Here is a 48419-nt window from a genome sequence, read left to right on the forward strand (position 1 = left end):
GTTCATCCTGAGCCAGGATCAAACTCTCCAATAAAGTTAGTTTGTCTAGCATCTAAAATAAAAATTGACGTTTCACGTTGTTTGTTTCGTTCAGTTTTCAAAGAACTACTTCGTCGCTCAGAAGCGACTTTATCAATATAACATTTCGTTATATTTTCGTCAACAACTTTTTTCAATAAGTTGTTTTTTGTTTGTTTTGTTTGTTACCTTTCGTGGCAACGAATATAAATATACCAGTTTGATTATTAAAATGCAATAGTTTTTCTAATAAAATTTTTAACTTAGTAAAAAAGTATAAAAACAGCACATTTCTTCTATATAAATATAATTTCTCGCACTATCAAGATTTACTATACCCACGCAACTCATGCTCAAATAAAAAAAGCTTTGGAGAAATCTCCAAAGCTTAGTCTTGTTTATGGCGCATAGCAGGGAATAATAATACATCACGAATAGATGGTGCATTTGTTAATAACATAACTAGACGATCAATACCGATTCCTAATCCACCCGTAGGAGGCATACCGTACTCAAGAGCTTCAATATAATCGTCATCCATCATATGAGCTTCATCATTACCTTGTTCGCGCTCTTTTAATTGCGCTTCAAAACGTTCTTTTTGATCGATTGGATCATTTAACTCAGTGAATGCATTTGCATGTTCACGCGCAACGATAAATAATTCGAAACGATCTGTAAATCTTGGATCTTCATCATTCTTTTTCGCAAGCGGCGAGATTTCTACCGGATGACCGTAAATAAATGTTGGTTGGATTAATTTATCTTCTACTTTTTGTTCGAAGAATTCATTTATAATATGACCAACTTCCATTGTATCTTTAATTTCTACATTATGTTCTTTTGCAAGCTCACGTGCTTCTTCTACACTCATCGGATTCCAGAAATCAGCTCCAGAGTATTGCTTAATCGCATCTACCATATGAAGACGTGTCCATTCTGGTTCTAGATTAATTTCATAATCACCATACTGGATTGTTGTTGTACCCAGTACTTTTTTCGCGATATGAGCAACCATATCTTCTGTTAACTTCATAATATCTTTATAATCAGCGTATGCTTCATATAATTCAATCATCGTAAACTCAGGGTTATGACGAGTTGATACACCCTCATTACGGAATACACGGCCGATCTCATATACTTTTTCCAAACCACCTACAATAAGACGCTTTAAATGTAGCTCAATTGCGATACGCATATATAATTCCATATCTAACGCATTATGATGTGTAGTGAAAGGACGCGCAGAAGCTCCACCTGCAATTGCATGCATCATAGGTGTTTCCACTTCAAGATAACCGTTGTCATCTAGGTATCTTCTCATCTCACGAATGATTTTACTACGAGTAACGAACGTTTCACGACTTTCCATACTTGTAATTAAGTCTAAGTAACGTTGACGGTAGCGTTGTTCAACATCTTTTAATCCATGGTATTTATCTGGTAATGGACGAAGAGATTTCGTTAATAGCGTAAAGCCTGTTGCTTTTACTGAAAGTTCTCCAACGTTTGTTTTGAACACTTTACCTTCAATACCTACTAAATCACCTAAATCTGCTGTTTTAAATAATTCGTACTCGTCATCTCCAACAGCATCTTTACGAACATAAATTTGAACTTGTCCATGTAAATCTTGAACGTGTGCAAATCCAGCTTTCCCTTTTCCGCGTTTTGTCATAATACGACCAGCGATAGAAACAGCGATTTCCTTCTCCTCTAATTCTTCCTTAGAGAACTCTCCATATAGACTCACTAAATCAGTTGTTGAATTTGTGCGTTCAAATCTTTTACCGAACGGGTCAATTCCTTGTTCACGTAAATTATGTAGCTTTTCACGACGAACAATCAATTGGTCGTTTAATTCTTCGTGGTTCATGTTATCCATGATATTGATATCACTCCAGCTCTATTTAATTTTACAATATATACAGTATAGCATTTTCTACTCAACTAGAAAAACTGCCAGCAACTAACTGGCAGCTCTTCTTTCTTTCACGTAATTATAGGAAGTGTATAGAAGAATGTCAATCTCCTATGTCCATTATTAACCAACGTAAATTGTTTGTTGTTTCGCTTCCACTTCTTCTACAAATGTACCTAACACATTCGCAAGGTCTTCCCGTGTGTTACAAGCATTAATACCATTACGTACACTCGCATTACCACGAACACCTTTTAAATACCAAGCTGCATGTTTTCTCATCTCTCTTACAGCGACACTTTCGTTCTTTAAGTCAATAAGACGATCTAGATGTAACATACATACATCAATTTTCTCGCGCACTGTTGGTTCCGGCATTAATTCACCCGTCTCCAAATACTTTACCGTACGATAAATCATCCACGGATCTCCAAGAGCCGCACGACCAATCATAACACCATCTACACCAATTTCATCAAGCATACGCTTTGCATCTTGCGGCGTTGCGACATCACCATTTCCGATAACCGGGATATTTACAGATTGTTTTACTTGTTTAATAATATCCCAATCCGCTTTTCCTTCATACATTTGCACTCGTGTGCGTCCGTGAACCGCCACAGCTTGGCCACCAGCACGCTCAACAGCCCTAGCATTTTCTATTGCGAAAATATGTTCTTCATCCCAACCGATACGCATTTTAACTGTAACCGGCTTTTCAACAGCATCTACAACCGCTGCTACCATTTCATATATTTTATTCGGATCTAAAAGCCACCTTGCCCCCGCATCACATTTAACGATTTTCGGCACTGGACAACCCATATTAATATCAATTATGTCTGCTGTCGTATATTTATCTACATATTTCGCAGCATCTACAAGAGTTTCTTTCTCTCCACCAAAAATTTGTAAACTTAATGGCTTTTCTCTCTCGTCGATATATAACATATCTAATGTTCTTTTATTATTAAGTAATATTGCCTTATCACTTACCATTTCAGCACAAACTAAGCCGGCACCAAATTCTTTTACTGTTAAACGGAATGCAGAGTTACACACTCCCGCCATCGGTGCTAGTACAACCGGATTTTTCATCTCGATATTTGCAATCTTTAACAATCAACCTACTCCTTCCTGTACAATCACTTTGGCATTAATTCCTCTATCGAAACATTTAATGCCTTAGCAACTTCTACTACAAAATCTTGAGAAGGCGATCTATTCCCTCTCTCAACCTCACCTAAAACAGATACAGATACCCCTAGTTCTTTAGCAAAACCTTCTTGTGTATAGCCTTTTAGCTTTCGAAAAGCACGAATGCGTCTTCCCCATTTTTCTGCTTCCATACCGTTACTCCCTCTCGCCTTTTCATTTCTTCTACTTGTGAACGTGAAATGTTTTGTTTTATGTCTTGATTAATCTCTAACAACGGAACGATAACAAAAGCTCTTTCAAACATCCGCGGATGCGGAACAATAAGATTCTCTGCTTCAATATTCTCTTGATTATAAAGTAAAATGTCAAGGTCGATAGTCCTCGGCCCCCACCTAATTTCCCTTTTTCTTCCTAGGTCATTTTCTACTTTTTGTGTTACTTTCAATAACTCTTGTGGTGATAAATTGGTAGAAATTTTTATAACTAAATTTAAAAAGCAACTTTGGTCAGTATAGCCAACTGGCTCAGTTTCATATACAGATGAAATATCATCAACCTGAATATAAGGATTTTTATTTAAAAACTGAATCGCTTCAGTTAGATACGTATAACGCTCTCCAATATTTGACCCTAATGCAATGTAAGCTATATTGTTCATGGACGTTCTCTCGTAATTTCTACTGCTACAGCACGATAATGACCCGGTATCGGTGGATCCGGCTTAATTACCTTAATTGTACAGCGTGAAATACTTTCATATTGTTTTAATATATCTGCAGCAATATTTTCAGCGATACTCTCCACAAGCTTATACTTTCTATCCTCAACAACTTTTCTACATAATTCGAAAAGCTCTCCATAATTGACCGAATGCTCTAAGTCATCACTTTCCCCTGCACGCTTTAAATCCAACTCCACCGTTAAGTCAACTTTAAATCTCTGACCTAATTTATTCTCCTCTGGGAACACACCATGATAACCATAAAACTCCATATCATGGATATAAATTTTATCCAATTACCTTACCCCCTTACCAATCATCGCATCCATCATTTTAGCCATACGCGCCATTTCTTTCACATCATGGACACGAACAAACTCACAGCCCTTTTCAATACCAAGACAAACGGTAGCTCCTGTTCCCTCAAGACGTTCCTCCACTGGCAAATCTAATACGTGCCCAATAAAGGACTTTCTCGAAGTACCTAAGAGAACCGGATAACCTAGCACATTTAACTGTTCTAAATTACGCATCGCCTCTAAGTTCTGCTCAGGTGTTTTAGCAAAACCGATACCTGGATCTAAAATAATATTCTCATCTGGCACACCAGCATTTTTAGCAATTTTAATACTGTCATACAAATCAGCAATCATATCCGCCATTAAATTACGATAATTCATATTATCGCGGTTATGCATTAAAATGATGGGTACATCATAATGAGCTGCGACTTCAGCAATTTTTGGCTCCGCCTTCGCTCCCCAAATATCATTAATAATATGAGCACCAGCCTCAATTGCTTGCTTTGCAACTTCAGCTTTATATGTATCGATAGATATAGGCAATTTTACTTCTTTTGAAACTGCTTGAATCATCGGGACAACTCGCTTTATTTCTTCTTCTACTGATACTTTAGCAAAACCTGGGCGAGTAGATTCGCCACCAATATCAATAATATGAGCACCTTGACCTTGCATTTCTTTTGCGTGACGTACCGCAGCATCTACCTCGTTGTAACTCCCACCATCAGAAAACGAATCTGGTGTTACATTTAAAATCCCCATAATTAATGTTTTTTCATTTAAATTCAATGTATATTCGCCGCAGCGCAAATCATAATCCCACTTCAAACTACACATCTCCTCTTCGTAATTCATTTCTGCTCCATAATTTCTCTCTTTGCATTCCATAAAGGTACATTAAACTTTTTGTAACCACTCCTACTTTACCCGGGAAATCCTGCGCTTCTATACGATAAAGCGGAACAATTTCTTGAATGGAGTTTGTTACGAAGACTTCATCCGCTGAAAGTAGCTCATCTTTTGTAAAGAAACCTTCCTTTACTTCTATATTTAATTCTTCAGCACTCTTTATAATAAACGCACGAGTGATACCATTTAAAATCCCTGTCTCTAACGAAGGTGTATATAAAACATCACCTTTCACAAAAAATAGATTCGAAACAATGCCCTCTGCAACATAACCTGCTTCAGTGAGGAAAATACCTTCCTTACTCACAACATTTCCAATTTCACGCTTCCCTAAAATATTATTTAAATAGTGATGAGACTTCAGGCGAAATGTCCCTTCCGGTGTATTTCGCACTTGTTTTAGAATAACACCTTCTTTTTCCACTACATCCCCTGGAGCTGTTAAAGGTTTTATAAAAACAATAACAGAAGGCTCTTCATACATTTCAGTTTGTAATCCTATTTCATCTATACCCGCTGATACATTAAAACGTACATATGCATGCTTCAATTCATTCTTAGCAAGTAAATCTTTCAAAATAAGCATCACATCATTTTTTGTCATTGTCCATTTAATTTGCAATGTATCCAGCGCCTCTATTAAACGGTTATAATGATCATCCAATAAGAAAGGATGACCATTATAAATACGAAACGTTTCAAAAACTCCAAGACCATATAAATAACCATGATCATAAGGAGAAATTCTCGCTTCACTTGCTTCTACATACTGACCATTTACGTAAATTAACATAATGTCGCACTTGGACTGTATTTACGAATGAAATTCTGCAACAGCTCTTTCCCATGAGAAGTCATAATAGATTCTGGATGGAATTGCACACCCTCTATCGGCAATGTCTTATGACGAAGTGCCATAATTTCCCCTTCCTCTGTCCAAGATGTTACCTCTAAGCAATCGGGTAACGTCTCTTTCTTAACAATAAGGGAATGATAGCGCGTCGCAGTAAACGGATTAGGAATATCCGAAAAAATCGTCTTTCCATCATGATGCATAAGCGAGGTTTTTCCATGCATTAATCGCTCTGCACGGACAACCTCTCCCCCAAACACTTGTGCAATAGATTGATGCCCTAGACAAACACCAAAAATCGGAGTCTTTCCAGCAAAGTATTTAATAGCTTCCATACTAATCCCAGCTTCATTAGGACTACATGGGCCTGGAGAAATCATTAGAAAATCTGGTTTCATATTCTCAATATCTGAAATGGTCACTTCATCGTTACGTTTAACAACGAGCTCTTGTCCAAGTTCTCCAAGAAACTGCACTAAATTAAATGTAAAAGAATCATAATTATCAATCATTAATATCATTTCTCTCACCTAACCGTTTCTTCGCTACGTTCTTTTGCACGCCATAAAGCAATCGCCTTTTTTAACGACTCTTTATATTCATTTTCCGGATTTGAATCAATTACAATTCCCGCCCCTGCTTGTACATGAGCTTTTCCATCTTTAGCAAGAAGTGTTCTAATTACAATATTCAATTCTGTATCTCCAGAATAACCAATCCAACCGATTGAACCTGTATAAATCCCTCTTCGAACAGGTTCTAATTCCTCAATAATTTCCATCGTACGTATTTTTGGGGCACCAGTAATTGTTCCCCCAGGGAATACAGCCTTCACTAAATCAAAAGCATCTTTATCTTCTTCCACCTCACCACGCACATTAGAAACAATATGCATAACATGTGAGTATTTCTCAATTACCATAAATTCATCTACTTCTACAGTGCCATATTTACAAACACGTCCTAAATCATTTCTTTCTAAATCCACAAGCATTACATGCTCTGCTCTTTCTTTTTCGTTCTCAATTAATTCTCTTGCTAATTCTTCATCCTCTTGCTCATCCGCGCCTCTAGATCTCGTTCCAGCAATCGGTCTTGTACTTACTTCAGTTCCTTGCTTCTTAATTAACAACTCTGGCGATCCACTAACAATTTGAAAATCCCCAAGCTCCAGGTAACCCATATATGGAGATGGATTAATCTCACGAAGACTTGTATAAATTTCTAGTGGGTGTGTCTGTAACGTTCTTTCTTGTCTCGTCGACAAGTTTACTTGGAACACATCACCCGCCCCAATATATTCTTGAATACATTCAACTGCCTTCATAAAGCTGGCTTCAGTAAAAGCAACTGCTTCACTTTTCTTTTCAGGACTTTCAAAGGGCACGGTCACTTCAGGCGCTTCTGTCATCCAAAGACTCTTCCACTCATTTAGCCGTTCTTTCGCCTCTTCATATTTATCTATATAATGCGTAATAACCCATAACACTTGTTCTTTTTGATCATAGACAAATACGTCATCAAATAATAAAAAGAAGATGTCAGGTATATTAATATCATCTTCCGCAAGAGAAGGCAGCTTTTCAATATAACGGATACAGTCATAACTGAAATAGCCAATTGCACCACCTTGAAAAGGCGGATACTCTGGGTTATAGTCCGTCTTCCATTGTTCCATATATTCTTGCATTAAATCTAACGGATTCCCTCGTTTTATTGTTTCCTTACCACTTTCACTTATATGTAACGTTTCATCCTTCCCTCGAATTACCGCTACTGGGTTCAGCCCTACAATGTTATAACGACCGCCACGGCCGCTTTCTAACAAAATATGTTGCGATTTACCCTGAGAAAGAAATTTATATTGCTTAAAGAAATCTAACTGATATGGAATAGAAAGCGCTAAAGATTTTCTTCGTTGCATATCAACACCCCGTCTTCTTTTATCCCACCCTCTTAGATAAACCAGCTCAAACTACATAAGTTATTTATATAGAGATTGATTATACTCGAAGGCTAGTGAAAATAATTTAATTATACTACCTCTTATTTTACATGAAGTTTTCTAGTCATTCACTCTTTTCCTATTTCCAATCCCAAAAGAAAAAGCACCCTTTTTCAAGGATGCTTTTTCAATCGCATTTAATTAGGATTCAAATTGATAAAGTGGTGTACTTAAATAACGTTCACCGTTACTCGGGATAATAACAAGTACCTTTTTCCCTTTACCTAACTTTTTCGCAACTTCTGTTGCTGCATAAATAACTGCGCCTGAAGAGATACCAACTAAAATACCTTCCTCTTTAGCCACTCTTCTCGCATATTCAAATGCTTGCTCTGTTTTCACTTGAATAATTTCATCATATACTTCTACATCCAACGTCTCCGGAACAAATCCCGCCCCAATTCCTTGGATTTTATGTGGACCTGGCTTCCCACCAGATAATACTGGTGAATCTGCAGGTTCTACTGCATAAATTTTAATATCTTTATACGCTTCCTTCAGTACTTCACCAGCACCAGTAATCGTTCCACCTGTACCAATACCTGCAATAAACGCATCTAATTGGTCGCCCATTTGTTCAATAATTTCTGGACCTGTTGTTAAACGGTGAATTTCTGGATTCGATTGGTTTTTGAACTGTTGTGGTATAAAGTAGCCATGTTCTTTTGCTAATTCAGTCGCTTTACGAATTGCTCCACCCATTCCTTCAGGCCCTGGAGTCAATACTAATTCCGCACCGTAAGCACGTAATAAATTACGACGCTCAATACTCATTGTTTCTGGCATTACTAAGATTGCATTATATCCTTTAGCAGCCGCTACCATCGCTAAACCAATTCCTGTGTTACCACTTGTCGGCTCAATGATTGTATCGCCCTCTTTTAATAATCCCTTTTTTTCAGCATCTTCAATCATAGCTAATGCGATACGATCTTTAACACTACTCCCCGGATTCATAAATTCTAATTTTAAGTATATATCTGCGCTGTCTGATTCTACGATGCGGTTCAACTTAACGATCGGCGTTTTCCCGATTAATTCTGAAACTGATTGTGCCACTCGCATTCCTGTCACTCCTAACACCGAGTATTTTTATTGGTTTTATCTATATTTAGATTTTGTCAGAAAATTCCCTGTTTGTCAATTCATTTGGAGGATTGCTCCTCTTAATTCCCTTATTACAAATTCTCGATTAAATTTGTAATATCTTCTTTAGAGAACTTGTATCGTTCATTACAGAAATGACAGTGAACTTCTGTCTCTTCCTCTTCTTCACGAACTTGCTCTAACTCTGTTTTACCTAAACTAATTAATACACTCTCAATACGCTCGCGTGAGCATGTGCAATTAAATTGAACATCCATTGTTTCTAATACTTTTACTTTATCTTCTCCAAGAACTGCATATAGTAGCTCTTCCGGAGAAAGACCTTGTTCAATCAACGTTGATACAGGTGGAATCTTTTGTAAACGGTCTTCAATAAATGAAATCGTTTCATCTTGCGCACCCGGCATAATTTGAAGGATGAATCCACCTGCCGCTAATATGCTATCATCTCCATTTACAAGAACACCAACACCTACAGAAGAAGGCGTTTGTTCAGAAACTGCAAAATAATACGTAAAGTCTTCTCCTAATTCTCCTGAAACGATTGGAGATTGACCAATAAACGGCTCACGCATTCCAATATCTTTAATTACAGTTACAAACCCCTCTGTACCTACCGCTTGATATACACGTAACTTCCCTTGTTCTGTTCCTTCAAAATCAACATGCGGATTCGTTACATAACCACGTACATCTCCATTTGCATGAGCATCTACTAAGATAGGGCCAATTGGACCGTTACCTTCTACCTTAATCGTTAACTTTTGCTCGCCCTTTAACATTGCGCCCATCATTGTACCCGCAGTCAAAGAACGCCCTAGTGCCGCTGAAGCTGTTCTCCATGTATCATGACGTCTTTGCGCCTCACTTACTGTATTTGTTGTACGCACACTATACGCACGCACTTCTCCATCAAATGCTAACGCTTTTACTAAATAATCTTTCATACGTATTTATTCACCTTTCTCATGCTGTAAATTTGCATTACGTTCATATAACATATACAAACCTTTTAACGTTAAAAACGGATCTACAATATCAATTACATTCGATTCTTCGGAAATTAATTTTGCCAATCCACCTGTTGCAATAACTTTAGGTTCTTGTCTAGCTTCTTCTTTCATACGCTTAACAATACCTTCCACTTGTCCAACATAACCATAAAGAATACCAGATTGCATCGCACTTACTGTATTTTTCCCAACAACACTGCTTGGTTTTGTAATTTCGATACGAGGAAGTTTTGCTGCTCTGCTATATAAAGCCTCTGCTGAAATCATAATTCCTGGCGTAATAACTCCACCCATATAATGTTTTTCTTCGTTAATATAACAATATGTAGTAGCCGTACCAAAATCAACAATAATGAGCGGACTTCCATATAAGTGGATTCCTGCTACTGCATTTACAATTCGGTCTGCGCCTACTTCACGCGGATTTTCATATTTAATATTTAGTCCTGTTTTTATCCCAGGCCCTACTACAAGCGGTTTAATTTTAAAATATTTTTCACACATGCGCTCTAAAGCAAACATAATTGGTGGTACGACTGAAGACACAATAATACCTTTCACATCTTCAAACGAAAGACCCTCATGCTCAAGCAATTGCTTTACAAGCATTCCATATTCATCTTCTGTCTTATGACGATCTGTTTCCATGCGCCAATGCTGACGAAGTTCCCCCTCTTCAAACACACCTAGTACAGCATTTGTGTTCCCTACATCCAATACAAAAATCATATTCTCACCACTTATCTTATTTAATCTATATTTGTGCAGTATGTATAAAACTTATAAAAACATCATATCACACATACTTATATAATCAGCTTTCCTACCCTCATCATTTTACAAAAAGATTGCTCTCTATTTCAATTTTTAATACTAGTTTTACTTAAATTACTTTATCCACTAAGTTCTCAATAGTAATTAACAAAGATTTTAACAAACAAAAAAGGAGTGACGATAGTCACTCCTTCACTTCTTACTTATCTTCTTTATCTTCATCGTCTTTCTTCATGTTGATGTTTACTTTCACATCATCTGAAGATGTTGGACGTTCTGGCAATCTGCCGTAATCACATAAATGATTGATTTGCTCTGCATCTAATGTTTCTACTTCAAGTAACGTTTGTGCGATAATATCTAGTTTATCACGGTTTTCAGTAAGAATTTGTTTTGCACGAGCATAACATTCTTTCATAATTGATTGCATTTCCATATCGATTTCATGTGCAATCGCATCACTATAGTTTTGTTCTGAGTGGAAGTCTCTTCCTAAGAACACTTGACCACCTTGCGAGCTACCAAATTGCATCGGTCCAAGTTTGTCACTCATACCAAATTCCGTAACCATACGTCTTGCAATACCAGTCGCACGTTGGAAGTCATTATGAGCACCTGTACTCACTTCACCAAATACAATCTCCTCAGCTACTCGGCCACCAAGTAAACCAGTGATTTTATCAAGTAACTCTGGTTTCGTCATGAAGTAACGATCTTCTTTCGGAAGCATTACCGCATATCCACCAGCCTGACCACGAGGGACAATTGTTACTTTATGAACGACATCTGCTTCATCGAGAACAACACCAATTACAGTATGACCTGCTTCATGGAAAGCAACGATATTACGTTCTTTTTCAGAGATAACACGACTTTTCTTAGCTGGACCTGCAATAACACGATCCGTCGCTTCATCGATATCACTCATATCAATTTTCTTCTTATCTTGACGTGCAGCTACTAAAGCAGCTTCGTTTAATAAGTTTTCAAGATCCGCACCAGAGAATCCTGGTGTACGAGTCGCAATCGCTCTTAAATTAATATGCTCATCAAGTGGTTTATTACGCGCATGTACTTTCAGTACAGCTTCACGGCCATTTACATCTGGACGATCTACTGTAATTTGACGGTCAAAACGACCTGGACGTAATAACGCTGGGTCAAGAATGTCTGGACGGTTTGTCGCAGCAACGATAATAATACCTTCGTTTGCACCGAATCCATCCATTTCAACAAGTAATTGGTTCAATGTTTGCTCACGCTCATCATGACCACCACCAAGACCTGCGCCACGTTGACGACCTACTGCATCAATTTCATCAATGAAAATGATACAAGGAGCATTTTTCTTTGCATTTTCAAATAAATCACGTACACGTGATGCACCGACACCGACAAACATCTCTACGAAGTCAGAACCACTGATAGAGAAGAATGGAACGCCAGCCTCACCTGCAACAGCACGTGCTAATAAAGTTTTACCTGTACCTGGAGGTCCAACTAATAGGACACCCTTTGGAATACGAGCACCAACTTCAGAGAACTTACGAGGGTCTTTCAAGAATTCAACTACCTCAACAAGTTCTTGTTTCTCTTCATCCGCACCAGCAACATCTCTGAAACGAACTTTTTTCTTTTCATCATTATATAACTTCGCCTTACTTTTCCCGAAGTTCATAACACGGCTACCGCCGCCTTGAGCTTGGTTTAATAAGAAGAAGAATAAAATGAAGATGATGACAAATGGAATGATTGAAGTAAAGAATGTTACCCAAGCACTTGTTTCTTCTGCTGGTTGATACTTAACTTCGGCACCTTTCGCTTTATCATTAATTTTCTTTTGTAATTCCTCAGTATTTGGTGCATAAGTAACAAATTGTTCTCCTTGGCTAGAGTTATTAAATTGTCCTTTTACCTCAAATACACCATTTTTCGGTTGAAGTTGCACATTACGCACTTCACCGCTTTCTAGTTTAGTAATGAATTTGTCGTAGCTAACTGATGTCGTTTTTTGTGTCGAACCATTAAAATAGCTCACGATTCCAATTACTACTAAGAATATCAGTAAATAAAAGATGGTATTACGGAAGATACGATTCATTCCTAACCTCCTCTCACGGCATAAACACTATAGTAAATCGTAACATAGAAAAACTTTCCTATACAATTGTGAAGCCTATATTTAATTAATTTGAGTAAACGCTTGGTTTTAATACGCCTACATAAGGAAGATTACGGTACTGCTCTTTATAATCTAATCCATATCCTACTACAAATTCATGTGGAACAGTAAATCCAACATAATCCGCTTTCAGATCAACCTTACGGCCTGTTGGCTTATCTAATAATGTAACAATTTTTACAGACTTCGCTTTACGATATTTGAATAAGTCTACTAAGTAGCTTAGTGTAAGACCACTATCAATAATATCTTCGACGATTAAAATATCGCGACCTTCTACAGAAGTATCAAGATCTTTTAAAATTTTCACTTCGCCTGTTGAAACTGTAGAGTGACCGTAACTAGATACAGCCATAAAATCCATTTCAAGATATGTATCTGTTCTCTTTAATAAATCTGCCATGAATGGCATTGCGCCTTTTAATACACCAATTGCAAGAGGTACTGTGTTTTTATAATCCTCTGCAATAATTGCACCTAGTTCGCGCACCTTTTCTTGTATTTGCTCTTCAGAAATTAATACTTTTTCGATATCTTGATTCATCATTTCATTATCCTCCCGGAAGACTCCTTGCTTTTGTAGTGAATAATCATATATTTATCCTTCTTTGCCATCTCTTTCGAAATTGCAAATGCAGATCGTTTCAACAAGGGTACCCAAATAATAGTCCCACTTGCATCACAAACGACCGGCCATTCTTCTCTTTTTTCTTTCGGTACTTTCGCTTCGATAAAAATAGCTTTTATCTTTTTCGTACCATTCATACCTTGTATTGACATGCGATCTCCATTTTCTCTAGAACGAATACGAAGTGGATATGATATATCATTATACTTAGCAACAAATACTGTTTCATTCATGTTACTTGGTATATCTTCGCTCACCTCTGTTACAAATTCATCCCCGTTCAATAGCGTAATGGTCCCGGGTACTAATAAATCTTGTGAAAAAGGAGAGACAATTTCTTGTTTAAATCTAAAGCTACACTCCTCGTATGAACGAACAATTTTCAAATCACCCGGAAAATCAAGTGAACCTGAAGGTTGTGTCCGCTTAAAAAACTCAATCAACTTGTCAATATGTATAGAAGAAAGAGAAGATGGAATCTTATATTCATAAAGATAGTTTAATATTAGTTGAATCCCTCTTCTTTGTAAAGGCATAGACATGGATTCAAAGGCAGGAATTGATAAGCTAATTTGTTTATCACTTTTTTTTGTAATTACTTTATTCATTTTCTCAAAAGCTAATTCCTGCAAATAAGCCTCATCCTCTTGCATCTGCACGCTAAATTTTTGGAATTTCTCATGCATTTGTGGATTTTCTTCTTTCAAATGAGGAAGGACATATTTACGTAATCGATTCCTTGTATATACTTCCTTTTTATTACTCGGATCTATACGTGGCATTAAATTTAGCTTATTACAGTAATCAACAATTTCTTCCTTCGTTACGCCAAGTAACGGCCTAATTAAATATCCATTATGAAAAGGACGCTTCACTGCAATTCCTGCATATCCTTTCGGAGTACTCCCTCTTACAAGACGCATTAAAATTGTCTCGACTTGATCATCTCCATGATGTCCAAGAGCAACATATCTCGCATCATATTTCTTCATTATTCTTTCCAAAAATGCATATCTGCATTCTCTCGCAGCAACCTGTGCATTCATTCCGTATTGCTGTTGATATTGTGATACATTAATCCTTATCGTTTCACAAATAATTCCCAGTTCTTCACAAAGGCCCTTCACAAACTGTAAATCCTCATAAGATTCATCACCTCTAAACATATGATCCACATGAGCAACTACAATTTCCAACTGTTTTTCCGCTCTTTTTTCTAATAAATAATATAAAAGCGCTAACGAGTCAGGACCACCAGAAACTCCCACAACAATTGTTGAATCATTCTTTAATACATCATGCTGCTTTACAAAGTCATCTACTTTTTCAACAAATGTATCTTTCAACTTCGCAATCACCTTTCATTAAACAAGAACAGCAACCTTAGTCACCTTGTCTACAATGGTACAACTTTTACAAACATTGTGCAAAAAAAAGATATACAAAAATTACATTTTTATCTTACATCCTCCGTGTATATTCACAAAATTAATAACATTACCTTTTCCCACAAAAAAACCTAGGTATTCACCTAGGTTTTTAAAATCAAATTATAGATAAACATTCCACTTACATTTTACTGCGCCTGCATTCCTACAATCGGAATCGTAGCCCACTTCGGCATATTTTTCTTCACTTTTGCCACTACAATAGTCATATCATCATTTATATAACCATCACAAGAGCGAATCACTTCTTCCATAATGATATCAGCAATTTCTTGTGGGTCTTCGGTTTGCAATTCTTTAATTTTTCGTTTCATCCACAATTCATGATTCTCCACATGCTGTGCTCCTTCAAAAATCCCATCGCTCATCATAATAAGAATATCGCCCGTTTTTAATTGTTCACCCACCACATCAACTTCAACATCTTCGATGATTCCCATCGGCAAATTACTTGCTTCAATTTTCAAAATATTATTTGCGCGTTTAACAAAACTCGGCGTCGATCCAATCTTTAAAAACCTTGCACTCGCATCCCGCAAATCTACCATAGCTAAATCTAATGTCGTAAACATTTCTTCTGTCGTTCTCAAAGAAAGAATTGAATTGATAGACTTAATTGCTATTTCTTCATCAATGCCTGATTGGAGTATTTTTTGTAATAATTTCACCGTTTCCTTACTTTCCATATGAGCTCTTTGCCCATTACCCATACCATCACTAATCGCAAGTGCATATTTACCAACACTTAAATCCATCATCGCATAAGAGTCACCCGAAACAAATCCACCGCCTTTTGCAGCTGTAGCCAATCCTGTATCAAGAGAATACGTCTTCGCCGAACCAAATGATATTAAACTATGGCCATTTGGATAAGACGACTTTTCTTCATGTTTAACGACAATATTTTCTTTAAGGATATCTGAAAGCATCGGTGCAACTAACTTTTCACACTCACCATGTTCATTAGATGCAACTGGAATTAACATTTCAATATCAATACTTCCTCTATCTAAACAATAAATATCAACATGCTCTACTTCAACACCAAAATCTCGGAACGCTTGCATAATCTGTTCTTCCTGCACTTGATGATTTTCACGCTCTCGTTGTATCTCCTTAGCAAAATCCTCCATAACCTTTGATACACCTAATAGTTGCTCCGCTACTATTCTACGATTTTCCTTCATTTGTTTTCGTAATTTTTGTCCCTCATAGAAGTGATCTAATTCACCGGCTACTAAATCCGTCACTTTTTTCCCTCTCACACAATGCTTGTCCCACTCACGAACTAATTTACGATTATGTTGCAGGGTTCCTTCTTCCGTTTCATTCATTATTTGTTTCATATAATCGTACGTTTTATCAAAATTCACTACCCAGCATTGATCCTTTTTAAAGCATGTTTGACATGTTTTCGCAGTAATTGTACTCAAAAACAAATCTGCTTCTGTCTCTTTATCTTCTTCCTCTACATACCCATATACAGAAAAGCTATTAGATAAAGCAGCAAATACATTTGCAAATTGGTTGATTTTATTTGCTGTAACATCACGCATCCTTCTTAAATATTGTTGTTGATCTTGCGAATGCTCTTGTGTACCTGGCATAAATTTAGCAATACGATCCAAAACAAGCTTCGGTGTTAATAAGAAGATAACAATCGCTACACCTGACTCAATTAAAGTTGTTACAATATTTGTCTGTTTGTCTACATATAATGTAATTAAGCTTGTCCCAATTAATAAACCTAAACTAACACCTAAACGCTTTCCTTCTTTTAACAATCCACCAAGCAATCCAGAAAAAGCAAGAAGGCTAAGCTGAGACAAGCTAGACACATTTGCTAAACTTAATATTAGTCCTGTTACAACCCCCACTGTAGACCCTGTTGCAGCACCCGCAATAAATGCAAATACTAGCACTAAATACCTTGTAAAAATATGTTGAATAGAAGCATCATATACAAACCAATCTGTTGTACCCGTTAAAACAGATGCTAGTAATATAATCAAACAAACAATTTCTTCCGTCTCTAATGCCTGTTGTTTTCCTTTCCTTTCCACTAAAAGCGGGACACTTTGTAAAAATATCATAGTTAATACAAAACTAAGTCCAGCCTCAATGGTACTAACGAGTAAATCGTACATGGTGACAGTTTGTTGCGCAAAATATACAACAACTAAGTGTGCGGTTAATGCGGAGATAAATACTTGAAATGGAACAAGTCCAACAGTTTTACGTGTAAATCGACTAAAGAAGATATTATAAATGAAGAAGGTAAAGATAGATGCAAAGGTAAAAAACAAATTATCTATCGATACTGAAAGAGCTCCTCCCATTAGAGCTAAAAATGCTAGCGGCATCTTATCCCGCTTCATAACATAAACAGCAGCAAAAAATGGCAGTGCAAACGGTAAAATATTTGTTAATATATATGCTCGTCCCAAAAGAAAACCAATAACAACAATAATAAATCCCCATCTAAAGAAAACTTGCTCAAATTTCATTCGCAACTTACTCGTCCACTTTATTCCACCAAGCTGACTCTCATTCATTGCCAATGCACTTGTATTCATAGTATTCCTTCCTGCTTTAGGCATATTTTTAACACCACCTGCATAGTTTAATTACTGTCATTATAAAAGATGATTGTTGGTTTTTTTGTCAAAACAACAGTTTTCACTTTTATAATCGTTCGACTTTTTATTCGAAATAACTCTACAGATATACAGGGTATGTAAGTTATTTTCGATATTTTAATTAAATATTCAGAAAATATAGGGTGATTTTGTAGAAGTGTTGTATATCTTAATTTATTTAACAAAAAAAAGATCATGCAAATTTGCATGATCTTTTTAGATGACCCGTACGGGATTCGAACCCGTGTTACCGCCGTGAAAGGGCGGTGTCTTAACCACTTGACCAACGGGCCGTTAAATTAAATATAGCGGCGGAGGGGATCGAACCCCCGACCTCACGGGTATGAACCGTACGCTCTAGCCAGCTGAGCTACACCGCCATGTCGTCTTATTTAACGGACAATTAGTATCTTACATCAGATACTGATTAAAGTCAACACATCTCAAAAACTTTTTTGAAAATATTTTTTACATATAAAAAAGCACCCTGAGCCATCACTCTGGGTACCTCTCTATATGTTAAAAACTAAACGTCCTTATTATCCGCGACGCGCGCCACGGCCACCACGTTTAGACTCTGTGTTACGCTTTAAAGAAGTTAAACGATCTTCGCTATCTTTTAAGAAGCGTGCCATCTTTTGCTCAAATGTTTCTTTCGGAGCTCGGTCGTTACCGCCACCGCGATTATCTCTGTTGAAAGAGCGATTATTACGTTGTGGACGTCCAGAACGTTGTTGATCACCACCGCGTTGGTATTCACCACGTGGACGATCTCCTTCTGTTTTTTCACGTTCTTTCGCTTTTTTGATAGATAAACCAATCTTTCCATCTTTTTCAACATTAATAACTTTTACTTCTACTTGGTCGCCCACTTTTAAGTGATCGTTAATATCTTTTACATAGTTATCAGCAACTTCACTAATATGAACAAGACCCGTTAAGCCCTCTGGCAGCTCCACAAAAGCCCCAAAATTTGTAATACCTGTTACTTTACCCTGTAACTTGCTGCCTACCTCGATTGACATAAAAAAAATGCTCCTCCTTAGTGGTTAAAAAGTCAAATTTTACTTTATTATATATAATCCTAAAATATAGTGTCAATAAGACATACTCTACTTAGAAACAGGAAAAATTATCTCCCCTTTACCAGAGAAGAAATAATCCCTTCTAGCAATCTTTAATACGTACTCTTCATCATTTAACTTTTGAACTTCGTCTTTTAGACTTTTTTCTTTATTCGTTAATGAATCCAGTTCTTTTTTCATGTCCTTAACTTTTGCTTCTTTTGCTTTAATGGAACTGTTTTGTTGATAAAACGTTACACTAATACTCGCAATAATTGTAAAAGTAAAGACAAGAAAAACCGCTAAACGGCGATAAAGTCGCTTCCTGTTCTCATCCGTTTGTATTATATGCTCTTTAACAGGATTTGGACTCTGTTTTTCGATTGTTCTTTGTCTCAGTTCCCTCATTTCCGAGGTCCCCCTAACTTCTTTTTTATATGCTCCCATAGTTGGAAGATATGTCCCTTCAATTTTGCTATATATTGCAGGAACCCTATATGTTTCACTATAAAAAGTTTAACACGATTAGGGAGAAGTTTCCATATGAGCGAAGCAATAAATCGAACAGGCCAGAAAAAAACTTTCCATATGAAAAGTAATATCCAAATCACCATTTTCCATAACACATGTCCAATTGAAAGCAGTATACGAAATAAGAATAATATAAATGCAATAAATAGCTGCGCTATAATAATAACAGGTTTTATCATGAGTAGCTGTATAATTCGAACAAAAAAATATGTTGTTTGCATAAAAATATAGATGAGAAAATTTAACAGCTTCATGTATAGTGCCTTCAATAAGCTTTGATATGCCGCAAAACCACATAATAATGCCAAAAACACATATATACGTAGCTCAGCTTCATTTACGAGAAGCAATACATAAAAGACGAATAATGCTTGGACAATCCAAAATAATATATCATGTATAAATACAAGCCAACGTTTACGTTCTTGGCGCTTTAAAAAACGTTGATATGTATCTAAAGACGCTCCAATCCAAGCACCCATTCCAATCATTGAAAGCATTGTATACAACTGAATTGTTAAGCTCATTTAAACAACTTACTAAAGAAACCTTTAGTTTTTTCCCCTTGATTTTCATCAATATACAGCATCTCATTAACTTTCCCTTTAATCGACACAATACCTTTTTCCACATCTAAATTTTTCATTTGTAAATTTTGACCACGAATCGTTAAAAAACCCATTACGGTCTCTAGTAAAAACTCTTCGCTATCAAAACTCTCTACCTGCTTCACACCGGTAATATCAATTATACGCCTGCCACGCATAATAATGTCATGCTCTACAGAAACATTTTGTTGATTAGAAGACGTAGGTGAGTAACCATTATTCACGTAAATCCCCCCATAGGTTTTTACTAGCTAATAGTAATGTATGAGGGGATAAATGATTTTAGAACAAGCCTTCTTCCGCTTTTACTTTTTCTTCACGAACTAAGCTATACATATTTGCTGCATCTTCTTTTTTAGTTGTTTCTTTTAATTCATTTATTTTCACAGTCACTATTTTTTGACCAAAACGAATTGTTAATTCATCAGCTACTTTCACATCAGAACTCGCTTTTGCCACTTGACCATTAATAGATATTCTTCCTTGATCAGCTACTTCTTTCGCTAATGTTCTTCTTTTAATTAAACGTGATACTTTTAAAAACTTATCTAGACGCATATCAAATCCCCCTATTAACGCTCTGTTTGTTTCGCTTCTTCCCATAAAACATCTAACTGTTCTAATGATAAATCTTTCAGCTCTTTATTCATTTCAGCTACTTTTGCCTCCATGTATAAAAAACGACCAGTAAATTTCTCATTAGTTGAACGTAACGCCTCTTCTGGATCTATTTTGTAATGACGAGCTATATTAACAAATGCAAATAGTAAATCACCAAACTCACCCAGCATCTTTTCCTCATCCATATTTGTAACCTCTTGTTGGAACTCTTGCCATTCTTCCAAAGCTTTCTCTATCATCGGTTGCACATCAACCCAATCAAATCCAACCTTACCAGCTTTCTTCTGAATTTCATAGGCGCGTAGTAACTGTGGCAAACTTTTGGGAACGCCATTTAAAACAGATTCTTTCACGAATCCTTTTTCTTGTTTTTTAATTTCTTCCCAATTTGCAATCACTTCATCAGCGCTGTTTACATCCGTATTTCCAAACACATGCGGATGGCGACGAACCATTTTCTCAGATAGAGTTCGAATGATATCATCTATAGAGAACCAACCTTCATCTTCTCCGATTTGAGCATGAAGCATAACTTGTAATAATATATCACCTAATTCTTCTACTAAGTGATCATCATCCTCTTCATCGATTGCTTCCAACACTTCATAAGCTTCCTCAATTAAATATTTCTTTAATGATTGATGTGTTTGCTTTTTATCCCACGGACAACCATTTGGACCACGAAGTTCCGCAATAATTTCTCTAAGAACATCAAACTGTTGATACAAGGACGCACGCTCCTGAACTGGCGGCACGTACACACTCGTTAAATTATTCAATTCCGTTTCATGATCTAACATGTACAACGGTACCTTCTTTACTTGTTCAAATGAAGTTCCTGCAGCTGTTACGATATACACTTCATAATCATCTGGTAACATCTCCATTAATGTTAATTTCACATCAGATGCAACGAATGCATCATATACTTGGCAAAAGATTAAATGTTGACGCAGTTCTAATTGCCCTCTTTCAAATGATGTAGCATCAAGTAATTGGAATCCTTCAATCGGATCAATCTTTAGACTTGCAAACATAGGATCAAGGAAACTTTGTCCACCCTCAATTCGCACTTCAACATTTGAAACTTCTCCTTTTTCTAACAGCAGCTGAACTGTTCTTTCTGCTACAAGTGGATGCCCGGGAACAGCATAGATAATTTCTGTACCTTCAGCTTGTTCTAGCAATTTATTCGCAATTGTTTCATATACAATTTCAAACGTATCATGTGCTTCATATACAGCATCAAAAGACGTATATTGTACGCCTTCTTTCTCCAATTCTTCTATAACTGGATGTTCTTTCGTTCTAACAAACAGATGGTCTGCTTCTTTTATTTTTCGATATACACCCATCGTTAGCTGATCTAATTCACCAGCTCCTAAACCTAAAATAGTAATGATTCCACTCACAACCAGTCACCTCTATCCACTCTTCTTCAATGAACCTTCTTTTTTCTCTTGTTTCATAACGGTTCCTAATTCTTTTTTTGTAAATACACGTAATTTCAAAATAAAAAACATATATGTCAATCCGCCGATGGCTACACCTAACAACGCTTCAAGCGTCGCGCTTCCTCTATGTTCCGTATTAATTACTAATCCAGACATCTGTAACACACGTGTGAACACCATTAATACAAATCCCATACAAATACCACTAATTACTATCCCTAACATATTTCGCTTATTGATAAGTGACCCTGATACAGCTCTCGTAAGCAACAAACTATTTAATCCAGAGATTATAATTAACGCACATAAAGTCGCAAAAGCTGCACCTTTCACACCAAAATAAGGCATGAATATATAATTTAACGCTAACTTTAAGCAACCTCCAAATACAACAAATAATGCTGGCTTAAACGTTTGCCCTAATCCTTGTAAAATAGAAGCTGTCGTAATTGACAATGAACTAAATAAAATAGATAACGATAAAATAGATAAAACATCTGATCCATCACTGTTTTCAAACAACATAATATTGGTAGGTTGAATAATACAAGTTAGTCCAATAGCTGCTGCAAGTCCAATAACAAATGTTATTTTCATTGCTAACTTTACCTTTTCTTGAATAAAGGAAAGATCTCCTCTTTCCTTCGCCGCTGTAATAATCGGAATAAGTGACAACGAGAAAGAAGTCGTCACAACAGTACCTAATTGCATTAGCGGAATACTTCTATCATAAACACCCTTTAATACCTTTGCATTTTCAGCCTGTTCTCCCGCACCAATAAGTAAGCTGTAAAAGGACACTGAATCAGCCATCTGTATAAAAATAAGCACTAAATTACTAACACAAATCGCTAACCCCTGCCAAAAAAGGATTTTAACTATCTTCCTTTTACCCTTAATTCTCGCTGCACTTTTGAAGAATATAGAACGAAAATCTTGACGCATATACAATATAAGTACAATAATCCCAATAAGTCCACCCGCAATTGAGCCTAACATAGCCCCTGCACCAACTGTATATAAATCAAATCCGTGAGCAATTAGGAATAGCGATAAAAACACAATAATAGAAACTCGAATTGTTTGTTCTATTACTTGCGAAACAGCCGTTGGCATCATATTATTAAATCCTTGAAAATACCCTCTTGCTACAGACAAAAATGGCATCAATAAGAATGAAAATGAAATAACACGTAGTAACTTATCTAAGTGTATATCGCCCATAGCTGCCGCAATTGTTTCGGCCCCAAAAAACAATGTAAAGAAGCCTATAAAACCAATTCCTAATAAGAACCAAAAAGATACACAAATAATTTCTTCTGCTTCTTTTTGTTTTCCCCGCTCTAGTCGTTCTGCAACCATTTTCGAAATGATAACAGGAAATCCATAAGTAGCTAAAATTAAACAAAATCCATAAAACGGGTAAATTTGTTGGTAAATATAAAACCCAATATCCCCCGCTATATTTTGATATGGAATACGGTAAAAAGCGCTTAATACTTTTGTAACAAAACTTGCAATCGTTAATATAATAGCCCCACGCCAAAAGGCTTGATACTTCTTCGCTTCCATACAAGAAAACTCCTTTTTCTATTCTCACCTCTCGTATTATATCATAAAGAAAAGAACAAACTCCCTTACCAACACGGGTAATAATGAGTTCCTACATGTTAAAAATATTCAACGAAAAAAGGTAGCAAAGTGCTACCTTCATTCAATATACATATATCTCCAAATAATTGATTTCTCAAAAAGAAAGATCATAATTAGGAAAGATTGCTACTTCTAAAATCAATATACCCTTACTGTTCCATTTGTTTCGCTAAGAAACTGGCAGCAGTATTAACCGCTTTATGCTCGATCTCGCTTATAATGGCTTCTTTTGAGAAAATAATGACGGCTCCAATCGGATCTCCGTTTGCAACAATCGGTCCAACTGTATAAGAATGAACCTTTTCTGTTACACCATCAATAATGGAAATATCACTTTCATCCGTCATAATAACAGACTTTCGTTCTTCCATCGTTTTTTCAATTAGATCGCCAACACTTTTATTTAAGTATTCTTTTTTCGATACGCCTGATACTGCGATGATAGAATCTCGATCACACACAAGCACATTATGTCCTAAGCTGTCATATAAAGCATCAGCATATTCTTTTGCAAAATCACCTAGCTCACTAATTGGAGAATACTTCTTTAAAATTACCTCTCCATCGCGATCAACAAATATTTCTAGTGGGTCTCCTTCTCGAATACGTAAGGTTCTACGAATTTCCTTCGGGATTACTACCCTGCCTAAATCATCAATTCGACGTACGATTCCAGTTGCTTTCATTCTAATGCTGCCTCACTTTCTACTGATGATCAAAGTGGTGAATTTACCTGTTCATGTAAAAATCACCAACTGTTAGACATAGTATTTTACACATTAGTTCTTCTATGCACGTCGAATTGTATTTTTTTATCTTATTTTAGGCATTTATTACTTCTTTTTTTACATCTGGTAAGCCTTTTAATAAATTTTCAGCAATTGTTAACCACTTCGATGTCTCTAAGCCATTTGTTTTCATAACAATTTTCAATTGTGATCCTTCCATTCCTAAACCGATCATACGTCCAAAACTATTTCCGAGCATGAATAATTTTCCACCATCAATATTTTGGCTTGCTTGTTCAGAAAACAGGAATGTTACTTCAAATTTATTCTGCTTAATTAATTCAATTTGTTCTTTCATTGCCAACACTTTAATATTTGCAATTTGTAATAAATAACCAACTTCTTGTGGATAATCGCCAAATCTATCGATCATTTCTTCCTGCAATTCTTCAATATCCTCAATTGCAGAAACACCTCTAAATTGTTTATACATCATAATTTTTTGCTTACTATCTGAAATATAAGCATCTGGTAAATATGCATCTACCTCTAAGTCAATTTCAACATTAACTATATTTTCAGCCCCATCTGTTCCTCTACGCTGTTCAATTGCATCTTTTAACATTTGAGAATATAAATCAAATCCGACAGAATCAATAAATCCATGCTGTTCTGCCCCTAACAAATTACCTGCTCCACGAATAGATAAATCTCTCATCGCAATTTTGAAACCAGATCCAAGTTCCGTGAACTCTTTAATTGCTTGTAGACGCTTCTCTGCAACCTCTGACAGCACTTTGTCACGTTTATATGCAAAGTATGCATATGCAACACGATTAGAACGTCCAACACGCCCACGAAGCTGATACAACTGTGATAATCCCATACGATCTGCATCAAATACAATTAACGTATTTACATTCGGAATATCTACACCCGTCTCAATAATTGTTGTACTTACAAGAACATCATGCTGTCCTTCTAAAAATGATAGCATAACAGACTCTAATTCGCTTTCGTTCATTTTCCCATGTGCGTACGTTACGCGGGCATCTGGAACTAACATCGAAATTTCATCCGCTTTTCTTTCAATATCCTCTACACGGTTATATAGGAAGTAAACTTGACCACCTCTTGCAAGCTCTCGCTCTATCGCCTCTCGTATTAATGCTGGATTATACTCTACTACATACGTTTGGACTGGGAAACGATTTTCTGGTGGTGTCTCAATAACAGATAAGTCGCGCACACCAAGCATAGACATATGAAGCGTCCGCGGAATCGGAGTTGCCGTTAATGTTAATACGTCAACATTCGCCTTCAATTGTTTAATTTTTTCTTTATGTGTTACACCAAATCTTTGTTCTTCATCAATAATAAGAAGCCCTAAATCTTTATACGTAACATCTTTAGATAAAATACGATGTGTTCCGATTACAATATCTACTGTTCCATCCTTTAAGCCCTTAATTGTTTCATTTTGTTGTTTTCTCGTACGGAATCTACTTAATAAGCCTATATTGATCGGATAATCTTGAAAACGCTCTCGAATCGTTTCATAGTGTTGCTGCGCAAGAATCGTTGTCGGTACTAAAATTGCAACTTGTTTTTCATCCATAATTGCTTTAAATGCCGCACGAATAGCCACTTCAGTCTTTCCATATCCTACGTCACCACAAAGGAGCCTATCCATTGGGCGTCCGCGTTCCATATCTTTTTTAATCTCGTCAATAGAACGTAACTGATCCTCTGTCTCTTGATACGGGAAAGATGATTCGAACTCTTGTTGTTCTGCCGTATCTGGCGTATATGCATAGCCTTTTGAAGCTTCGCGCTCAGCATATAGTTTAATTAGGTCATCCGCAATGTCTTGTACAGATTTTTCAACTTTTGTTTTAACCTTCTTCCAATCATTACCACCTAATTTATAAACTTTCGGATCCTTACCTTCAGATCCTACATATTTTTGAACTTGATCAATTTGTTCAATTGGAACGTATAGCTTATCATTACCTTGATATTTAATATTTAAATAATCTTTATGAACACCATTAATCTCTAATGTCTCAATACCTAAAAATTTACCTATACCATGATTTACATGAACTACATAATCTCCAACTTTTAATTCCGAATAACTTTTAATACGTTCAGCATTCGATAACTTTTGTTTACGTTGTGATTTTTTAACTTTCTTATGAAAAAGCTCCTTTTCAGTAATGACAACAAGCTTTTGCATCGGCATTTCAAAACCTGCATGTAAATCACCTACAGCAATTTGTAACCTTCCAGGCAATAAAATATCTGTACCTTCTACAATATCTGCCTCAATATCATAATCACTTAAAATATGTTGTAATTTTTTCACACGTTCATCATCTGTTCCAAGTACAACAGTCGTAAAATGCCCTTCATTCCATCTATCAATTTCTGTTTTTAACAAATTCATCTGTCCATGGAAATCTTGCATTGTTTTACATGTTACATTAACAATATTTTGCGGATGTGTGTGTGCGATATGACGCAAGAATAACGTTAAATATACAAAACTTCTTTTTTTATGATGAAGAAACCCCTCGAATGGGTGAGAGAAAGATAAATCTTGAATAATTGTTCCTTCACCAAGAAGTGATATATACCATTCCGCCTCTTCTGTTTCAAGATGCGATGCTGTTTCTTGAATACGGGAAATCTCGTCTAAAATTACAACACCGTCTTCTGGTAAATAATCTATCAGACTAGCAGGTTCTTTATAGAAAATAGATAAGTATTTAAACATCTGTTCTATACTTTGCCCGTTTTTCAACATCTCAATTTCATGACTTACCGTCTCAAGCACTGTAGTCTTTAGTTTATCATCAGAAAGTTTTTGCATCGTCTTAGTCAAACCTTCTTCAAGATGCTGAATTCCTGATTTTAATTCTTCCTGTGAAAATAAAAACTCTGTTGCTGGACCAAACCTAACGCTTTCTTTTTTACCTTGAGAACGCTGTTCATCCACATCAAATAATCGAATAGAATCGACTTCTGTATCAAAGAATTCAATACGAAATGGTAGTTCTTCAGTTAAAGGATAAATATCTAATATTCCCCCACGCAAACTGAACTCCCCTGGAGCTTCTACCATCGACTTACGTTCATAGCCAATATGATGTAAAGTATGCAAGAGCGCATCTAAATCAATCTCTTGCCCTAGATTGATTTCAACTTGCTTTTGCTTCCACAATTCTTTTATTGGTAAAAATCTACGCAATCCTGCCACTGGCGCTACAATGATTCCATTCTCTCCCGCAGCCAAGCGATTTAACACTTCTATACGTTGCGCCTTCAATTCTGGACTTGCAACTCCAATTTCCGATGCTATCAGTTCATTCACTGGATATAACCACACATCTTTTTCACCAAGTAACGCCACTAAATCTTCATGTACTTTTTGTGCTTGGTATAAGTTATGCGTCACGATTAATTGTGATTTTTTTGTTTTTTTATATAAAGCCGCCATTAATAATGAACGAGAAGACGTTGCCATCCCTGATATAAGTTGTTCTTTTAACCCATCTTCTAATCCATTAATAACCGATTGTATCTCTTCATTTTTATAAAATTGCTCTAATAAACCTATCATTTTTAAAACTCCTCTCAACATAAAGAGCAAGTCATTCTATTTTATGCAAATATTTTGGAAAAGGAAAACAGAAAAATGCTTTGGACATGCCAAAGCGACAACATTTTATTGCAGAAATTTTTCATACTCATAATACTCAGGATAAGATGCGAGCGTTTCTTGACACGATTCACAAATCGTTTTTATATATATATTTCCATTCTCATGAAAATGAATCATTTCTACTACTTCTTGCTCTGTTAGTTGAAATAAAACGTCGCTATATACTTTTTCTGCGTTAATGGAGCCTACATTACCTCCGCAGTGTCTGCAATAATAATACCCTTCCATACTAGCCTCCTAAAAATTCAATTACTACTAGTATGGGTAAAACAAAAGAGAAATATTCCCAATCTCATTTTTAACTATTGAAAGTATTCATGATTTGGAGAAAAGGCTTATTTAGCCACTCTTCACATGCATCCGCTGCTTTTTCAATAGAATGGTTAACATCCGGAATCTCTTCAGATGTAAAGCGTCCTAATACATAATCGACTACCTTCATTCCATTTTTCGGGCGATCGATTCCCATACGGATACGTTGAAATTCTTGTGTTCCTAGGTGCGAAATCGTTGACTTTACACCATTATGTCCACCAGCACTACCTTTCATGCGAAGACGCAATTTACCTACAGGAATGTCCAAATCGTCGTACATAACAACGAAGTCCTCAACATCAATTTTATAATAATCCATGAGTGGACGAATACTTTCCCCAGATAAGTTCATGTATGTTAGCGGCTTTAATAAGATTACCTTTTCTCCATTAACAAACCCTGCACCAAATACACCTTTAAATTTTTGTTCATTCAAAGAAATGTTCCAACGCTTCGCAAGTTCATCAATGGCCATAAATCCAATATTATGCCTTGTTAATTCATATTCTCTACCTGGGTTCCCAAGTCCTACTATCAATTTCATTCTTGTACCACTACTTTCTTTTTTCGATACGAAAAGACGTAACCAATTTTGGTTACGTCTCATTCTATCCAATTAATTGAATAATACACTCACAGATTCTTCTTCGTATACACGAATGATTGCTTCTCCGATTAATGGAGCAACTGAAAGTTCATGTACTTTGTCGATTTTCTTCTCTTCTGGTAATACGATAGAGTTCGTTACAACTAACTCTTTAATATTTGAATTTTGAATACGCTCAATTGCTGGACCAGATAATACTGGGTGTGTACAGCAAGCATATACTTCAGAAGCACCGTTCTCAACAAGAGCGTTTGCTGCTAATGTAATTGTACCAGCTGTATCAATGATGTCATCAATTAAAATCGCTGTTTTACCTTCAATATTACCGATAATGTTCATTACCTCTGATACATTCGGGCGAGGACGACGCTTATCAATAATAGCGATTGGCGCTTTTAGACGATCTGCCATTTTTCTTGCACGAGTTACACCACCATGGTCAGGAGACACGATTACGATATCTTTAAGACCTTTTGTTTCAAAGTAATCTGAAAGAATCGGTACACCCATTAAGTGGTCGATTGGGATATCAAAGAACCCTTGAATTTGTGGAGCATGTAAATCTAGAGTGATTACACGAGTTGCACCTGCTGTTTCAAGCAAGTTTGCTACAAGTTTCGATGTAATTGGTTCACGAGAACGCGCTTTACGGTCTTGACGCGCATAACCATAGTAAGGAATAACAATATTAATTGTTTTCGCAGATGCACGTTTTAATGCATCAATCATAATAAGTAATTCCATGATATGTTCGTTTACTGGGAAGCTTGTAGATTGAATAATGAATACATCGCAACCACGGATACTTTCTTCAATGTTAATTTGAACTTCTCCATCACTAAAACGATCAACAGAACATTTTCCTAGCCCTACTCCAATATGCTTTGCAATCTGCTCAGCAAGTTCCTTATTAGAGTTTAAAGAGAATACTTTCAAATTAGAATTTAGATATTGAGTCGACATCTAGATTAACCCTCCACATTATGATTTTTTCTTATTCAGCAATTGATCAACATAGTCTTCTTTGTTAACTTGACGTGCACGTGCTACCGATAATGCTTTTGATGGAACATTCTCTGTAATTGTAGAGCCTGCTGCCACATAAGCACCATCTTCAACTGTTACTGGAGCAACAAGGTTTGAATTACATCCAATAAATACCCCATTACCAATCACAGTTTTGAATTTATTCTTACCGTCATAGTTCACCGTAATTGAACCACAACCAAGATTCACGTCTTCTCCAACTTGTGCATCCCCGATATAACTCAAGTGTGAAGCTTTACTTCTATTACCAAAGACAGTTTTTTTGATTTCCACGAAGTTTCCAACGCGTACTTCGTCTCCAATAACTGAATCTGGGCGAATATGTGCAAATGGACCAACCGATACTTCTGTACCAAGCTTACTATCATGTACAGTAGATTGTCGAATTGTCGTACGATCTCCAATTTCACTATCGCGAATTACTGTATGCGGTCCAATTTCACAATCAGAGCCAATTACAGTGTTCCCCTCAATAATTGTTCCTGGATGAAGAACTGTATCACTACCGATAACTGCATCAGCAGAAATATAAGTGTTACTTGGATCAATAATTGTAACACCGTTTACCATGTTCTTTCGGTTGATACGGTTTTTCATAATAATTTCCGCTTGCGATAGAGCGACTCTGTCGTTAACACCTAACGTTTCGTCGAACTGCTCTGTTTGATAAGCTGATACGATATGACCTTCATTTTTTAAAATCTCAATAACATCTGGAAGGTAATATTCACCTTGCACGTTATCATTTGAAACTTTAGAAAGTGAAGCAAATAAAGCCTTATTATCAAAACAATACGTACCTGTATTGATTTCTTTAATAGCTAATTCTTTCTCATTTGCATCTTTATGCTCAACAATCTTTTCAACATGACCATTCTCATTACGAACAATACGGCCATATCCAGCAGGCTCTTCTATGTATGCTGTTAGCACCGTCGCCATTGCTCCTGCTTCTTTATGTTGCTGAAGTAATGCTTCCATTGTTTCAGCAGTTATTAGAGGCGTATCACCACAAATAACTAAAGTTGTTCCTTCTTCATTTGCAAGTACACTTGCAGCTTGATCTACAGCATGTGCTGTACCAAGTTGTTCTGCTTGTAATGCAAATTCACTTACGTTCCCTAGCTGTTCTTGTACCATTTCAGCACCATGTCCAACAACCGTTACAAGTTTCTGCAATCCTAATTGAGATACTTGATCGACTACGTGTTGTACCATAGGTTTTCCACATACAGGATGCAGCACTTTGTATAGCTTAGACTTCATACGTGTGCCTTTACCTGCAGCTAGAATCACTGCAAATCTGTTTGACATATAGACCCTCCATCGCAACCTATTTATCCATTAAAGATATTATCCTAAATCATCATATATTTCAAGAAACACATTTTAACTATTAAATTTTACCATAATTCTTATAAGATGTTTTACTCTTTAGTATCTTTTTTAAGAAATAAGCTATACTATTTAAAATGATTTTGAAAAAATTAGTAGTTTCTTCTTTTTATGTTAATAAATTATGCAGTTTCCAAATATAAAGCAAAAAAAAACAAACTCCTGTAAATGCTTACAGGAGTTTGCTACAAAATTATAAGGCTTTTTGTCAAAAGCCCTTTTCATTCGAATTTTACGAAGCACCTGCTTCTTCAAACTCAACCTCTTCTAACTCGCCTAAACGATGATACTCTGTTAAAACCGCATCTTGAATTTTAGAGCGTGTACCAGAATTAATTGGATGTGCAATGTCACGGAACTCTCCATCTGGAGTACGTTTACTTGGCATTGCTACAAATAATCCATTATTACCATCAATTACACGAATATCATGAACAACAAATTCATGGTCTAGAGTAATAGAGGCAATTGCTCTCATGCGGCCTTCTGTGTTTACGCGGCGTAATCTTACGTCAGTCACTTCCATCTTGTGTTCACCACCCTTTTCTAAATAAGCGATATATTTGTATAAATTCCACAAATTTTCTATTTTCCCTTTAATTTTTTAAAAATTTTTAAGATAAAAATTTTTAAAGTAGTTGAATATAGAGATTAGTGGAGGTTATCGCTTACAAAAGGTTACTTAACTAGGGCGATTACTTCAATTTCAACGGAAACATCTTTCGGTAATTTTGCTACTTGTACACAAGATCGAGCTGGTTTATGAGTAGAGAAATAAGAGCTATACACTTCATTCACAGCATTAAAATCATCCATGTCCTTTAAAAATACTGTTGTTTTTACGACTGTATCAAATGAAGCACCTGCTTCCTCTAATACCGCTTGTAAATTTTGAAATACTTGTTCTGTTTGTACTGTTACATCTCCTGTTACAAGCTCCCCATTTGCCGTCAATGGAATTTGTCCTGAGCTATAGAACATGTTATTTACAATAATCCCCTGTGAATAAGGTCCAATTGCTTGTGGTGCCTTGCTTGTTTGAACAACTTTCATACTTTTCACCCTTTTATTATTTATTTTACTCTTTAAAAATAGTGTACGAAAGGCAGTTTGTCCACCTATTTTATAATCTATAAATAAAATAAAAAAAGATAGAGCTATCTGCTCTATCTTTTATTCCGCCTCTACAAGCCCTTCATCAAATGGCGCAAGAGAATAATTCCCTTTTTCCACTTGAATCGTTTTTTCTTTCACATCAACTTCCGATAGACGAATTAATGATACAAAATTATTAATTAGTCGTTCTTCAATATCTGTGGATTCTACTAATACACCAATACCAACAACATTAGCCTTGAACTCTTCTAACATACTCATCATACCTTGAATTGTTCCGCCAGCTTTCATGAAGTCATCAATAATTAAAACATTCGACCCTTCTGGAAGACTGCGTTTTGCTAACGTCATTGTTTGAATTCGTTTAGAAGAACCCGACACATAGTTAATACTAACAGTCGGACCTTCTGTTACCTTATTATCTTTCCTTGCAATTACAACTGGTACATCTAAGTAATTTGCCACTGCATAAGCAAGTGGAATCCCTTTCGTTGCCACCGTCATAACTGCATCAATTGGTTGCCTAGCAAAAACAGAAGCAAACAAACGACCTGCGCCATTAATATGGCGAGGATTACTCAATAAATCTGTCATGTATAAGTAACCGCCAGGCAAAATACGATCTGGGTTTTCAAATAAGCCACAAAGCTCATCAATAATTAGATCTGCCTCTTCTTCACTTATATACGGTATATATTTCACTCCTCCTGCTGCTCCTGGTATCGTTTGCAATGTGCCGACCCCTTGTTGTTCAAACGTTTGCTTAATAATAACTAAATCTTCACTAATGGAAGACTTAGCCGATTGATACCTTTCAGCAAAAAAAGTGAGAGATACTAGCTGACGAGGGTTTTGTAGCAAGTAATAAGTCATATCGACTAACCTTGTACTTCTTCTAATTTTCATACTCTCACCTCAAATCACGAATATTCTAAACAAATCATAACGTATTATACGTCTTTATTCAAGCGTTTCTCGCTCTCCTAATAAACGTACCGCATAGACTTGTTCACAAAATCCTTTTAATCCGTTATAAATGCGATGCATTCGTGAATCATGGTGTACAAGTCCGAATACAGTTGGACCACTTCCACTCATTAATACAGCATCCGCTCCAAATCGCTTCATCTGTGATTTAATACGGGCAACTTCAGGATGCATTCCAAATGTTACATCTTCTAAAACGTTACCAACAGTATCACAAATTCCTTTATAATCACCAGAATTTATGACATCAACCATTTTATCTACATTTGGATGTGTAACTCGATTTAACTTTAAATTTCCATACACATCAGCAGTAGATACACCTATATGTGGTTTCGCTAAAATAACCCAACAAGAAGGCGGAGTCTTTATATGCTCAATTTTCTCTCCTCTTCCAGTGGCAATTGCTGTGCCTCCGTATACACAGAACGATACATCTGATCCAATTTCTGCGCCAAGCTCTGCTAACTCATCAATTGTAAGCCCTAAATTCCATAATTTATTAAGACCACGTAATGTCGCTGCTGCATCACTACTTCCACCTGCTAATCCAGCTGCTACTGGAATCGTTTTTTCAATAGTAATAGATACACCTTTTTTTACATTAAACTTCTCTTTTAATAATTTCGCTGCCTGATAAGCTAAATTTCGTTGGTCGTCTGGGACATACCGATTATGGGATAAAATTTCAATACGGTCTTCTGCTAATTCCGTTAGTTCTAGACGATCTGCTAAATCAATGGTTGTCATAATCATTTTCACTTCATGATATCCGTCTTGTCTTTTTCCCAGTACATCTAACGACAGATTAATCTTTGCTGGTGCTTTCACTAGTAGCTTCAATCTATTCACCCACTCTATGTACTCAATCTTTTATCGTTTATTTTACCATAAATTTATAGTAAGACGATGACACTTCCCTAATTATAACGAAAAGCATTCAGAATGAAACTACTTATGTAAAATGATGGCACCTTTTAGAGTACAAAAAGCCGAGGAATGTCTCCTCGGCTACCGTAGCATAGAAAGTATCTTACAACTACTGGTTTCGTTTCATTAATTGCTGTTCTGCAATTTCTATAGCACGTTTCACCATGTTACCAGCATCTTTCGCACGAATTCCGCCCCATCCTTCTTTCTGAACAACATCATAAAAGCCAAGCTCTTTTGCTAGCTCTTCTTTAAATTGGTTTGACATGACACCTCTTCGTCTACTCAATGCAGAGTCCCTCCTTATTTTGCTACGGTATAGTTAGTATGCAAAATAATATAGCTTTTCATTTATGGGAATATATGTAATGATATATGGATTATAAAATGACCTCATTATGAGGGTCTCCATAAAATGTTAACTCTACTGTCTCTGTTAAAACATCTGCATAACTATAAGATACACGTTGCAACGCATCTTCTTGTTGATCCAATTGTACAACAAAAACGGAACGGTATGTTTCTGCTAGTACACCTGATTGCTCCACAGTTTTTCTTCTTCCACTATTTGCTTTTAACATAAGTCGTTGTCCAAGATGGTGATCTAATTCGCTTTTAATTTCATCTAAACGTTTTGACATATACTTCGCTACACCTCGCTGTAATTTAGATTGAACACTTAAAGCACGATATATCTATCCTAATTATTAACCGCGATTCACAGCTAATATCATCCTGCGTTTGAATAGATAGAAGAAATACTATATTGTAAAAGTATCATTACGTAGTCTGTACGTTCTTACCTCTTTTTATCCAAATTCATTTAAATCCTTCCATACAAAAAAGCAAGATACATATGTATCCTGCTTACTCTTCGTAATGTTGAAAAGGTAATCCCGTTCGTAAAATCCCTCTCGTTTCAATTCCACCTAGTCCCTTTTCACCAGTAATTGTATTACGTACGACATCCCATACATTGACTCTCTCCATAAATGAAGTAAAACTAATTTTACCAACTACATATACAGGATCTAGTGCATGAATATTAATTCTAGATGGTGAACTAGCGAAATTGGCCCCTGCACGAATTAGTGCCTCAAAATGTGATTGACATGCCCCAGCAAAAATAACAAGTTGATCCAGTGATGGATATTTTTTTCGCACTTCACGAACAGCCTGTACAAAATGCCTTGAATGCCTATATGCCGCTAAATCTCCCTTCACTCCTTTTGATTTTGTATATGCATCATGCCCTGTAATAACGAGAATGTCTGGGCGAAAGTGATCTATTAAGTCTACTACTTTTTCATGCATCTCCGTTTCTTTACAATGAATACCTTGAACAGGAACGCCAATTTTGTTATATAAGTCTAAGCACTTGCGCAAATATAAAGGGTCTCCATCTATATGCAATACACGTCCCGGCATTTGAAAATAATTCACCTCACTTGTGTATCCACCAGTTGAAGTATGTTCATGCCTTTGTTTCATCAGTACATAATCTTGTTGAAACAAACGATACGTGCGCTCCATTGTTTCTTTCTCACGCTTCACCCTTTTTTTATGTTCTCTTTGATCTATACTAATTAAATCTTCAAGTGGCGCATCCGCCACCAGTCTAATTTCCTCTCCAAACAATATAGCTATCTCACCTTTTATTTCTATAATACGAAAAAGAATATCCCTCTTATGAGAATATCGTTCCACTAATTCTCCAACATGTAAAACCATTCTCCTACCTCCAAACTCATTAGGCCATCTTACCTGTTTTTAAAGTATGAATTTAGAGAGAGAAAGGTGACAAAAGGGACAGTTCAAGTTGAACTGTCCCTTTCATATTCTTATGATAATTTATGAAGAACTAATGCATTACTTAATGTTGCAAACTCTTCAATAGATAGCGTTTCGCCTCTTCGCTTTGGATCAATTCCTACTTCTGTTAAAATTCGATCCAATAACTCCTTATCTTTCGGGAAACCATTTAAATTATTTGATAAATTATTCATTAAAGTTTTACGGCGCTGTGCGAAACTTGCTCGTACTACTTCAAAGAAGAACGTTTCATCTGTCACCTCTACAACCGGTTTAGGACGCTTTAGAAGGCGGATAATTGCAGAATCAACGTTTGGCTGTGGTACAAACACTGTACGCGGTACAGTCATAACTGTTTCAACCTCTGTATAATACTGAATGGCAATCGATAAAGAACCATACTCTTTCGTTCCAGGTTTAGCAGCTAAACGATCTCCAACTTCTTTTTGCATCATAACAACAAATCCACGAACTGGTAACTTTTCTTCAAGCAATTTAAATAAAATTGGCGTTGTAATATAGTATGGTAAGTTAGCTACTACCATTACATCTTGCCCTTCTTCAAATTGCTCATTAAATACTTCATGTACATCTGCTTTTAGTACGTCTTTATTAATAACTGTAACGTTACCATATGGCGCTAACGTCTCATCTAAAATTGGTAATAGTCTTTGATCAATTTCAAAAGCCACTACTTTTTTAGCACGCTTTGCTAATTGCTCTGTTAATGCACCAATACCTGGTCCAATTTCAATTGCACCACTTTCTGAACCAATTTCTGCATGATCGACAATACGATTTAATACATTTGTATCAATTAAAAAGTTTTGTCCTAAACTTTTTTTGAATGAAAATCCATACTTTTCAACAATGTCTTTTGTACGATTTGGCGTTGCGATATCCTTCATCTTTTTTCCTCCTGTATTACTTGCTTATAAGCTTCTGCAAATGATTCCTTTGAAACTTGAAACATCTGTAATCGTTTATGTAACTGTTTTGCATTTGTATAACCAATCTTTAATAGCTTACCCATTCTTTCTCTGCGGCTCTTTGCCATTTCTCCGCCCACTAAGCCTGCATCGACTAAATCACTCCAACTAATTTCACTTGTGTAAGCTTCCATTTCTTCATGTATATTCTCTAGAGCGCGGCGAATCGACTCATTAGAAGCGTGTTCGATTCCAACACCCTTTTTCCTTTTAGCAAGCGCTTCTTCCTTCGGTAAAAAGGCATGCTTACAGCCAGGAACCTTGTCAGAAATAATTTTTCGAATACGCTCTCCAGGATAATCCGGATCTGTGAAAATAATAACTCCCCTTTTTTGCTGCGCTAATTTAACTTGCTCAATAACATGATCACCGATTGCTGAACCGTTCGTTTCAATTGTATCCGCATCAACAGCACGCTTAATCGCAACTGTATCATCTTTACCTTCTACAACGATAATCTCTTTTATTTTCATGCTTGCCTCCACACTCATTTCGTCTCTACTTAGTAAAACAAAAAAATGACGACTTTTCCATTATTATTTTCCCCATTCTTATATTTTAAAAAATAGAATAGAAAAATCTTTGTTCTCTGTCCTTATTGTAACACTTCATCATTCACATTTATTTTCTTCATCACTTCTACTAGTTTTTCTCAAAATAAAAAAGAACAGGTTTCCCCATTCTTTTTTATTCAACACCAAATAAAACTTTTGCATTTTTAGTTGTCATTTCTGCTACTTCCTCATAAGAAATTCCTTTTAAATTCGCAATTTCTTCTGCTACGAGTTTTACATAACTCGGTTCATTTCGTTTCCCTCGAAATGGGTGCGGTGTTAAATACGGACAATCCGTCTCTATTAACAATTTCTCTAATGGAATCTCCGTAGCAACCTCTTTCGGCTTCTTAGCGTTTTTAAATGTAACTGGTCCACCTAACGAAATTAAAAAGTTCATATCAACACATCGCTCTGCTACCTCTACGCTGCCGCTAAAGCAATGCATAATGCCTCCTACTTCAGCTGCATTCTCTTCTTCTAGAATATCAACAATATCTTGAGTTGCATCGCGGTTATGTATAATAATCGGCAATTTTACTTTTTTCGCTAATGCAATTTGTTTACGGAATACTTCTTTCTGTATTTCTTTTGGAGACTTATCCCAGTGATAATCTAAGCCCATTTCTCCAAGTGCAACGACTTTAGGATGAGAAGCAAGTTCTTCTAACCAAGCTAAATGTTCTTCTGTCATGTCGATTGCATCAACTGGGTGCCACCCAACCGCAGCGTAAATAAAATCATAGGCTTCAGCTAATTCCATCGCCTTTTTTATCGTTACTTCATCAAAACCAACAACAACTGTATAAGTAACTCCCGCTTCTTTCATTCGGGCAATAACCTCTTGCAAATCTCCTTCGAATTGCTCTGCATTCAAATGTGAATGTGTATCAAACAACATAATACATAACTCCTTTTATATTGAAATCAAGTTTATTCTACAAAAATAAGTTCTTTAATAACTTAACGATAACAATACTACAATCTTAATGCAAAAATAGAGAGTGTAAAAAGAAAAAAGACGCTTCACACATGTTACACGTGAAACATCTCTTTTCTTGTCTTAATTACTTGATTTTTGTACCATTTGGTAGATTTTGGTCAATTGATGCTAATGACAATACGCCATTCTCTTCACCCGCTAAAATCATACCTTGCGATAATTCACCGCGTAATTTTACAGGTTTTAAGTTTGTTACACAAATAACCTTTTTACCTTTTAAGTCTTCCGGCGAATAGAATTTTGCAATTCCAGAAACAACTTGACGCTTTTCTGTACCTAAGTCTAGTTGAATTTTTAACAGCTTGTCTGCTTTTTTCACAGGTTCAGCAGATAGTACTTCAGCTACGCGTAATTCTACTTTAAAGAAATCATCAATTGTAATTTCTTCTGCCTTCGGTTCTTCTTCTTTTTTCTCTTCTACTTTAGGAGCAGAGCTTTTCATTTGTTCTTTAATGTACTCTACTTCCACTTCCATTTCTAAACGAGGGAAAATTGGGTTTCCTTTTTCTACTTTTGTTCCAGCTGGAATGCAGCCAATTGTAGAGAGACTTTCCCAAGATTTATGAGCTTCATCAGTAAGGCCAAGCTGAGCAAACATCTTGCTTGGTGCTACTGTTAAGAATGGCATAAGCATAATACCTGTTTGACGAAGTACTTCTGCTAAATGAGCCATTACAGAGGCTAACTTTTCACGATCATTCTCATCTTTTGCTAATACCCATGGTTGTGTTTCATCAATATATTTATTCGTACGACTAACTAGTTGCCAAATAGATCCTAACGCTACAGAGAACTCCATATTCTCCATTGCTTCTTCTACTTTTTTCAAAGTATCTTGTGCAAACGCTACTAACGTTTCATCAAATTCCGTCACATTTGCTTTAAATGCAGGGATTTCTCCGTTAAAGTACTTATCAATCATAGCTACTGTACGATTTAATAAATTACCTAAGTCATTTGCTAAGTCGAAATTAATACGCTCCACAAATCCTTCTGGTGTAAATACGCCATCAGATCCAAATGGAACTTCACGAAGTAGGTAATAACGTAATGCATCTAATCCGTAACGATCGATTAATGTAACTGGATCTACTACGTTTCCTTTTGACTTACTCATCTTTCCATCCTTCATTAAAATCCAGCCATGAGCAAAGACTTTCTTCGGAAGAGGTAAATCTAATGCCATTAAAATTATCGGCCAATAAATTGTATGGAAACGAACAATTTCTTTCCCAACTAAATGCACATCTGCAGGCCAGAATTTTTTATATTTCTCTTCATTTGCTGTTCCATAACCTAATGCCGTAATATAGTTAGATAATGCGTCAACCCATACGTAAATAACGTGTTTTGGGTTACCAGGAACACGAACTCCCCAGTCAAATGAAGTACGAGAAACTGCTAAATCTTCTAATCCCGGTTTAATAAAATTATTAATCATTTCATTTTTACGAGACTCTGGCTGAATGAAATGTGGATTATCTTCATAGAACTTTAATAGTCTGTCGACATATTTACCCATTCTAAAGAAATAAGATTCTTCACGAACAAGTTCTACATCATGACCACTATCTGGGCTTTTTCCTCCAACTACTTTGTCGCCTTCCATAATTGGATCTACTAATTGATGCTCTGTATAGAACGTCTCATCTTGTACAGAATACCAACCTTCATATTCATCAAGATAAATGTCACCTTGATCTACTAATTGCTTAAAGATTTTTTCGACAACATCTTTATGACGATCTTCAGTTGTACGAATAAAATCATCATAAGAAATATCCATCTTCTCCCAAAGCTCTTTAATTCCTGCAACAATGTTATCAACATATGCCTGTGGCGTAATATTTAACTCTTCTGCTTTCTTTTGGATCTTCTGTCCATGCTCATCAGTTCCTGTTAAATAATGCACATTATAACCTTGCATACGCTTATATCGTGCCATCGCATCTCCTGCTACTGTCGTATAAGCATGTCCAATGTGTAATTTTCCACTTGGATAATAAATTGGGGTAGTAATATAAAAGGACTTATTTTCCTCTGTCATTGTTTTGGACCTCCCGAATAACCTCATATGTATTTATAAACAGTATATCAAAAACTCATATATAAAGTGAAACTTTAATCAGTAGGGTTTTTGTTCCCCCCCACTAATTATTAGCTCACGTTAATTTGGCTTTTACGAGCAGCCCAAATCTAACTTATCTTCTTTACGCCAACCTAATTTTCAATTTAGGTCTTAATGCTCAATATCTTTATCATCTATTGCTCATATTTCAAAAAAATATACAATATCCACTTTTAATTTATTATTTTTTCAGAAAATAATGTAAATAATTGTGGAATTTCCTCTCAATCTATTATATATAAGAAATAAGAAATCTATAAATCTTTTTAAAAAATATAGAATTTAAGAATTGACGGAAATGTAAATGATTGGTATCATATGTCCATAGGGTATTTTGTCGAAAAATGACGAATCTAAAAATAGACTCGAAACTTATAAACTATTTATTTAGGAGGAAAAAAATTATGAAATCTACTGGTATTGTTCGTAAAGTTGATGAATTAGGTCGTGTAGTAATTCCAATCGAATTACGCCGTACTTTAGGTATTGCAGAAAAGGACGCTCTTGAAATCTATGTTGATGACGAAAAAATCATCTTAAAGAAATATAAACCAAACATGACTTGCCAAGTAACTGGTGAAGTATCTGACGGTAACCTTTCTTTAGCTGAAGGTAAAATCATCTTAAGCAAAGAAGGCGCTGAGCAAATCTTAAACGAACTTCAAGATTATATCGAAACAGCAAAATAAGCTTCTCAATTATGAGAAGCTTATTTTTTATCGACATGATAGATTTGATATACATCTCTTTTCGACAAATCTCGATCTTTAGCGACTGTTTTAATCGCTTCTTTTGAATTCATACTTTTTTCATTTATATAATATTCAATATGATCATATACCGAAAGAGATTCCCACCATTGTTCTTCTGGAGCAGGTTCTTCTGTTGAACCAGCTACTAAAATACAAAATTCACCACGTACTTCATTTTGCTTCGTCCACTCAATTGCTTCTTCGATTGTTCCTCGAATAAATTCCTCAAATTTTTTCGTTAACTCTCGACATAATACAATCTCTCTATTTCCCAACACTTCCTGCATCGAAATTAAAGTATCATCTAAACGATGAGGTGCTTCATAAAACATCATTGTAGTTTGTACATAACGAAGCTTTTCTAACTCCATCTTCCGTTCCTTTTTGTTTCTCTGCAAGAAACCATAGAAATAAAACTGCTTTGTTTCAAGACCGGATGCAATTAATGCTGTAAGGGCTGCATTTGCTCCAGGAAGCGGAATTACATGATATTGCTCAGCTACTGCCTCAACGACAATATCGTAACCTGGATCAGAAATACACGGCATACCAGCGTCACTAACAAGTGCTACATTCTTTCCATCCTCTAATTTCTCTAATAGTTTCTTCCCACTTACTTCTTTATTGTGCTCATGATAACTCGTGACAGGTGTTTCAATTTCAAAATAATTACAAAGTTTTTTCGTTTGTCTCGTATCTTCAGCAGCAATTAAATCAACTTCTTTTAAAATTCGGATTGCACGAAATGTCATATCTTCTAGATTTCCAATAGGAGTTGGTACTAAATATAAAACTCCCTTTTCATTTTGTTGAAAGCTTTTTTGTTGCCACATAGCGTTCTCCTTTTTGCATATATGCCTCTTTTTGTTTTCTCGTTAATTGCTTAAAGTAATACTCCGCTTGCATAGCTGTACGCTTATCATCGTGGGTCTCTACATATTTTAAAACGACAGGAAGCCTGACGCGTGTATACTTAGCCCCTTTGCCGCTATTATGAGTCTGAATTCTCTTTTCTATATGGTTTGTATATCCAGCATAATAACTTCCATCAGAGCACTCTACCACATAAAAAAAGTGCTTATTCTTCTCCATATAAAATTGAACGTAGCTCCTTTGTATATTCGTTATTGTTCTCATATACAACGAGAGGCGGTAAAATTTTCAAATCTGCATTTCCATCCTTAATTCCTTCAATTAACAATGTATTTGCTTCTTTTCCAACCTTAGGATAAACAAATTGCACACGCTTTGGTTCAATTTTATATTTACGCATTAATGTGACAATGTCTAGTAATCGCCCTGGACGATGTACAAACGCTACTTTCCCACCTTGTTTTACTAACTGACTACTTGCAGATACAACATCTTCTAATGTACACATAATTTCATGACGAGCTATCGCTAAATGTTCATTCATATTTTTCTCTGAAGTTTGAGGTGTTTGAAAATATGGTGGATTACATGTAACAACATCATATTGATGACGCCCAAGTTTCTCTGGCATATCTTTCAAATCTCCATGTATGAGGTGAATTCTTTCTTCCAACCCATTGTATTGAACACTTCTTACTCCCATATCATATAAGCGTTCTTGAATTTCCACACCAGTAATATTTCCTTTTGTTCTTGTACTTAATAGAAGGGGAACAACCGCGTTACCTGTACACAAATCAAGTAAATTCCCCTTTTGAATTGGTACCCATGCAAAATCTGCAAGTAAAACGGCATCTAAAGAAAAATTAAATACTGATGGGCTTTGTATAATCTTCATGTCTTGTGCTAATAAGTAATCTAAACGTTCATCTTCATATAAATTCATATACTGCTCCTTTTCTTACCCTTAACCTACCCTATTTCATGTATAAAAAATTACCTTTCCAATTATAATTGGAAAGGTAATTTCACTTTTTATTTAAGAATGAAAGACAGAACAAACAATCTCCCTCTTTACGTACACTTCCATAATGTAGATTGCAAATATGAAAACCTTCTTGATATAGTCTCGCTAAATTGTCATAGCCTTCACCAATATCTGTTTTCGGCTTCACTTCTTTACGTTTTTGAGTTTTTTGTTTTTCTTTATTCTGCACTTCTTCAAAACGGTGTCGCAAATTGTTATTTTCCATTTTTATATGTTGGTTTTCTTCCAACAACTCTGCAAGATGCTGTTTTAACTCTCCCAACTGTTTATATAAATGTCCAATTTGCTCTTCCATACTAGAAACCGATTCAAAAATATCTTTTTTCTCCACAAGCACCCACCTCATTAATCTGTGGTTTGACTCGAAACGACCCCTTTATTCACTAACTCATCTAACGTATATTCTACTATCCGTTCCTTGTCTACTAGTTCCACTTGAATTAATCTTTCTAAAATATTTAATCCGATAACACGGCCAGTACCATGCGGGGTTTGTATACGTTGATCTAAATCAGGAAGTTGTTCCTTTGCTGCCTCATATTCATCATTCTCATATTTTAAGCAACACATTAAGCGACCACATAAACCAGAGATTTTTGCAGGATTTAATGATAAATTTTGATCCTTTGCCATTTTAATGGATACAGGTTCAAAATCCCCTAAAAAAGTAGAACAACAAAGCATACGACCACATGGACCAATACCACCTAGCATCTTCGCTTCATCACGAACACCAATTTGTCTTAGTTCAATTCTTGTTCTAAAAATTGCGGCTAAGTCCTTCACTAGTTCGCGGAAATCGATCCGACCATCCGCAGTAAAATAGAAAATAATCTTATTACGATCGAATGTATACTCTACATCTACAAGTTTCATATCAAGATTATGCTCTACTACCTTTTGTTGACAAACTTGATATGCTTCTTTGGCAGCATGTTTGTTCTCTTCAACAATGGTACGATCATTTTCATTTGCAATACGAATAACCTTTTTTAGCGGTAATACAACGTCGTTTTCATCAACTTGTTTTTTGGTAATAACTACTTTTCCGTATTCAATACCTCTTACCGTTTCTACAATGACAAACTCATTTTCAGAGATATCGAACTGGTTTGGATCAAAGTAATATACCTTTCCGGCCTTCTTAAAGCGAACACCTACTACATCATACAAAACGGTCATCCCTCCTGCAACCGCAACACTAACTGTTCGAACACAAGCTGCGCATTTACATTAGCGTTGATTCTATTTTTTGCCTCTAATATATTAAAGAGAGCTGATACAATGCGCTTCTGAGCATAGGAAAACGATTCAAACATCTCTTTCTGCTCATGAAAAACAAGACGATCTTCTTCTCCAAGTTGAACATATAATAAATCCTTATAAATAAGGAGTAACATATCTAAACCTTGCTGTAATTGTTCTTTCTCTCCAAAGTGTTTTCCCCATTTTTCTTGTACAAAAAAAATAGAGGTTTTATCTTTTTCGAGCGCTTCACATAATTTTATCACTAAAGCTCGTGCTTGTGCAAACCATTCATCACTACATAAAGCTAAAGCTTCATCAAAACTATTTGTAAGTTGAGCAGCAAGTGTCGATAAAGATGCTGTAATCCCTTCATCCTGTAATCTTCTAATTAAAGATTCCGTAGGTAACGGTCTAAACGTAACAACTTGGCAGCGAGATAAAATCGTATTTAAAATTTGATGACTTTGTTCAGTAAGTAAAATAGCAGTTGTATCACTACTTGGTTCTTCTAAAAATTTCAAAAGTGTATTTGCCGCATTTGCTGTCATACGATCTGCGTGCTCAATAATATATATTTTTTTATTTGCCTCTAATCCTGTTTTGGAAAACTCTTCTTGTAAATCATGAATTTGCTGCTTCTTAATAGATAATCCGTCTGGTTTTACAATATGTAAGTTAGGGTGGTTACCTGAATCAATTCGCTTACAGTTTGTACATACATGGCAGGGCTCTACTCCATTCCGCTCAGAACAGAGGAAACTCTTTGCCATTTGAATTGCTGTCGCAAACTTTCCTGTCCCTTTCCCTCCCTCTAACAAGTAAGCGTGGGATATACGCTCTTTTGCAATGCTATTCATCAACATTTTTACACCGATGGGTTGTATAGCAGAAAGCTGCTCCCACGTCTTCGTCATAATGCATACCTCACTTATTTCATTCTTTCCTTCTATTATAACAATTTATCTTCTATAATCTGAACAACTTCTTCTATAAGTTTTTCCATCGGTTGATCAGCATTTACCAATACAATACGATCCGAGAAACGTTCTACAACTTGTAAATACCCTTCGCGCACACGTTTATGGAAAGAGATATCTTCCATATCTAGTCGATTTACTTCACGTCCTGCATCTTTTTCAATCCGAGCCAAACCAACCTCAGGCTCAATGTCTAGATAAATTGTTAAACTAGGCATACAGTCCTCTGTTGCGAAACGATTTATTTCAAATACCTTATCCATACCCAATCCTCTTGCATAGCCTTGGTATGCTAAAGAGCTATCTATAAAACGATCACATAACACGAGGTAGTTCTCATTAAGTGCTGGCATAACTTTTTCTACTAAATGTTGTCTGCGCGCAGCAGCATAAAGAAGCGCTTCTGTACGTGCTTCCATCATCGTATATTCTTGTTTATGTAAAATCGTCCTAATGTCCTCAGAAATTGCAATACCGCCTGGTTCCCTTGTCGCCATTACCTTTTGTGCTTTTTGTTCAAAATATGGCAATAAGCTTTTAATTAACGTTGTTTTACCTGAACCTTCTGGGCCCTCAATTGTTACAAATAATCCCTTCATCCTAAAACCTACTTTCTATATCATACACTTTCATATATTTCGTATTACCTTGAAAACGAGCTCCTGCTCTTTCTAAATACATAATTTGCTCTTTATGCTCTGAAGTAATTCTCTCTCCATACATAATTAATGGAATTCCAGGTGGATACGGAATCACCATTTCCGCCGCTATCATTCCAACAGCATCTTCTATAGATACTATCTTTGTTTCATATCCGTCTAGTTGTTTATACGTATACGGTAAAAGAGAGAATTCACCATTATAAGTATAACGAATAGATTCCCTCTTGTCTTTCACCTCATAATGTTGCAATGCTACTCGGATCATCTCTATAACCTTCATATATTCCTCATTTACTTGTAAGGGTAAAATAAATAGGACATTGTACGGATCAGCCATCTCTGTATATATACCGACCTTTTCAAATACAGACTGTAATTCGTACCCTGATAACTGACAACAAGTTTGTACGGTGACCTTTAACTCATCTTGCAACGGATATTCTAAAATGGCGATTTGGGGAATAGAACGTAATTGTTCCTTAAATCTTCGTAAAAACTCAACAATTTCACTGTGACCTTCTTCTTTTATACGCGCCATTGTAAAGCGTGCTATATCCAAGGAAGCCATAATTGGATACGATGGACTACTAGATTGTAGCATACTTAAATAAGTAGTAACCTTATCTTCGTCTACTAAATGACTATTTATATGTAAATAGGAACCCATTGTCATTGCGGGTAATGTTTTATGTGCAGAATGAACTACAATATCTGCACCATATGTTAATGCTGACTTCGGAAATGGTTCTCCCAAACATAGATGTGCCCCATGTGCCTCATCTACCAAAACAGGGATTTTATGTGCATGTGCAAAAGCGATGCTTGCCTCTAAATCCATCCCCATACCATAATAATTAGGATGCGTTAAAATAAGTGCTTTCGCATTTGGATACTTTCTAATTGCGTTCTTAATAATTTCATTACGAACTCCCACTGGTACGTTGTAAGCTTCATCAATCCATGGATCTAAAAAAATGGGATTTGCTCCCGCAAGTTTTAAACCATTAATAATTGATTTATGACAATTTCTTTGTACAAGAACAATATCATGTTCCCCGCAACAAGACAAAATCATTGCTAAGTTCCCGACTGTTGAACCATTAATTAAAAAATAACTTCTCTTTGTATTATAAACTTCAGCCAATAATTGTTGTGCCTCATCTATACATTCAAACGGACTATGCAAATCATCTAGTCCTGCTAATTCAGTTACATCAATAGATAGAATACCTTTAAACTCTCTTATTGCCTCCTGAGGGAAGTTTAAACCATTCTTATGACCAGGAACATGAAAGGATAACGGCCCTCTTTCTTTAAACTCTATTAACGCCTCATATAAAGGCATACGATTTTGATTCATCTACATCTCTTCCTTATTATTCATTCTCTATCTATTATACAGAACAAAAAAAATAATAGGCATATGCCTATTTAAAAATATGATACTTCTAATTTTCGAAGCTGCTTTAAATAATATATATATTTCGGATCATCTGTCTCTGTATTCACCATATCCTTTTCACATTCATGGCATATTAAATTATTATAAACATATATACCTTCTTTTCTTTTTGTCTCACAAACAATACAAACTTCACTTTGTAATGTCATAATCTTCCCTCCCTATTTAAGTGAACCTATTTTATACTTCTAATCCTTAACAATTTACAGAAAAATATACACCCATCTTTTATATAATATGATTAACTCTTGGGCAACGTGTTTGTATTTCCATTACTTCTTTCCCATTCTTTTTAACAATACAAAAAAACACAAGTCAAATGACTTGTGTTTTTAGTTGCTTGGCGACGTCCTACTCTCACAGGGACAAGGTCCCAACTACCATCGGCGCTAGAGAGCTTAACTTCCGTGTTCGGTATGGGAACGGGTGTGACCTCTCTGCCATCAT

At 36.0% G+C, this 48419-nt stretch carries 50 protein-coding genes, 2 tRNA genes and 1 rRNA gene; 1 reads left to right on the top strand and 52 read right to left on the bottom strand.

Going from position 1 to position 48419, the window contains the following annotated elements; genetic code table 11:
- Positions 1-406: 406 nt before the first annotated feature.
- The 42 genes from lysS to metG form a co-directional block, all read right to left on the bottom strand.
- Positions 407-1906: a lysine--tRNA ligase gene (lysS, locus tag ACTFRU_RS28685; protein WP_000369668.1), complete on the bottom strand. Its 1500-nt coding sequence runs from the start codon at positions 1904-1906 to the stop codon at positions 407-409.
- A gap of 159 nt (positions 1907-2065) precedes the next feature.
- Positions 2066-3064, bottom strand: coding sequence for a tRNA dihydrouridine synthase DusB (gene dusB / locus ACTFRU_RS28690; protein WP_000912251.1), 999 nt, complete (start codon positions 3062-3064; stop codon positions 2066-2068).
- 23 nt (positions 3065-3087) lie between these two features.
- On the bottom strand, positions 3088-3291 hold the full coding sequence (locus ACTFRU_RS28695; RefSeq protein ID WP_000387031.1) for a helix-turn-helix domain-containing protein: 204 nt from the start codon (positions 3289-3291) through the stop codon (positions 3088-3090).
- Entirely contained in the window at positions 3243-3758 is a 516-nt protein-coding gene (gene folK, locus ACTFRU_RS28700; RefSeq protein ID WP_001059450.1) for a 2-amino-4-hydroxy-6-hydroxymethyldihydropteridine diphosphokinase, read from the bottom strand. Before folK ends, ACTFRU_RS28695 begins: the two co-directional genes overlap by 49 nt.
- Positions 3755-4117: a dihydroneopterin aldolase gene (folB, locus tag ACTFRU_RS28705; protein WP_000358062.1), complete on the bottom strand. Its 363-nt coding sequence runs from the start codon at positions 4115-4117 to the stop codon at positions 3755-3757. Before folB ends, folK begins: the two co-directional genes overlap by 4 nt.
- Positions 4118-4978 (bottom strand): dihydropteroate synthase, encoded by an 861-nt coding sequence (gene folP / locus ACTFRU_RS28710; protein WP_002164656.1) that lies wholly within the window; start codon positions 4976-4978, stop codon positions 4118-4120. It lies immediately after the preceding gene.
- Entirely contained in the window at positions 4953-5825 is an 873-nt protein-coding gene (pabC, locus tag ACTFRU_RS28715; RefSeq protein ID WP_000909884.1) for an aminodeoxychorismate lyase, read from the bottom strand. The genes folP and pabC overlap by 26 nt, the downstream gene beginning before the upstream one ends.
- Entirely contained in the window at positions 5819-6406 is a 588-nt protein-coding gene (gene pabA / locus ACTFRU_RS28720) for an aminodeoxychorismate/anthranilate synthase component II (protein ID WP_000602290.1), read from the bottom strand. The genes pabC and pabA overlap by 7 nt, the downstream gene beginning before the upstream one ends.
- Positions 6407-6411: 5 nt before the next feature.
- On the bottom strand, positions 6412-7809 hold the full coding sequence (gene pabB / locus ACTFRU_RS28725; RefSeq protein ID WP_001189717.1) for an aminodeoxychorismate synthase component I: 1398 nt from the start codon (positions 7807-7809) through the stop codon (positions 6412-6414).
- Positions 7810-8031: 222 nt separating this feature from the next.
- Entirely contained in the window at positions 8032-8955 is a 924-nt protein-coding gene (cysK, locus tag ACTFRU_RS28730; protein WP_001261712.1) for a cysteine synthase A, read from the bottom strand.
- 113 nt (positions 8956-9068) lie between these two features.
- Complete coding sequence (gene hslO, locus ACTFRU_RS28735) at positions 9069-9944, bottom strand: redox-regulated molecular chaperone HslO (protein WP_000656372.1); 876 nt, start codon at positions 9942-9944, stop codon at positions 9069-9071.
- Positions 9945-9950: 6 nt separating this feature from the next.
- Complete coding sequence (locus ACTFRU_RS28740) at positions 9951-10739, bottom strand: type III pantothenate kinase (RefSeq protein WP_000578368.1); 789 nt, start codon at positions 10737-10739, stop codon at positions 9951-9953.
- Positions 10740-10983: 244 nt separating this feature from the next.
- Complete coding sequence (ftsH, locus tag ACTFRU_RS28745; protein WP_001079674.1) at positions 10984-12885, bottom strand: ATP-dependent zinc metalloprotease FtsH; 1902 nt, start codon at positions 12883-12885, stop codon at positions 10984-10986.
- Positions 12886-12970: 85 nt separating this feature from the next.
- Positions 12971-13513 carry a hypoxanthine phosphoribosyltransferase gene (gene hpt, locus ACTFRU_RS28750; protein WP_000981842.1) on the bottom strand — a complete coding sequence of 181 codons (543 nt, stop codon included), beginning with the start codon at positions 13511-13513 and terminating at the stop codon, positions 12971-12973.
- Positions 13510-14940, bottom strand: coding sequence for a tRNA lysidine(34) synthetase TilS (gene tilS / locus ACTFRU_RS28755; protein WP_400856860.1), 1431 nt, complete (start codon positions 14938-14940; stop codon positions 13510-13512). Before tilS ends, hpt begins: the two co-directional genes overlap by 4 nt.
- A 230-nt stretch (positions 14941-15170) precedes the next feature.
- Positions 15171-17642, bottom strand: a complete 2472-nt coding sequence (spoIIE, locus tag ACTFRU_RS28760) for a stage II sporulation protein E (protein ID WP_001123552.1) — start codon at positions 17640-17642, stop codon at positions 15171-15173.
- A gap of 260 nt (positions 17643-17902) precedes the next feature.
- Positions 17903-17974 (bottom strand) — tRNA-Glu (locus tag ACTFRU_RS28765).
- A gap of 13 nt (positions 17975-17987) precedes the next feature.
- Positions 17988-18061: transfer RNA gene (locus ACTFRU_RS28770), tRNA-Met, on the bottom strand.
- A gap of 159 nt (positions 18062-18220) precedes the next feature.
- Entirely contained in the window at positions 18221-18706 is a 486-nt protein-coding gene (locus ACTFRU_RS28775; RefSeq protein WP_000021451.1) for a S1 domain-containing RNA-binding protein, read from the bottom strand.
- Positions 18707-18793: 87 nt separating this feature from the next.
- Complete coding sequence (gene divIC, locus ACTFRU_RS28780) at positions 18794-19153, bottom strand: cell division protein DivIC (protein ID WP_001208739.1); 360 nt, start codon at positions 19151-19153, stop codon at positions 18794-18796.
- Complete coding sequence (yabQ, locus tag ACTFRU_RS28785) at positions 19150-19803, bottom strand: spore cortex biosynthesis protein YabQ (protein ID WP_000059772.1); 654 nt, start codon at positions 19801-19803, stop codon at positions 19150-19152. The genes divIC and yabQ overlap by 4 nt, the downstream gene beginning before the upstream one ends.
- Positions 19800-20108, bottom strand: coding sequence for a sporulation protein YabP (gene yabP / locus ACTFRU_RS28790; RefSeq protein WP_001059104.1), 309 nt, complete (start codon positions 20106-20108; stop codon positions 19800-19802). Before yabP ends, yabQ begins: the two co-directional genes overlap by 4 nt.
- 58 nt (positions 20109-20166) lie before the next feature.
- Positions 20167-20442 (bottom strand): RNA-binding S4 domain-containing protein, encoded by a 276-nt coding sequence (locus ACTFRU_RS28795; RefSeq protein WP_001234876.1) that lies wholly within the window; start codon positions 20440-20442, stop codon positions 20167-20169.
- Between the two features lie 14 nt (positions 20443-20456).
- A complete protein-coding gene (gene mazG, locus ACTFRU_RS28800) occupies positions 20457-21917 on the bottom strand; it encodes a nucleoside triphosphate pyrophosphohydrolase (RefSeq protein WP_400856858.1) in 1461 nt (486 codons plus the stop codon).
- A 12-nt stretch (positions 21918-21929) separates the two neighbouring features.
- Positions 21930-23531: a putative polysaccharide biosynthesis protein gene (locus ACTFRU_RS28805; RefSeq protein WP_000387579.1), complete on the bottom strand. Its 1602-nt coding sequence runs from the start codon at positions 23529-23531 to the stop codon at positions 21930-21932.
- Between the two features lie 230 nt (positions 23532-23761).
- A complete protein-coding gene (gene spoVT, locus ACTFRU_RS28810) occupies positions 23762-24298 on the bottom strand; it encodes a stage V sporulation protein T (protein ID WP_000648302.1) in 537 nt (178 codons plus the stop codon).
- Positions 24299-24434: 136 nt separating this feature from the next.
- Positions 24435-27965 carry a transcription-repair coupling factor gene (gene mfd / locus ACTFRU_RS28815; RefSeq protein ID WP_000579686.1) on the bottom strand — a complete coding sequence of 1177 codons (3531 nt, stop codon included), beginning with the start codon at positions 27963-27965 and terminating at the stop codon, positions 24435-24437.
- A 105-nt stretch (positions 27966-28070) separates the two neighbouring features.
- A complete protein-coding gene (locus ACTFRU_RS28820) occupies positions 28071-28295 on the bottom strand; it encodes an anti-sigma-F factor Fin family protein (protein ID WP_000399438.1) in 225 nt (74 codons plus the stop codon).
- A gap of 70 nt (positions 28296-28365) precedes the next feature.
- On the bottom strand, positions 28366-28926 hold the full coding sequence (gene pth / locus ACTFRU_RS28825; protein ID WP_000767702.1) for an aminoacyl-tRNA hydrolase: 561 nt from the start codon (positions 28924-28926) through the stop codon (positions 28366-28368).
- A 72-nt stretch (positions 28927-28998) separates the two neighbouring features.
- Positions 28999-29952 (bottom strand): ribose-phosphate diphosphokinase, encoded by a 954-nt coding sequence (locus tag ACTFRU_RS28830; protein WP_000107420.1) that lies wholly within the window; start codon positions 29950-29952, stop codon positions 28999-29001.
- Between the two features lie 18 nt (positions 29953-29970).
- Positions 29971-31350 (bottom strand): bifunctional UDP-N-acetylglucosamine diphosphorylase/glucosamine-1-phosphate N-acetyltransferase GlmU, encoded by a 1380-nt coding sequence (gene glmU, locus ACTFRU_RS28835; RefSeq protein WP_000071041.1) that lies wholly within the window; start codon positions 31348-31350, stop codon positions 29971-29973.
- 313 nt (positions 31351-31663) lie between these two features.
- Complete coding sequence (gene spoVG, locus ACTFRU_RS28840) at positions 31664-31957, bottom strand: septation regulator SpoVG (RefSeq protein ID WP_000454041.1); 294 nt, start codon at positions 31955-31957, stop codon at positions 31664-31666.
- A 152-nt stretch (positions 31958-32109) separates the two neighbouring features.
- Positions 32110-32484, bottom strand: a complete 375-nt coding sequence (locus ACTFRU_RS28845; protein ID WP_000869815.1) for a RidA family protein — start codon at positions 32482-32484, stop codon at positions 32110-32112.
- 120 nt (positions 32485-32604) lie between these two features.
- The gene (purR, locus tag ACTFRU_RS28850; RefSeq protein WP_000702466.1) at positions 32605-33453 is read right to left on the bottom strand and encodes a pur operon repressor; all 849 of its coding nucleotides are present in this window, start codon (positions 33451-33453) and stop codon (positions 32605-32607) included.
- Positions 33454-33507: 54 nt separating this feature from the next.
- A complete protein-coding gene (gene ispE, locus ACTFRU_RS28855) occupies positions 33508-34377 on the bottom strand; it encodes a 4-(cytidine 5'-diphospho)-2-C-methyl-D-erythritol kinase (protein ID WP_000772104.1) in 870 nt (289 codons plus the stop codon).
- 196 nt (positions 34378-34573) lie between these two features.
- The gene (gene sspF / locus ACTFRU_RS28860; RefSeq protein ID WP_002094215.1) at positions 34574-34753 is read right to left on the bottom strand and encodes an acid-soluble spore protein SspF; all 180 of its coding nucleotides are present in this window, start codon (positions 34751-34753) and stop codon (positions 34574-34576) included.
- Positions 34754-34844: 91 nt separating this feature from the next.
- Complete coding sequence (gene veg, locus ACTFRU_RS28865; protein WP_000044347.1) at positions 34845-35105, bottom strand: biofilm formation stimulator Veg; 261 nt, start codon at positions 35103-35105, stop codon at positions 34845-34847.
- Between the two features lie 226 nt (positions 35106-35331).
- The gene (yabG, locus tag ACTFRU_RS28870; protein ID WP_000242868.1) at positions 35332-36195 is read right to left on the bottom strand and encodes a sporulation peptidase YabG; all 864 of its coding nucleotides are present in this window, start codon (positions 36193-36195) and stop codon (positions 35332-35334) included.
- A 110-nt stretch (positions 36196-36305) separates the two neighbouring features.
- On the bottom strand, positions 36306-37184 hold the full coding sequence (gene rsmA, locus ACTFRU_RS28875) for a 16S rRNA (adenine(1518)-N(6)/adenine(1519)-N(6))-dimethyltransferase RsmA (protein WP_000651548.1): 879 nt from the start codon (positions 37182-37184) through the stop codon (positions 36306-36308).
- On the bottom strand, positions 37181-37738 hold the full coding sequence (rnmV, locus tag ACTFRU_RS28880) for a ribonuclease M5 (RefSeq protein WP_000692836.1): 558 nt from the start codon (positions 37736-37738) through the stop codon (positions 37181-37183). The genes rsmA and rnmV overlap by 4 nt, the downstream gene beginning before the upstream one ends.
- A gap of 214 nt (positions 37739-37952) precedes the next feature.
- Positions 37953-38720 (bottom strand): TatD family hydrolase, encoded by a 768-nt coding sequence (locus ACTFRU_RS28885; protein WP_000895851.1) that lies wholly within the window; start codon positions 38718-38720, stop codon positions 37953-37955.
- 166 nt (positions 38721-38886) lie between these two features.
- Entirely contained in the window at positions 38887-40869 is a 1983-nt protein-coding gene (gene metG / locus ACTFRU_RS28890) for a methionine--tRNA ligase (protein WP_000134132.1), read from the bottom strand.
- Between the two features lie 485 nt (positions 40870-41354).
- Here metG and ACTFRU_RS28895 point away from each other — a divergent pair, with 485 nt between their 5' ends.
- Entirely contained in the window at positions 41355-41639 is a 285-nt protein-coding gene (locus tag ACTFRU_RS28895; RefSeq protein WP_000843036.1) for an AbrB/MazE/SpoVT family DNA-binding domain-containing protein, read from the top strand.
- A 20-nt stretch (positions 41640-41659) separates the two neighbouring features.
- Here ACTFRU_RS28895 and rsmI read toward each other — a convergent pair whose 3' ends face one another.
- From rsmI to rrf, 10 genes are all read right to left on the bottom strand, one after another.
- Entirely contained in the window at positions 41660-42535 is an 876-nt protein-coding gene (rsmI, locus tag ACTFRU_RS28900; RefSeq protein ID WP_000267821.1) for a 16S rRNA (cytidine(1402)-2'-O)-methyltransferase, read from the bottom strand.
- Positions 42504-42794, bottom strand: coding sequence for a GIY-YIG nuclease family protein (locus ACTFRU_RS28905; RefSeq protein ID WP_000414350.1), 291 nt, complete (start codon positions 42792-42794; stop codon positions 42504-42506). The genes rsmI and ACTFRU_RS28905 overlap by 32 nt, the downstream gene beginning before the upstream one ends.
- Positions 42781-43521, bottom strand: a complete 741-nt coding sequence (locus ACTFRU_RS28910; RefSeq protein ID WP_001055366.1) for a tRNA1(Val) (adenine(37)-N6)-methyltransferase — start codon at positions 43519-43521, stop codon at positions 42781-42783. The genes ACTFRU_RS28905 and ACTFRU_RS28910 overlap by 14 nt, the downstream gene beginning before the upstream one ends.
- An 82-nt stretch (positions 43522-43603) precedes the next feature.
- Positions 43604-43954: a DNA replication initiation control protein YabA gene (yabA, locus tag ACTFRU_RS28915; protein WP_000412063.1), complete on the bottom strand. Its 351-nt coding sequence runs from the start codon at positions 43952-43954 to the stop codon at positions 43604-43606.
- 14 nt (positions 43955-43968) lie between these two features.
- Positions 43969-44796: a PSP1 domain-containing protein gene (locus ACTFRU_RS28920; protein ID WP_000272429.1), complete on the bottom strand. Its 828-nt coding sequence runs from the start codon at positions 44794-44796 to the stop codon at positions 43969-43971.
- Between the two features lie 5 nt (positions 44797-44801).
- Entirely contained in the window at positions 44802-45785 is a 984-nt protein-coding gene (gene holB / locus ACTFRU_RS28925) for a DNA polymerase III subunit delta' (RefSeq protein WP_000169561.1), read from the bottom strand.
- A 35-nt stretch (positions 45786-45820) separates the two neighbouring features.
- On the bottom strand, positions 45821-46447 hold the full coding sequence (tmk, locus tag ACTFRU_RS28930) for a dTMP kinase (protein ID WP_000677218.1): 627 nt from the start codon (positions 46445-46447) through the stop codon (positions 45821-45823).
- Position 46448: 1 nt separating this feature from the next.
- A complete protein-coding gene (locus ACTFRU_RS28935) occupies positions 46449-47870 on the bottom strand; it encodes an aminotransferase class I/II-fold pyridoxal phosphate-dependent enzyme (protein WP_440037996.1) in 1422 nt (473 codons plus the stop codon).
- Positions 47871-47941: 71 nt separating this feature from the next.
- On the bottom strand, positions 47942-48121 hold the full coding sequence (locus ACTFRU_RS28940) for a sigma factor G inhibitor Gin (RefSeq protein ID WP_000175076.1): 180 nt from the start codon (positions 48119-48121) through the stop codon (positions 47942-47944).
- Positions 48122-48310: 189 nt separating this feature from the next.
- Positions 48311-48419 (bottom strand): 5S ribosomal RNA (gene rrf, locus ACTFRU_RS28945); the annotation flags it as partial.

Origin of the sequence: Bacillus cereus group sp. MYBK220-1 (genome assembly GCF_051916445.1) — a bacterium.
Taxonomy (GTDB): Bacteria; Bacillota; Bacilli; order Bacillales; family Bacillaceae_G; genus Bacillus_A; species Bacillus_A cereus.

Coding starts and splice junctions, on each gene's coding strand:
- holB (WP_000169561.1), bottom strand. CDS start 45,785: ATGACGAAGACGTGGGAGCAGCTTTCTGCTATACAACCCATCGGTGTA.
- pabC (WP_000909884.1), bottom strand. CDS start 5,825: ATGTTAATTTACGTAAATGGTCAGTATGTAGAAGCAAGTGAAGCGAGA.
- pth (WP_000767702.1), bottom strand. CDS start 28,926: ATGAAATTGATAGTAGGACTTGGGAACCCAGGTAGAGAATATGAATTA.
- divIC (WP_001208739.1), bottom strand. CDS start 19,153: ATGAGGGAACTGAGACAAAGAACAATCGAAAAACAGAGTCCAAATCCT.
- yabQ (WP_000059772.1), bottom strand. CDS start 19,803: ATGAGCTTAACAATTCAGTTGTATACAATGCTTTCAATGATTGGAATG.
- ACTFRU_RS28830 (WP_000107420.1), bottom strand. CDS start 29,952: ATGTCGACTCAATATCTAAATTCTAATTTGAAAGTATTCTCTTTAAAC.
- glmU (WP_000071041.1), bottom strand. CDS start 31,350: ATGTCAAACAGATTTGCAGTGATTCTAGCTGCAGGTAAAGGCACACGT.
- ACTFRU_RS28775 (WP_000021451.1), bottom strand. CDS start 18,706: ATGTCAATCGAGGTAGGCAGCAAGTTACAGGGTAAAGTAACAGGTATT.
- metG (WP_000134132.1), bottom strand. CDS start 40,869: ATGACAGAGGAAAATAAGTCCTTTTATATTACTACCCCAATTTATTAT.
- ACTFRU_RS28905 (WP_000414350.1), bottom strand. CDS start 42,794: ATGGAGAAGAATAAGCACTTTTTTTATGTGGTAGAGTGCTCTGATGGA.
- rsmA (WP_000651548.1), bottom strand. CDS start 37,184: ATGAAGGATATCGCAACGCCAAATCGTACAAAAGACATTGTTGAAAAG.
- ACTFRU_RS28910 (WP_001055366.1), bottom strand. CDS start 43,521: ATGAATTTATATGAAGATGAACGTTTAGATTACTTATTAGCACAAGAC.
- rsmI (WP_000267821.1), bottom strand. CDS start 42,535: ATGTGGCAACAAAAAAGCTTTCAACAAAATGAAAAGGGAGTTTTATAT.
- ACTFRU_RS28695 (WP_000387031.1), bottom strand. CDS start 3,291: ATGGAAGCAGAAAAATGGGGAAGACGCATTCGTGCTTTTCGAAAGCTA.
- tmk (WP_000677218.1), bottom strand. CDS start 46,447: ATGAAGGGATTATTTGTAACAATTGAGGGCCCAGAAGGTTCAGGTAAA.
- ACTFRU_RS28940 (WP_000175076.1), bottom strand. CDS start 48,121: ATGACATTACAAAGTGAAGTTTGTATTGTTTGTGAGACAAAAAGAAAA.
- purR (WP_000702466.1), bottom strand. CDS start 33,453: ATGAAAATTAGAAGAAGTACAAGGTTAGTCGATATGACTTATTACTTG.
- ACTFRU_RS28795 (WP_001234876.1), bottom strand. CDS start 20,442: ATGCGTCTAGATAAGTTTTTAAAAGTATCACGTTTAATTAAAAGAAGA.
- hslO (WP_000656372.1), bottom strand. CDS start 9,944: ATGAAAGATTATTTAGTAAAAGCGTTAGCATTTGATGGAGAAGTGCGT.
- yabG (WP_000242868.1), bottom strand. CDS start 36,195: ATGGTTTTACATGTTGGAGAATTAGTGGAACGATATTCTCATAAGAGG.
- ACTFRU_RS28805 (WP_000387579.1), bottom strand. CDS start 23,531: ATGGAAGCGAAGAAGTATCAAGCCTTTTGGCGTGGGGCTATTATATTA.
- ACTFRU_RS28820 (WP_000399438.1), bottom strand. CDS start 28,295: ATGGAAGGGTATTATTATTGCAGACACTGCGGAGGTAATGTAGGCTCC.
- lysS (WP_000369668.1), bottom strand. CDS start 1,906: ATGGATAACATGAACCACGAAGAATTAAACGACCAATTGATTGTTCGT.
- spoVG (WP_000454041.1), bottom strand. CDS start 31,957: ATGGAAGTGACTGACGTAAGATTACGCCGCGTAAACACAGAAGGCCGC.
- ACTFRU_RS28895 (WP_000843036.1), top strand. CDS start 41,355: ATGAAATCTACTGGTATTGTTCGTAAAGTTGATGAATTAGGTCGTGTA.
- spoIIE (WP_001123552.1), bottom strand. CDS start 17,642: ATGCCTAAAGCAGGAAGGAATACTATGAATACAAGTGCATTGGCAATG.
- mfd (WP_000579686.1), bottom strand. CDS start 27,965: ATGATAGGTTTATTAGAGCAATTTTATAAAAATGAAGAGATACAATCG.
- ACTFRU_RS28740 (WP_000578368.1), bottom strand. CDS start 10,739: ATGATTTTTGTATTGGATGTAGGGAACACAAATGCTGTACTAGGTGTG.
- ftsH (WP_001079674.1), bottom strand. CDS start 12,885: ATGAATCGTATCTTCCGTAATACCATCTTTTATTTACTGATATTCTTA.
- pabA (WP_000602290.1), bottom strand. CDS start 6,406: ATGATATTAATGATTGATAATTATGATTCTTTTACATTTAATTTAGTG.
- rnmV (WP_000692836.1), bottom strand. CDS start 37,738: ATGAAAATAAAAGAGATTATCGTTGTAGAAGGTAAAGATGATACAGTT.
- spoVT (WP_000648302.1), bottom strand. CDS start 24,298: ATGAAAGCAACTGGAATCGTACGTCGAATTGATGATTTAGGCAGGGTA.
- pabB (WP_001189717.1), bottom strand. CDS start 7,809: ATGCAACGAAGAAAATCTTTAGCGCTTTCTATTCCATATCAGTTAGAT.
- hpt (WP_000981842.1), bottom strand. CDS start 13,513: ATGATGAATCAAGATATCGAAAAAGTATTAATTTCTGAAGAGCAAATA.
- ACTFRU_RS28845 (WP_000869815.1), bottom strand. CDS start 32,484: ATGAAAGTTGTTCAAACAAGCAAGGCACCACAAGCAATTGGACCTTAT.
- veg (WP_000044347.1), bottom strand. CDS start 35,105: ATGTCAAAACGTTTAGATGAAATTAAAAGCGAATTAGATCACCATCTT.
- ACTFRU_RS28885 (WP_000895851.1), bottom strand. CDS start 38,720: ATGTTGTTTGATACACATTCACATTTGAATGCAGAGCAATTCGAAGGA.
- folP (WP_002164656.1), bottom strand. CDS start 4,978: ATGAATTACGAAGAGGAGATGTGTAGTTTGAAGTGGGATTATGATTTG.
- folK (WP_001059450.1), bottom strand. CDS start 3,758: ATGAACAATATAGCTTACATTGCATTAGGGTCAAATATTGGAGAGCGT.
- ACTFRU_RS28935 (WP_440037996.1), bottom strand. CDS start 47,870: ATGAATCAAAATCGTATGCCTTTATATGAGGCGTTAATAGAGTTTAAA.
- cysK (WP_001261712.1), bottom strand. CDS start 8,955: ATGCGAGTGGCACAATCAGTTTCAGAATTAATCGGGAAAACGCCGATC.